The organism is Aurantiacibacter luteus (genome assembly GCF_001010945.1).
GTDB classification, from domain to species: Bacteria; Pseudomonadota; Alphaproteobacteria; order Sphingomonadales; family Sphingomonadaceae; genus Alteraurantiacibacter; species Alteraurantiacibacter luteus.
Genome location: NZ_LBHB01000003.1, coordinates 170,466 through 214,310, shown reverse-complemented (window position 1 = coordinate 214,310; position 43,845 = coordinate 170,466). Strand labels below are relative to the sequence as shown.

At 66.7% G+C, this 43,845-nt stretch carries 57 protein-coding genes and 2 tRNA genes (1 of these 59 cut by a window edge); 30 read left to right on the top strand and 29 right to left on the bottom strand.

Annotated elements, in window-relative coordinates:
• Both AAW00_RS12750 and AAW00_RS12745 read right to left on the bottom strand, forming a co-directional pair.
• On the bottom strand, window positions 1-905 hold a 905-nt coding region (locus AAW00_RS12750; protein ID WP_047004811.1), incomplete at its 3' end, for a tyrosine-type recombinase/integrase.
• 160 nt (window positions 906-1,065) lie between these two features.
• Window positions 1,066-1,155: transfer RNA gene (locus AAW00_RS12745), tRNA-Ser, on the bottom strand.
• Window positions 1,156-1,323: 168 nt separating this feature from the next.
• On the opposite strand from AAW00_RS12745, the gene hspQ reads away from it, so the two are divergent.
• Window positions 1,324-1,704: a heat shock protein HspQ gene (gene hspQ, locus AAW00_RS12740; RefSeq protein WP_047004810.1), complete on the top strand. Its 381-nt coding sequence runs from the start codon at window positions 1,324-1,326 to the stop codon at window positions 1,702-1,704.
• Here the strand turns inward: hspQ and AAW00_RS12735 are convergent.
• Window positions 1,701-2,561, bottom strand: coding sequence for an ABC transporter permease (locus AAW00_RS12735; protein WP_047004809.1), 861 nt, complete (start codon window positions 2,559-2,561; stop codon window positions 1,701-1,703). The two genes, hspQ and AAW00_RS12735, sit on opposite strands and share 4 nt — an antisense overlap.
• A 74-nt stretch (window positions 2,562-2,635) precedes the next feature.
• Between AAW00_RS12735 and AAW00_RS12730 the strand changes: the two genes are divergently transcribed.
• Complete coding sequence (locus AAW00_RS12730; RefSeq protein WP_047004808.1) at window positions 2,636-3,355, top strand: GcrA family cell cycle regulator; 720 nt, start codon at window positions 2,636-2,638, stop codon at window positions 3,353-3,355.
• Between the two features lie 259 nt (window positions 3,356-3,614).
• Here AAW00_RS12730 and AAW00_RS14345 read toward each other — a convergent pair whose 3' ends face one another.
• Window positions 3,615-4,379, bottom strand: a complete 765-nt coding sequence (locus AAW00_RS14345) for a helix-turn-helix transcriptional regulator (protein WP_156170072.1) — start codon at window positions 4,377-4,379, stop codon at window positions 3,615-3,617.
• Window positions 4,380-4,688: 309 nt separating this feature from the next.
• Here AAW00_RS14345 and AAW00_RS12720 point away from each other — a divergent pair, with 309 nt between their 5' ends.
• Window positions 4,689-5,207, top strand: a complete 519-nt coding sequence (locus AAW00_RS12720) for a DUF1993 domain-containing protein (RefSeq protein ID WP_047004807.1) — start codon at window positions 4,689-4,691, stop codon at window positions 5,205-5,207.
• 10 nt (window positions 5,208-5,217) lie between these two features.
• Here AAW00_RS12720 and AAW00_RS12715 read toward each other — a convergent pair whose 3' ends face one another.
• The gene (locus AAW00_RS12715) at window positions 5,218-5,901 is read right to left on the bottom strand and encodes a spermidine synthase family protein (RefSeq protein ID WP_047004806.1); all 684 of its coding nucleotides are present in this window, start codon (window positions 5,899-5,901) and stop codon (window positions 5,218-5,220) included.
• 150 nt (window positions 5,902-6,051) lie between these two features.
• Between AAW00_RS12715 and AAW00_RS12710 the strand changes: the two genes are divergently transcribed.
• Window positions 6,052-7,167 (top strand): NAD(P)-dependent alcohol dehydrogenase, encoded by a 1,116-nt coding sequence (locus AAW00_RS12710; protein WP_047004805.1) that lies wholly within the window; start codon window positions 6,052-6,054, stop codon window positions 7,165-7,167.
• Here the strand turns inward: AAW00_RS12710 and AAW00_RS12705 are convergent.
• From AAW00_RS12705 to AAW00_RS12685, 5 genes are all read right to left on the bottom strand, one after another.
• On the bottom strand, window positions 7,164-8,222 hold the full coding sequence (locus tag AAW00_RS12705) for a sensor histidine kinase (RefSeq protein ID WP_047004804.1): 1,059 nt from the start codon (window positions 8,220-8,222) through the stop codon (window positions 7,164-7,166). The two genes, AAW00_RS12710 and AAW00_RS12705, sit on opposite strands and share 4 nt — an antisense overlap.
• A gap of 98 nt (window positions 8,223-8,320) precedes the next feature.
• A complete protein-coding gene (gene pnp / locus AAW00_RS12700) occupies window positions 8,321-10,615 on the bottom strand; it encodes a polyribonucleotide nucleotidyltransferase (protein WP_047004803.1) in 2,295 nt (764 codons plus the stop codon).
• A gap of 176 nt (window positions 10,616-10,791) precedes the next feature.
• Window positions 10,792-11,061 (bottom strand): 30S ribosomal protein S15, encoded by a 270-nt coding sequence (gene rpsO, locus AAW00_RS12695; RefSeq protein WP_047004802.1) that lies wholly within the window; start codon window positions 11,059-11,061, stop codon window positions 10,792-10,794.
• Between the two features lie 28 nt (window positions 11,062-11,089).
• Complete coding sequence (gene truB, locus AAW00_RS12690) at window positions 11,090-12,088, bottom strand: tRNA pseudouridine(55) synthase TruB (RefSeq protein WP_047004801.1); 999 nt, start codon at window positions 12,086-12,088, stop codon at window positions 11,090-11,092.
• Entirely contained in the window at window positions 12,081-12,755 is a 675-nt protein-coding gene (locus tag AAW00_RS12685) for a site-2 protease family protein (RefSeq protein ID WP_047004841.1), read from the bottom strand. Before AAW00_RS12685 ends, truB begins: the two co-directional genes overlap by 8 nt.
• Window positions 12,756-12,841: 86 nt before the next feature.
• Between AAW00_RS12685 and AAW00_RS12680 the strand changes: the two genes are divergently transcribed.
• From AAW00_RS12680 to AAW00_RS15525, 3 genes are all read left to right on the top strand, one after another.
• Window positions 12,842-14,419: an AbgT family transporter gene (locus tag AAW00_RS12680; protein WP_047004800.1), complete on the top strand. Its 1,578-nt coding sequence runs from the start codon at window positions 12,842-12,844 to the stop codon at window positions 14,417-14,419.
• Between the two features lie 180 nt (window positions 14,420-14,599).
• Window positions 14,600-15,100: a flavodoxin family protein gene (locus AAW00_RS12675; protein ID WP_047004799.1), complete on the top strand. Its 501-nt coding sequence runs from the start codon at window positions 14,600-14,602 to the stop codon at window positions 15,098-15,100.
• A gap of 90 nt (window positions 15,101-15,190) precedes the next feature.
• Window positions 15,191-15,325, top strand: coding sequence for a hypothetical protein (locus tag AAW00_RS15525; RefSeq protein WP_277619349.1), 135 nt, complete (start codon window positions 15,191-15,193; stop codon window positions 15,323-15,325).
• A gap of 58 nt (window positions 15,326-15,383) precedes the next feature.
• On the opposite strand, the gene AAW00_RS12670 is transcribed toward AAW00_RS15525, so the two are convergent.
• The 7 genes from AAW00_RS12670 to rimP form a co-directional block, all read right to left on the bottom strand.
• Window positions 15,384-15,965, bottom strand: a complete 582-nt coding sequence (locus AAW00_RS12670) for a thymidine kinase (RefSeq protein ID WP_047004798.1) — start codon at window positions 15,963-15,965, stop codon at window positions 15,384-15,386.
• Between the two features lie 176 nt (window positions 15,966-16,141).
• Window positions 16,142-16,540, bottom strand: coding sequence for a 30S ribosome-binding factor RbfA (gene rbfA / locus AAW00_RS12665; RefSeq protein ID WP_047004797.1), 399 nt, complete (start codon window positions 16,538-16,540; stop codon window positions 16,142-16,144).
• Window positions 16,533-16,970: a PaaI family thioesterase gene (locus AAW00_RS12660; protein ID WP_047004796.1), complete on the bottom strand. Its 438-nt coding sequence runs from the start codon at window positions 16,968-16,970 to the stop codon at window positions 16,533-16,535. Before AAW00_RS12660 ends, rbfA begins: the two co-directional genes overlap by 8 nt.
• 134 nt (window positions 16,971-17,104) lie before the next feature.
• On the bottom strand, window positions 17,105-19,645 hold the full coding sequence (gene infB / locus AAW00_RS12655) for a translation initiation factor IF-2 (RefSeq protein ID WP_047004795.1): 2,541 nt from the start codon (window positions 19,643-19,645) through the stop codon (window positions 17,105-17,107).
• 15 nt (window positions 19,646-19,660) lie between these two features.
• Window positions 19,661-20,395, bottom strand: a complete 735-nt coding sequence (locus AAW00_RS12650; RefSeq protein WP_047004794.1) for a DUF448 domain-containing protein — start codon at window positions 20,393-20,395, stop codon at window positions 19,661-19,663.
• A complete protein-coding gene (nusA, locus tag AAW00_RS12645; RefSeq protein ID WP_047004793.1) occupies window positions 20,376-22,061 on the bottom strand; it encodes a transcription termination factor NusA in 1,686 nt (561 codons plus the stop codon). Before nusA ends, AAW00_RS12650 begins: the two co-directional genes overlap by 20 nt.
• Window positions 22,061-22,630, bottom strand: coding sequence for a ribosome maturation protein RimP (rimP, locus tag AAW00_RS12640; protein WP_047004792.1), 570 nt, complete (start codon window positions 22,628-22,630; stop codon window positions 22,061-22,063). The genes nusA and rimP overlap by 1 nt, the downstream gene beginning before the upstream one ends.
• A 90-nt stretch (window positions 22,631-22,720) precedes the next feature.
• Here rimP and AAW00_RS12635 point away from each other — a divergent pair, with 90 nt between their 5' ends.
• The gene (locus AAW00_RS12635) at window positions 22,721-23,467 is read left to right on the top strand and encodes a hypothetical protein (RefSeq protein WP_047004791.1); all 747 of its coding nucleotides are present in this window, start codon (window positions 22,721-22,723) and stop codon (window positions 23,465-23,467) included.
• Window positions 23,468-23,529: 62 nt separating this feature from the next.
• Here AAW00_RS12635 and AAW00_RS12630 read toward each other — a convergent pair whose 3' ends face one another.
• From AAW00_RS12630 to pspF, 3 genes are all read right to left on the bottom strand, one after another.
• Complete coding sequence (locus AAW00_RS12630) at window positions 23,530-24,657, bottom strand: S8 family serine peptidase (RefSeq protein WP_047004790.1); 1,128 nt, start codon at window positions 24,655-24,657, stop codon at window positions 23,530-23,532.
• Between the two features lie 251 nt (window positions 24,658-24,908).
• Window positions 24,909-26,513, bottom strand: a complete 1,605-nt coding sequence (locus AAW00_RS14340; RefSeq protein ID WP_052761939.1) for a type II secretion system protein GspD — start codon at window positions 26,511-26,513, stop codon at window positions 24,909-24,911.
• A 122-nt stretch (window positions 26,514-26,635) separates the two neighbouring features.
• Window positions 26,636-27,664: a phage shock protein operon transcriptional activator gene (gene pspF, locus AAW00_RS12620; RefSeq protein WP_047004789.1), complete on the bottom strand. Its 1,029-nt coding sequence runs from the start codon at window positions 27,662-27,664 to the stop codon at window positions 26,636-26,638.
• A gap of 150 nt (window positions 27,665-27,814) precedes the next feature.
• Between pspF and AAW00_RS15055 the strand changes: the two genes are divergently transcribed.
• The 11 genes from AAW00_RS15055 to AAW00_RS14695 all read left to right on the top strand — a co-directional run bounded on the left by AAW00_RS15055 (window position 27,815) and on the right by AAW00_RS14695 (window position 31,534).
• Window positions 27,815-27,970: a hypothetical protein gene (locus AAW00_RS15055; protein WP_156170071.1), complete on the top strand. Its 156-nt coding sequence runs from the start codon at window positions 27,815-27,817 to the stop codon at window positions 27,968-27,970.
• Window positions 27,967-28,800 carry a phage shock protein PspA gene (gene pspA, locus AAW00_RS12615; RefSeq protein WP_052761938.1) on the top strand — a complete coding sequence of 278 codons (834 nt, stop codon included), beginning with the start codon at window positions 27,967-27,969 and terminating at the stop codon, window positions 28,798-28,800. Before AAW00_RS15055 ends, pspA begins: the two co-directional genes overlap by 4 nt.
• Before the next feature lie 3 nt (window positions 28,801-28,803).
• Entirely contained in the window at window positions 28,804-29,100 is a 297-nt protein-coding gene (gene pspB, locus AAW00_RS12610; protein WP_047004788.1) for an envelope stress response membrane protein PspB, read from the top strand.
• Window positions 29,097-29,480 carry an envelope stress response membrane protein PspC gene (pspC, locus tag AAW00_RS12605; RefSeq protein ID WP_047004787.1) on the top strand — a complete coding sequence of 128 codons (384 nt, stop codon included), beginning with the start codon at window positions 29,097-29,099 and terminating at the stop codon, window positions 29,478-29,480. Before pspB ends, pspC begins: the two co-directional genes overlap by 4 nt.
• A gap of 36 nt (window positions 29,481-29,516) precedes the next feature.
• Complete coding sequence (locus AAW00_RS12600; protein WP_047004786.1) at window positions 29,517-29,843, top strand: hypothetical protein; 327 nt, start codon at window positions 29,517-29,519, stop codon at window positions 29,841-29,843.
• On the top strand, window positions 29,843-29,986 hold the full coding sequence (locus AAW00_RS15050; RefSeq protein WP_156170070.1) for a hypothetical protein: 144 nt from the start codon (window positions 29,843-29,845) through the stop codon (window positions 29,984-29,986). Before AAW00_RS12600 ends, AAW00_RS15050 begins: the two co-directional genes overlap by 1 nt.
• On the top strand, window positions 29,986-30,282 hold the full coding sequence (locus tag AAW00_RS12595; RefSeq protein ID WP_241461734.1) for a hypothetical protein: 297 nt from the start codon (window positions 29,986-29,988) through the stop codon (window positions 30,280-30,282). The genes AAW00_RS15050 and AAW00_RS12595 overlap by 1 nt, the downstream gene beginning before the upstream one ends.
• Entirely contained in the window at window positions 30,279-30,527 is a 249-nt protein-coding gene (locus tag AAW00_RS12590) for a hypothetical protein (protein WP_047004785.1), read from the top strand. The genes AAW00_RS12595 and AAW00_RS12590 overlap by 4 nt, the downstream gene beginning before the upstream one ends.
• 12 nt (window positions 30,528-30,539) lie before the next feature.
• Window positions 30,540-30,776, top strand: coding sequence for a hypothetical protein (locus AAW00_RS12585; protein WP_420911635.1), 237 nt, complete (start codon window positions 30,540-30,542; stop codon window positions 30,774-30,776).
• Between the two features lie 116 nt (window positions 30,777-30,892).
• Window positions 30,893-31,300: a SufE family protein gene (locus AAW00_RS12580; protein WP_047004783.1), complete on the top strand. Its 408-nt coding sequence runs from the start codon at window positions 30,893-30,895 to the stop codon at window positions 31,298-31,300.
• A 75-nt stretch (window positions 31,301-31,375) separates the two neighbouring features.
• Window positions 31,376-31,534 carry a YqaE/Pmp3 family membrane protein gene (locus AAW00_RS14695; protein WP_047004782.1) on the top strand — a complete coding sequence of 53 codons (159 nt, stop codon included), beginning with the start codon at window positions 31,376-31,378 and terminating at the stop codon, window positions 31,532-31,534.
• Here the strand turns inward: AAW00_RS14695 and AAW00_RS12570 are convergent.
• The 4 genes from AAW00_RS12570 to AAW00_RS12555 form a co-directional block, all read right to left on the bottom strand.
• Complete coding sequence (locus tag AAW00_RS12570; RefSeq protein WP_047004781.1) at window positions 31,518-31,754, bottom strand: hypothetical protein; 237 nt, start codon at window positions 31,752-31,754, stop codon at window positions 31,518-31,520. The two genes, AAW00_RS14695 and AAW00_RS12570, sit on opposite strands and share 17 nt — an antisense overlap.
• Window positions 31,755-31,912: 158 nt before the next feature.
• Window positions 31,913-32,419, bottom strand: coding sequence for a sterol desaturase family protein (locus tag AAW00_RS12565; protein WP_047004780.1), 507 nt, complete (start codon window positions 32,417-32,419; stop codon window positions 31,913-31,915).
• Window position 32,420: 1 nt separating this feature from the next.
• Window positions 32,421-33,194 (bottom strand): fatty acid desaturase, encoded by a 774-nt coding sequence (locus tag AAW00_RS12560; RefSeq protein WP_047004779.1) that lies wholly within the window; start codon window positions 33,192-33,194, stop codon window positions 32,421-32,423.
• Between the two features lie 54 nt (window positions 33,195-33,248).
• The gene (locus AAW00_RS12555; protein ID WP_047004778.1) at window positions 33,249-33,656 is read right to left on the bottom strand and encodes an acyl-CoA thioesterase; all 408 of its coding nucleotides are present in this window, start codon (window positions 33,654-33,656) and stop codon (window positions 33,249-33,251) included.
• A 98-nt stretch (window positions 33,657-33,754) separates the two neighbouring features.
• On the opposite strand from AAW00_RS12555, the gene leuC reads away from it, so the two are divergent.
• Genes leuC through AAW00_RS12505 form a run of 10 tightly spaced genes read left to right on the top strand, consistent with a single transcriptional unit; the run spans window position 33,755 to window position 39,814 of the window.
• A complete protein-coding gene (gene leuC, locus AAW00_RS12550; RefSeq protein WP_047004777.1) occupies window positions 33,755-35,188 on the top strand; it encodes a 3-isopropylmalate dehydratase large subunit in 1,434 nt (477 codons plus the stop codon).
• The gene (locus AAW00_RS12545) at window positions 35,185-36,000 is read left to right on the top strand and encodes an N-acyl homoserine lactonase family protein (RefSeq protein ID WP_052761937.1); all 816 of its coding nucleotides are present in this window, start codon (window positions 35,185-35,187) and stop codon (window positions 35,998-36,000) included. The genes leuC and AAW00_RS12545 overlap by 4 nt, the downstream gene beginning before the upstream one ends.
• Window positions 35,996-36,505 (top strand): DNA-deoxyinosine glycosylase, encoded by a 510-nt coding sequence (locus tag AAW00_RS12540; RefSeq protein ID WP_047004776.1) that lies wholly within the window; start codon window positions 35,996-35,998, stop codon window positions 36,503-36,505. The genes AAW00_RS12545 and AAW00_RS12540 overlap by 5 nt, the downstream gene beginning before the upstream one ends.
• A 7-nt stretch (window positions 36,506-36,512) precedes the next feature.
• Complete coding sequence (locus AAW00_RS12535; protein ID WP_047004775.1) at window positions 36,513-36,668, top strand: hypothetical protein; 156 nt, start codon at window positions 36,513-36,515, stop codon at window positions 36,666-36,668.
• A complete protein-coding gene (leuD, locus tag AAW00_RS12530) occupies window positions 36,668-37,276 on the top strand; it encodes a 3-isopropylmalate dehydratase small subunit (RefSeq protein WP_047004774.1) in 609 nt (202 codons plus the stop codon). Before AAW00_RS12535 ends, leuD begins: the two co-directional genes overlap by 1 nt.
• 56 nt (window positions 37,277-37,332) lie before the next feature.
• Window positions 37,333-37,656 carry a DUF1476 domain-containing protein gene (locus AAW00_RS12525; protein WP_047004773.1) on the top strand — a complete coding sequence of 108 codons (324 nt, stop codon included), beginning with the start codon at window positions 37,333-37,335 and terminating at the stop codon, window positions 37,654-37,656.
• Between the two features lie 9 nt (window positions 37,657-37,665).
• On the top strand, window positions 37,666-37,899 hold the full coding sequence (locus AAW00_RS12520) for a BolA/IbaG family iron-sulfur metabolism protein (RefSeq protein WP_047004772.1): 234 nt from the start codon (window positions 37,666-37,668) through the stop codon (window positions 37,897-37,899).
• Between the two features lie 35 nt (window positions 37,900-37,934).
• The gene (gene grxD / locus AAW00_RS12515; protein WP_047004771.1) at window positions 37,935-38,264 is read left to right on the top strand and encodes a Grx4 family monothiol glutaredoxin; all 330 of its coding nucleotides are present in this window, start codon (window positions 37,935-37,937) and stop codon (window positions 38,262-38,264) included.
• A gap of 40 nt (window positions 38,265-38,304) precedes the next feature.
• Complete coding sequence (locus AAW00_RS12510) at window positions 38,305-39,186, top strand: hypothetical protein (RefSeq protein ID WP_047004770.1); 882 nt, start codon at window positions 38,305-38,307, stop codon at window positions 39,184-39,186.
• 10 nt (window positions 39,187-39,196) lie between these two features.
• On the top strand, window positions 39,197-39,814 hold the full coding sequence (locus tag AAW00_RS12505; RefSeq protein WP_047004769.1) for an SOS response-associated peptidase: 618 nt from the start codon (window positions 39,197-39,199) through the stop codon (window positions 39,812-39,814).
• A 1,296-nt stretch (window positions 39,815-41,110) separates the two neighbouring features.
• Here the strand turns inward: AAW00_RS12505 and AAW00_RS15045 are convergent.
• From AAW00_RS15045 to AAW00_RS15520, 4 genes are all read right to left on the bottom strand, one after another.
• Window positions 41,111-41,455, bottom strand: a complete 345-nt coding sequence (locus AAW00_RS15045) for a hypothetical protein (RefSeq protein WP_156170069.1) — start codon at window positions 41,453-41,455, stop codon at window positions 41,111-41,113.
• 67 nt (window positions 41,456-41,522) lie between these two features.
• Window positions 41,523-41,599, bottom strand: a tRNA-Arg gene (locus AAW00_RS12495).
• Window positions 41,600-41,662: 63 nt separating this feature from the next.
• Window positions 41,663-41,872: a PspC domain-containing protein gene (locus tag AAW00_RS12490; protein WP_082125072.1), complete on the bottom strand. Its 210-nt coding sequence runs from the start codon at window positions 41,870-41,872 to the stop codon at window positions 41,663-41,665.
• The gene (locus AAW00_RS15520) at window positions 41,869-41,997 is read right to left on the bottom strand and encodes a hypothetical protein (RefSeq protein ID WP_277619348.1); all 129 of its coding nucleotides are present in this window, start codon (window positions 41,995-41,997) and stop codon (window positions 41,869-41,871) included. Before AAW00_RS15520 ends, AAW00_RS12490 begins: the two co-directional genes overlap by 4 nt.
• Window positions 41,998-42,224: 227 nt before the next feature.
• Here AAW00_RS15520 and recF point away from each other — a divergent pair, with 227 nt between their 5' ends.
• Window positions 42,225-43,301 carry a DNA replication/repair protein RecF gene (gene recF / locus AAW00_RS12485; RefSeq protein WP_047004767.1) on the top strand — a complete coding sequence of 359 codons (1,077 nt, stop codon included), beginning with the start codon at window positions 42,225-42,227 and terminating at the stop codon, window positions 43,299-43,301.
• Here the strand turns inward: recF and AAW00_RS12480 are convergent.
• On the bottom strand, window positions 43,298-43,845 hold the 3' portion of the coding sequence (locus AAW00_RS12480) for an arylesterase (RefSeq protein WP_047004766.1). 172 nt of this gene lie beyond the right edge of the window; only the last 548 of its 720 coding nucleotides appear in the window; the start codon falls outside the window, past its right edge; the stop codon is at window positions 43,298-43,300. The two genes, recF and AAW00_RS12480, sit on opposite strands and share 4 nt — an antisense overlap.

The following is a 43,845-nucleotide window of genomic DNA, read 5'->3' as shown; positions in this document are numbered from 1 at the left end:
GCGACCGCCTCGGGCGCAAGCGGTACGCAATGCTCGAAAGCTTCGTCGTCGCGCAGGTGCAGCTCCAGCTTCATCTCGTCCGCGGGTATGGTCCACAGCGCCTCGGGTGAGGAGGCCGAGGCGTCCTTCCAGTCGATCCCGCTCAACTGCTTCCAGGTCATGCGACGTACCATGCCAGGCCGCTGCGCCGTGAGGGCAAGGACGCGGGCAGCCAGGCGCGTGACTGGTGACGCTCCCGCACGATCGACGTCGTGCATCAACTGCCGCACGCCATCGACCTTGATGAGCGCCGGGTAACGCTTCGCGGGTGGCACGGGCTTGAGTGCTGCGCCGACAGCGACCGCCGGGTTCTCGACCTTGATGCCGAGCCCGCGGGCATAGACGAACACCGTTCCGACCCGTTGCTTCAACCGGCGGGCGGTCTCGATGGCGCCGCGCGCCTCGACCTTCCTCAGCACGGCAAGGAGCACCGGCTCGTCGATTTCGCCCAGTTCCAACGCACCGATGTGCGGGAAAACGTCACGCTCCAGGCTGGTGATCACGTCGTTCGCGTGGACCGGCTTCCAGCGAGGCAACTGCTGCTCGTACCAGTCGCGCGCGACAGTCTCGAAAGTTTGTCGCTCGTCCCGCCCGCCCACCAGCTTGCGTCGCGCCTTGTCCATGCGGGGATCACGACCCGAACGCAGGATCTTGCGCGCATCGTCCCGTGCCTCGCGAGCGGCGGCAAGGGAGACGTCCGGATAGGTACCGAGGCCGAGCGCCTGCTCCTTCCCATCGAATCGAAACTTGTAGCGCCAGGTCTTGTGGGCCTTGGGCGAGACATGCAGGAACAGCCCCTGCCGGTCTGCGATCTTGTAGGCCTTGTCCCTCGCCGCGGCCGCCTTGACCGCCTTGTCCGTCAGCATCTGCTTTACCCCCAAACCACCTCGAAGCTTACCCCCAATTTACCCCGACTTCGCCGGAGCAATGGGTGAGTGCGAAGGCACGAGGATGGACGCCAGACGGCGCAAAACGCAAGCTTTCTCGCGCTTTCTGACTGTTCACAGATCTGTGGAAACAGGATAGTGGCGGAGAGGGTGGGATTCGAACCCACGTTACGGTTGCCCGTAAACCGCATTTCGAGTGCGGCGCATTCGACCACTCTGCCACCTCTCCGCAGAGGTCCTGCCACAGCAGGGATGCATGCCCGGTCGAGGGGAAGCGCGCGGTTAGCCGATGGCATGGCGCTTGCCAAGTCCCCCTGACGCGGCACCCGGGCGATTTCCGGTGATTGGCCTTTGGTCCCGCTTGTGACGCGGCGCGGCCTCCCTATATTCCCCGGATATGGATCGCACCCACTTCTTCTCGGGTCAGGCGGGCCGCATGATCGAGGCACCGCGCCGCTCGCGTGCGCGTTTCGCCATCGGCGATGTCGTCCGGCACAAGCGCCACGATTTTCGCGGTGTCGTGTTCGATATCGACCCCGTCTACGCCAATTCCGAAGAATGGTACGAGGCGATACCGGAAGGCCAGCGCCCCGATCGCGACCAGCCCTTCTATCACCTTCTCGCCGAGAACGAGGACAGCAGCTACGTCGCCTACGTCAGCCAGCAGAACCTGCTAATGGATGCGGGGGACGAGCCCGTGGATCACCCGCAGGTGAGCCAATTGTTCGAGGACTTCCGCGGCGGGCGCTATCGCCTGCGCCGCAGCCTGACGCACTAGCTCTTGATCTTCCAGCCGCTCTTAAGAACGCGGTAGGTCACGAGGCCCAGCACCAGGTTCAGCACCCCCACCCCCGCCGCTGCGACGAGCACGTGGGCATTGTCGTTGCCAATGTCGCTCACGCCCAGGAAGCCGTAGCGAAAGCCGCTGATCATGTAGAAGAACGGGTTGGCGCGGCTGATCGCCTGAAACGGCTCCGACAGGTTGGAGATGACGTAGAACGTTCCCGACAGAAGGCTGAGAGGCGCGACGACGAAGTTGGTGATGGCCGCGTTGTGGTCGAACTTCTCGGCCCAGATGCTCGCCAGCAGGCCGAAGATGGCCAGCATGGTCGCCCCCATCAGGCCGAACCACACCACCGCCCACGGATGCGTCACCGCCACCGACACGCCGGGATAGAGCGCCATCGCCAGCGCCACGGCGCCGCCCACCATCACCGCCCGGGTGATTGCCGCGCCCACGATCGCGATCATCAGCTCGGCTTCCGACAAGGGCGGCATCAGCAGGTCGATGATGGTCCCCTGCATCTTGCCCGCCAGCAGGCTGAAGCTGGAATTGGCAAAGGCGTTCTGCATCATGCCCATCATGATGAGGCCCGGCGCGACGAAGGTGCCGAAGGGCACGCCCAGCACCTCGCGCCCGCCGCGCCCGCCCGCGCCGCCCAGCGCGACGGTGAAGATCACCAGGAACAGCAGCGTGGTGACGGCGGGGGCCCAGACGGTCTGCGTCTGCACCTTGAGAAAGCGGCGGCACTCCTTAATATAGAGGCTCCACAGACCCACCCGGTTAAACCCGGTAATCTGCGGCTCTCCCTTGGGCGGGAACGCGCGCGGCGGCACACTCGCTTGTCCTGTCATGCGCGCTCGCCTATCGGGGGCCGCCCTGCCATGCAAGCGGCCCTTGCAAGACAACGAATGGACATGACGCACCTATGAGCTGGACCGAAGAGCGGATCGCCACGCTGACCAAGATGTGGGAGAGCGGTTCGACCGCCAGCCAGATCGCCGACACGCTGGGCGGCGTTTCGCGCAATGCCGTGATCGGCAAGGCGCACCGCCTTGGCCTGAAGGCACGGCCGAGCCCGGTGAAGGCCAAGGAGGAGAAGAAGGCGGCGCCCAAGAAGAAGGCTCCTGCCCCCGCGCCCGCCGTCGCCGCGCGCAAGCCCGCGCCGCCCAAGCCCGCGCCCGCGCCCGCGCCCGCCAAGGATCCCGCTCCCGAACGTCCTGCGGCGGAAGCCGCGCCGGCCCCGGCCGCCTCGCCCTCCGTCACGCCGGTCAACCAGAGCCAGCCGCTGCCCGACAAGCGCGAGGACCTGCCCAAGATCGTCAGCTATGGCCCCGGCGGTTTCCTGCGGCAGGGTCCGGGCGACCAGCAGGCGCCGATCCCGCCCGCGCCGCCGCGTCGTCTCGTGCCGGCCAAGCCGAGCCCGGAGATCGCCGGCAAGACCAGCCTGCTCGACCTCAACGACCGCGTCTGCCGCTGGCCGATGGGCCATCCGGGCGAGCCCGACTTCCACTTCTGCGGCGAGCGGGTGAACCCCGGTTTTCCCTATTGCGTCGAGCATTGCGGGCGGGCCTATCAGGCGCAGCTGCCGCGCGGCGCGCGCCGTCCCCCTCCGCCCCTGCCGTTCGGCGGGCCGCGGGTGCGATAGGGCGCGATCACGCCTCCCTGGCCTAGAAAAAAGAGAAGGCCTCCGGCAGAGACCGAATGGCGGGGTCGAGGGGGGCTCGATCCGCGCGCGGTCCCTTGCCTGGAGGCCTTCGACATTTCCGGCAAGGTGCCCGAAGCGTCCGGACGCGCGGCCGAACCACGGTTGCGACCCGAAGGGCGGCGGCGTCTTGGCCGGGCCCCTAACCGCGCGAGGGCAGACGGTCATGTCACGCAATCGCTTTGTTTTGGCTTTTTGCGGGTCAATCTCGGTCCCGTGCCTCGCCACGGGCGATACGGCGCTCTACCTCGTCGGTGACCGTCAGGCCCAGCGAGTGCGCGCGCATGCAGGCTGCGACCCGGTCGGTCACGTCGAACTTGGCAAAGATCCTCCGCACATACGTGTCCACTGTCGAACGGGAGACGCCGAGGATTAGTGCGATGACCGGATTGCTCTTGCCCCGGCACATCCAATCCAACACCTCCAGCTCGCGGTTCGAGAGCGGCTCCACGGCAAATTCCTCGCGCACTATCCGGCAATAGCGCTGGAACGAAACCTGCCCGATCTGCTGCACCGACAGCACCACCTCGTCCGAAGGATTTTCCTTCCTCGGCCAGATCGCGCCGAGAAACCCCGCTCGCCCGTTCGGCCCGTAGCACACCGAGCCGATGCCGCGTGCCATGCCGTGCCTCGCGGCGATCTGCAGGTATCGACGCTCCGCCGGGTCAAGCGCGGCAAGTTCGATATCCCACAGCCAGACAAACGCCGAGACGCGTGCCATCGCCAGCCGGGGCAAGGGATCGATGAGGCGCAGGCGCGTGCGATATTGCCGCTCCCAAATGCGCGAGACCCCCATGTTGGTAACGATGCGGCCGACGCGCGGATTGTCCACCAGGGGTGCGAGGAAGAAGCAGGCCTCGATCCCGTGCAGCGCGAGCGCCTTCATGACTGCAGCCCGCAACGGCACGACATCGGGCGCGGCGCGGATTGCGCCCAAGGCTGCCATCATGGCCTGCTTTTCAGCCATGTCCGTTTCGTCCACGGCGACCCTGCCGCGCGCCCCTGCATACCGGCCTTTCGCCCGAATTCGGCAACTGGCCGCGCGGCTATTTTGCCACCGCTACGGCCACAGGACAAGTCGCCAGGCAAATCATCATTCCCGGCAATCGCTTAGGATTCGCTGCGAGTCAGGACATGGCGATCGATTGCGAACACCGCCGCCGGAGCGACCGCGCCGAGCGGTTGCGCGGGATGAGCGATGGCCTTGAACATCCGTGCCCCGACTGGCAGGCAGGGGCATCCCCCCCGCCTAGACCTGCACAGGAAACCCGTCGCAATGTCATTCTCGCTCTACGAAGCCATCATTCCCTCCTTCATCCAGGTCCTCAACGCCGGGCAGGCGTGGGTGGAAAAGGCCAAGGCCAGCGGCATTTCGGAGGAGGAACTGGCCGCAGCCAGGCTGGCCCAGGACATGCTGCCTTTCGCTTACCAGGTGAAGAGCATGGTGGTGCATTCGGTCGGCGCGATCGAGGGGGTGCGCAAAGGCCAGTTCAATCCTGACATGGGCGAGTTCGCCATGTCGCTCGAACAGATGCGCCTCAACCTTGGCGCGGCGGAGAACACCCTGCGCGCGCTCAGCAAGGGCGAAATCGATAGCTTCATCGGGGGCGAGACGCGTTTCGTCATGCAGAAGGCGGGTATCGACCTGCCCTTCAACAGCGAGAACTTCCTGCTGAGTTTCAGCCAGCCGAACTTCTATTTCCACGCGTCGACCGCCTACGGCATCCTGCGGCACCTCGGCATCGAGGTGGGCAAGCGCGACTTCCTCGGACCGATGCGCTTCAACCGCAGCTGACTAGGCGCGCCTAGCGCACGCGGCGCGCGAACCAGATGGTGTGGCGCGGGCCCTTGTTGTTGGGGCGGGCGCGGACCGTCTCGACGTTGACCTGCAGCCCTGCATCCATCAGCCGGCGCGTGAACTTGTGATCGTCCGCCGCAGACCAGATCGCCAGCAGACCGCCCACGGTCAGCGCGTCGCGCATGCGGGCAATGCCGGTGCGGGTGTAGAGCCGTTCGTTGCCGTCGCGCACGATCCCGTCCGGCCCGTTGTCGACGTCCATCAGGATGGCATCGTAGGGCGGCGTGGTGCCGTCGACCGCGTCGTCCACCAGCGCGGCGACATCGGCGATGACGACCTCCCCGCGCGGATCGGCCAGCGTCTCGCCGGTCAGATGCGCGAGCGGGCCCTGCGCCCAATCGAGAATGTCCGGCACCACCTCGGCCACGGTCACGCTGCCGCCCGGAGGCAGGGCCTCGAGCGCGGCGCGATAGGTGAAGCCCATGCCGTAACCGCCGATCAGCACGCGCGGGCTCGGCCGGTCCAGTCGCTCCAGCGTCAGCCGGGCGAGCTGTTCCTCCGAAAACTGCATCCGCGTGCCCATCAGCTCGTCGCGGCCGAGCATGATGACATGGTCGCGCCCGTGGGCGATCAGCGTCAGCGTGTCGCCGCCGGGGATGTGGGCACTGGCCAGTTCTTCGCGGGGCAACATCGGGGTTCTCCGGGGGACTTGCGCGCCGCCTAGCGCCTTTTGCCGCCGCCCGCCACCGGTCTGCCCCGAGCTATTAAGCGCGATGCGGAACCAGCGGTGCGCGAGCGGCTTGGTAAGGCATCACCATTCCAGCAAGTTACGGAGCTACCCATGGACGTTATCGGCTACGGCACGAAGAAGGCCAGCGCACATCTTTCCCCCCTGAAATTCACCCGCGCCGATGCCCGCGCCGGCGAGATCGCCATCGAGATCTCCCACTGCGGCGTGTGCCATTCCGATCTCCACCAGGCCCGCGACGACTGGGACAACACCGTCTGGCCGTGCATTCCGGGTCACGAGATCGTGGGTAAGGTCGTCGCCGTCGGCGACGGCGTGACGCGCTTTGCCGTGGGCGACCGTGCGGCTGTGGGCTGCATGGTCAACTCCTGCCAGCAGTGCGAGCAGTGCAAGGCCGGGGACGAGCAGTATTGCACCGGGCCCAAGAGCTGCACGCTCACCTACAACGGCCCCAAGAAGCCCGACGGCACCAATACCTACGGCGGCTATTCAACCGGCATCGTGGTACGCGAGGAATTCGCCCTGACCGTGCCCGACGCGATCCAGAGCACCCACGTGGGCCCGATCGTGTGCGCCGGTATTACGACTTACCAGCCGATGAAGTACTTCGGCCTGAAGGAAGGCCAGACGCTGGGCGTCGCCGGCATCGGCGGTCTGGGTCACATGGCGGTGCAGCTCGGCAAGGCGCTAAGCGCGCGGGTCGTCGCCATTACCACCAGCCCCGAGAAGACCGACGACATCGAGAAGCTCGGCGCGGACCTCGTCATCGACGTGAACGACAAGGACGCGATGGAGGCCAACGCCAAGACCATCGACCTGATGATCAACACCATCCCCTACAAGCACGACCTCAATCCCTATCTGCCGCTGATGAAGTCGAAGAGCCAGATCGCCGTGGTCGGCAATTTCCTCGGCTTCGACGATCTCGACACGGCCACCATGGTGTTCGAGCATATCGGCCTGACCGGCTCGCTGATCGGGGGCATCGCGGATACGCAGGAGGTGCTGGAACTGTGCGCCAAGCACGACGTCCGGCCCGAGATCGAACTGATCCGCATGGACCAGATCGACGAGGCGTTCGAGCGGATGCAGAAGGAAGACGTGCGCTTCCGCCACGTGATCGACATGGACAGCCTGCGATCCGACACCTCGGCCGCCGAAAAGGCCGAGACGGTCGACGATCCGATACGCGGCGAAGTGGTCGGCTAGTCGCCCCGCCTTTGCCCGTCTCGTTCACCGCGATCCTTTCGCGGGATGACGAGGCGGGCGATGGCGCCCTTGCCGTCCTGCCGATTGGCCAGTGTGAACTCGCCGTGCGCGCCCCTTGCGAGGCTCGACGCAATCCTTAGGCCCAGGCTTTGCGACGTCTCCAGCGCGAAACCTTCAGGCAGGCCGCGCCCCTCGTCCTGGATGCAGATGATGTAGGCGCCGAGTTCGTCGTTCGGTACCACCGTCACCTCCAGCACCCCGCCCTCGCCCGCCGGGTACCCGTGTTCCAGCGCGTTGCTGATCGCCTCGGACACGATCAGCGCCGTGGGCACGGCATCCTTGCTGTCGAGCACGTCGGTCACCTGCGCATCGAAGCGGTACTCGATGTCGGTACGTCCACTAGCCTCCAGCGATTCCCGCACGATGCGGTCGATGTAGCTGGCGAGCGAAAGTTGCGCGCCGTCGGCGTTGTAGAGCGTGCGCTGCAGCCGCCCGACTACGCCCAGCCGGCGTGAGGCTTCGGCAAGGGCAGCCTTGCCCTGTTCGTCAGCCAGCGTGCGCTGTTGCAGGTTGAGGATGGAGGACATCATCTGCAGGTTGTTGCCCACCCGGTGCTGCAGTTCCTCGAACAGCATGGCGCGGGTCTCGGCCAACCCCTCGCTGCGCCGCCGCTCGGCTGCCAACTGGCGATTGGCACGCTGCATCCAGTGCACCAGCGTGATGTCGACCGTCACGATGAAGAGATAGAAAAGCAGCGCGACGGCGGCCTGATACGGCAGCGCGAAGCTCTCGATCGGGTTGATGAAATAATACCAGGCCAGCAGGCCCGAGAGCAGCGCCGCCAGGATACCCGGCCGCGCGCCGAGAAAGAAGGCGACGATAATGACCGCGGGAAAGAAGGTGAGGTAGGGAAAACCCGGCGGCAGCGAGTCGTCCACCGCCCACCGCGCGAGGAGACCGGCAACGGCTGCCAGCACGGCCAGCGCATGGGCCAGCAGCGGACGGTCCGCCAGCAGCGGCAGGCTTTCGAGGAAGGGCCGGCGGGTCTGTGTCATGGTCTTGCGCTAGCAATTCTCGGGAAATGCGAAAGGGGCCGCGCGAGACATATCCCGCGCGGCCCCGTTCCAGTGGCGCTGGTTGAGCGCCGTCAGGCTCAGTCGTCCTTCAGGAAGGCCGGCATGTGGTCGTCGCCGCCGCCGTCACGGCGTCCGCCGCGATCGTCCTTGCGGTCACGGTTGCCCCGCGGACCACGACGGTCGCCGCCGCCACGCGGACCACGGTCGCCGCCGCCGCGAGGGCCACGGTCGCCACGCGGTTCACGCGGTTCGCGCGGAGGACGGGTGTCCTCCAGCTCCTCGCCGGTTTCCTGGTCGACGACGCGCATCGACAGGCGGACCTTGCCGCGCTGGTCGATCTCGAGAACCTTGACCTTCACCTCCTGCCCTTCGGACACGACGTCGGTCGGCTTCTCGACGCGCTCGTTCTTCATCTCGCTGACGTGGACGAGACCGTCCTTGCCGCCCATGAAGTTCACGAAAGCACCGAAGTCGACGATGTTGACGACCTTGCCGTTGTAGATCTTGCCGATCTCCGGCTCCTCCACGATGCCCTGGATCCAGGCGCGCGCGGCTTCGATCTGCGACAGGTCGGACGAGCTGATCTTGATCACGCCCTCGTCGTCGATGTCGACCTTGGCGCCGGTCTCGGCCACGATCTCGCGGATCACCTTGCCGCCGGTACCGATGACGTCGCGGATCTTCGACTTGTCGATCTGCATGGTCTCGATGCGCGGGGCGTGGGCGGAGAGCTCGGTGCGGGCCGAACCCAGAGCCTTGTGCATTTCGCTCAGGATGTGCGCGCGGCCGGCCTTCGCCTGCTCGAGCGCCTTGGCCATGATCTCCTGCGTGATGCCGGCGACCTTGATGTCCATCTGCATGGTGGTGATGCCGGCCTCGGTGCCCGCGACCTTGAAGTCCATGTCGCCCAGGTGATCCTCGTCGCCGAGAATGTCGCTGAGCACGGCGAAGTCGTCGCCTTCCAGGATCAGGCCCATGGCGATGCCCGACACAGGTCGCGCGATCGGCACGCCGGCATCCATCATCGACAGGCAGCCGCCGCAGACCGTCGCCATCGAGCTCGAGCCGTTGGACTCGGTGATGTCGGACAGGATGCGGATGGTGTAGGGGAAATCCTCGTGCTTGGGCAGGACGGGGTGCAGAGCGCGCCAGGCCAGCTTGCCGTGGCCGATCTCACGCCGACCGGGCGCGCCGAAGCGGCCCACTTCGCCGACCGAATAGGGCGGGAAGTTGTAGTGCAGCATGAAGTTGGAGTAGCTGAGGCCCTCCAGCCCGTCGATCATCTGCTCGGATTCCTTGGTGCCGAGCGTGGTCGTGCAGATCGCCTGCGTCTCGCCGCGGGTGAACAGCGCCGAGCCGTGGGCACGCGGCAGGAAGCCGACGATGCTCTCGATCGGGCGGACCTGGTCGAGCTTGCGGCCGTCGATGCGCTGGCCGTCCTTGAGGATGGCGCCGCGCACGATGTCGGCTTCCAGTTTCTTGACGAGCTTGCCGGCAACCATGGCGGTCTGGCCGTCGGCCTCGGCGTAGTGCGCCTTGGCCTTGGCCCGCGCCGCGTTGAGCGCGTCCGAACGGGCGGACTTGTCGGTCAGCTTGTAGGCGGCGGCGATGTCCTCGCCGATAAGGCCGCGCAGCTCTTCCTTCATGGCGGCCTTGTCGTCGGACGTGTCGATCGTCCAGGCGTCCTTGGCGCCCTGCTCGGCAAGGTTCACGATGGCGCCGATGACCTTGCGGATCTCGTCATGCGCGAACATGACGGCACCCAGCATCTCGTCCTCGGTCAGCTCCTTGGCTTCCGATTCCACCATCATCACGGCATCCTGCGTCGCCGCGACGACGAGGTCGAGGCGGCCGTCTTCCAGCGCCTTGTCCTGCTTCGGATTAAGGGTGTACTCGCCGTCGACGAAGCCCACGCGCACGCCGCCGATCGGGCCCATGAAGGGGACGCCCGAAATGGTCAGCGCAGCAGAGGCCGCGATCATGGCGACGATGTCGGCCTCGGTCTCGCCGTCGAACGACAGGACCTGGCAGATCACGTTGATCTCGTTGTAGAACCCTTCCGGGAACAGCGGGCGGATGGGGCGGTCGATCAGGCGGCTGGTCAGCGTTTCCTTCTCGGTCGCGCCGCGCTCACGCTTGAAGAAGCCACCGGGGATACGGCCCGCGGCGGAGAACTTCTCCTGGTAATGGACGGTCAGCGGGAAGAAGTCCTGCCCTTCCTTGACGCTCTTGGCGGCGGTCACGGCGCACAGCACCACGGTTTCGCCATAGGTGGCCAGCACGGCGCCGTCGGCCTGACGGGCGATGCGGCCGGTTTCGAGGGTGAGGGTCTTTCCGCCCCACTCGATCGATACGGTTTTGGTGTCGAACATGTATTTTCCTTATGAACCCGCGTGCCACATTGCCGCGCGGGGCCTCTGATGCCGGGTGTGCCGTCCCGGTCCGGTGCGGGGCGCTTCTATGCCCCATGGCCCGCTACCTGCCGGATTGCACGGTAGCCGGATAGACGAAGGGCGGCCCGGTGAGCCGCCCTTCGAGAAACTCTTTCTTACTTACGCAGACCCAGCTTCTGGATCAGGGCGTTATAGCGCTCCAGATCCTTGCGCTTGAGGTAGGCGAGCAGGCTGCGACGCTTATTCACCATCATCAGCAGGCCACGACGCGAATGGTTGTCCTTGTGGTGGTCCTTGAAGTGCTCGGTGAGGTTGCGGATGCGCTCGGTCAGGATGGCGACCTGCACTTCGGGCGAACCGGTGTCGCCCTTGCCGACCGCGTTGTCCTTGATGATTTCCTGCTTCTTTTCGGCCGTAACCGTCATTCTTTCGTACCTTTTCGCAGTATCGTGTTCAGATATTGAACCCCCGGACGACTGTCATCGTGCCGCCTTCGATTTCCACTAGCGCCACCGGAACCTCGCCCAGTTTCGCGAAATGGAGCCCGTCGGGATGGGGCAACCCGGATACGACCCGGCCCTGTCGGGCCGCCTGCGCGCTTTCCGGATCGAGTGCGAGGGCCGGGATACCGTCCAGCCCCGCCTCCAGCGGCAGGAGGTGGTCTTGAAGTCGCGCGCCCTTACCGATTTCGTTCAGCAAGTCCAGCGAAATCGCCTGCCCCTCGGTGAAGGGGCCGGCCTTCGTGCGCCTGAGGTAGGTGACGTGCCCCAGTGTTCCAAGGGCGCGTGCGATATCCCGTGCCAGCGAGCGGATGTATGTGCCCTTGGATACGTTGGCGATCAGAGTGACGCTGTCGGCCATCTCCAGCGCCTCGTATCCTATCTCCGCATCGGGGCGGGAGCCGGTGCTGGCAAATGTCGAATAGAGCGGCGCCCAGCCCGCCCCGCTCGCCATCTCCAGCGAATGGATCGTCACGTGCCGGGTCGCCAGCGCGAAATCCTTTCCCGCCCGCGCCAAATCGTAGGCCCTCCTGCCGTCCACCTTCAGCGCCGAATATTTTGGCGGCAGCTGCTCGATCGCGCCGGTGAAGTGCTCCAGCACCGCCGGGATGGCGGCGCGCGGGGGGCGGCGGTCGGTGGTCGCGGTGACTTCGCCCTCGGTGTCGAGCGTATCGGTCTCCGCGCCAAACTGGATCGTAAATTCGTAGGTCTTGTCGGCATCGAGCATCCGGCCCGTCAGCTTCGTCGCCTCGCCCAGCGCGATGGGCAGCACGCCCTCGGCCAGCGGGTCGAGCGTGCCGCCGTGGCCGACCTTGGGCAGGTCCCTCAGCTTGGGGCCGTAGCCAAGCTCGCGCAGCACGCGCTTCACCGCGCCCACGGCCTGCGTCGAGCCGAGGCCGGTCGGCTTGTCGAGGATCAGCCAGCCATGCGGCCGCAGCGCCGGATCAGCCATCGGCGATGAGGCCGGCGAGGCCCAGAAACTGGTTCATCACCCAGTCCACCGGCGGCAGCAGGAAGCGCTCGATGATGTCGGCCTGCGGAAAGACGTAGGGCACCGCCACCAGCAGCACGAACAGCAGCGGGAAACCGAGCGGGCGCAGCTTCTCGTAGGTGCGCGCGGCGGAGGCCGGCAGCAGCCCCTCGACGATGTGCGAGCCGTCGAACGGCGGGATCGGCAGCAGGTTGAACAGGGCCAGGAAGACGTTGATGGCGATGAAGTAGTAGGCGGCCTGCAGCATGGTCTCGGAAAGGTCCGGCACGGCCAGCGCCGTCACGCCCAGCACCAGCGCGCCCAGCGTCGCCAGCACGAGATTGGTCCCCGGCCCTGCCGCCGCGACCGCCATCATGCCGAAGCGCGGGTTATTCAGCCGCCACTTGTTGACCGGCACCGGCTTGGCCCAGCCGAACACCGGGAGCCCCGCCAGCGCCAGCCCACCCGGCACCAGCAGCGTGCCGACCGGGTCGACGTGGCGGATGGGATTGAGGCTGAGGCGGCGCTGCTCCTTCGCCGTCGGATCGCCCAGCGCCAGCGCCGTCCAGCCGTGCGCCACCTCGTGAAAGACGATGGCGACCACCAGGCAGGGGATCAGGATGGCGGCGAGCAGCAGCGTGTCGGACATGGCGCTCACATGGCGCTTCGCTTGGCGCTGGTAAAGTGCGGCGGTGCGCGTCATGCTGCACGCCAGGGACGAAGGGGACATGGGTCATGGCGCAGGCTGGCACGCAGACAGGCTTTCTCGCCCGGGTCGAGCGCGCGGGCAACCGCCTGCCCGACCCGGTGCTGCTGTTCGTCTGGTTCGTGCTGGCGCTGGTGGCAATCAGCGTGGTGGGCAGCCTCGCCGGATGGTCCGCCCTGCACCCGGTCGAGGTCGATCCCGAGACCGGCGACAACCTGCTCGTCAGCGTGCAGAGCCTGCTCAGCAGCGAGAACCTGCGCCTGCTGCTGACCGAGACCGGCACGACCTTTACCTCCTTCCCGCCGCTCGGATTCGTGCTGGTCGTCATGCTCGGCGCGGGGGTTGCCGAGCGGTCGGGCCTGTTCACCAGCGCCATGCGCGCCACGGTGGCAAAGGCACCGCGCTTCTGGCTGACCCCCGCGGTGGCCTTCGCCTGCATGATGGCGAACCATGCCGCCGATGCCGCCTTCGTGGTCATGATCCCGCTCGCCGCGATCATCTACCATTCCGCCGGACGCCACCCGCTGCTCGGCATCGCGGTGAGCTTTGCCGCGGTCTCGGGCGGGTTTTCCGCCAACCTCTTTCCCGGCCAGCTCGACGCGCTGCTGCTCGGCATCACCGAGGCCGCGGTGCAGACCGTGTTTCCCGACTGGAGCGCCAACATCGCGGGCAACTGGTACTTCATCGCCGCCATGCTGATCGTCGACCTGCCGGTGATCTGGTTCGTGACCGAGCGCATGATCGAGCCGCGCCTGGGCACCTGGAACCCGGCGCTGGCGGGCGAATCCCTCGCCGACGAGCCGGCCACCGACACCACTCCCGAACAGGCGCGCGGCCTGCGTCATGCCGGGCTCGCGGTGCTCGGCCTGATCGCGCTGTGGGCCTTCCTCACGCTCGGCCCGAATGCCCCGCTGATCGACGCCGCCGCCCCGCCAGAGGCGCGGATGACGCCGTTCTACAAGAGCCTGCTGGTCTTCTTCATGCTCGTCTTCCTCGTCCCCGGCTGGTTCTACGGCCGCGCGGCGGGGACCATCGCCGACCACCGCGAGCTGATCGGCATGATGGCGGGCGCGATGAAGGACATGGCCTACTACCTCGTCCTGACGTTCGTGGCAGCGCACTTCGTCGCCATGTTCGCCTGGTCGAACCTGGGCATCGTGCTCGCGGTGAACGGCGCGGACACACTGAAATCGAGCGGCCTGCCGGTCTGGGCGCTGCTGCTGGGCGTTGTGCTGTTCGCCGCCACGCTCAACCTGCTGATCGGCTCGGCGAGCGCCAAGTGGGCGGTGCTGGCGCCGGTCTTCGTGCCCATGCTGATGCTGCTCGGCGTCTCGCCCGAAATGACCACCGCCGCCTTCCGCGTGGGCGATAGCGCCACCAACATCATCACCCCGCTGCTCCCCTATTTCCCACTGATCCTGATCTTCGCCCAGCGCTGGAACCGCGAGTTCGGCATCGGCAGCCTGACCGCGATGATGATCCCCTATTCGGTCGGCATCCTCGCCGTGGGGCTGGCGCTGACGGTGGGCTGGGTCGTGCTCGACCTGCCGCTGGGGCCGGGTGCGGGCGTATTTACCGAGTTGCCGACGGGCTTGGCGAATCGCTGAGTGAAGTTGACACTGTCAAGCGCGATGAATTGGCATTCCCTTAAAACCTCACGCTTTTTCTCCTCGGCAAAGTTGACACTTCGCGGGTCTGCGCGTGAAAGCGCAAGTGCCGCCGTCCGCAGTGCAAGTTCATCGACACGGCCCATCGACACGGCCCACCGGCTGTAGGAAAGTCCGATCGTGACCGCCGCGACCACCCTGCTTATCGTCTCCTACAGCCGCACCGGCGCAAGCCGCCAGCTGGCCGACAGCGCGGAGGCGTGGGCCCTGGCTGTCGGCGAGATCGCGGTCCGGCACCTCGATGCGAGGGAGGCCGGGCCCGAAGACCTGCTCGCGGCAGCCGGCTACCTGTTCGCCTGCCCCGAAAACCTCGCCGCCATCGCAGGAGAGATGAAGGCTTTCTTCGACCGCACCTATTACGAGGTGCTCGGCCGGATCGAGGGGCGACCCTATGCCGCGATGATCTGCGCCGGGTCCGACGGCGAGAACGCCCGCCGCCAGCTCGAACGCATCTGTACCGGCTGGCGGCTGCGGCGGGTGGCGGACACGGCGATCGTCAACCTGCGCGCCGATACGCCGGAGGCCATCCTCGCGCCCAAGACCGTGCCCGAGCCCGCCCTCGCACAGGCCCGCGAACTGGGCGCCTTGCTGGCAGCGGGCCTCGCCGCCGGGATCTTCTGACGCTTGCCTGCGGAACCCGGTCGAGCCAGCGTCGTTAGGGCAGGGTCGACAGGCTTCCACTCGGCCTTGGTCGCAATGAGGAGACGAACCATGAAGAAGATCCTGACCGTTATCGCGCTGTCCGCCACCGCTTTCGGCCTGCAGGCCTGCAACACCGTGCGCGGCGCCGCTGCCGACGTGGAATCCGTGGGCGACTGTGTCGACGGCGTCGAAGGCAACTGCTGATCCGCCACCCGCTCTTTTTGAGCGAACGAAACGCCGCCTTCGGGCGGCGTTTTTCGTTTCAGCGATACATCTCCAGCTCGCGCGCGAAGTGGCGGCGGCACAGCGCAACGTAGCGTTCGTTGCCGCCGATCTCGGTCTGCTCGCCCTCGCCCACCGCCTCGCCGCTGGCTGAGACACGCAGGTTCATCGTCGCCTTGCGCCCGCAATGGCAGACCGCCTTCAGCTCGACCAGGCTGTCTGCCACGCCCAGCAACACCGCCGACCCGGGGAAGAGGTCGCCGCGAAAATCGGTCCTGAGGCCATAGCACAGCACCGGGATGTCCGCCTCGTCCGCCAGCCGCGCGCACTGCCACACCTGCACGGCGGTGAGGAACTGCGCCTCGTCGATCAGCACGCAACTGAGCGGCTCCGCCTCGTGCCGCGCCATGACCTCGCGCCACAGGTTGGTGCCCGGCGTGTAGCGGTTGGCATCCGCCTCCAGCCCGATACGGCTGGCGATGGCGCAGTCTGAGCGGGTGTCGATCGCCGCGGTCCACAACATGGTCGCCATGCCGCGCTCGCGGTAGTTGAAATCGGCCTGCAGCAGCGTGGTCGATTTGCCCGCATTCATGCTGGCGTAGTAGAAATAGAGCTTGGCCATCGATCCCCTGCCCGCCCCCGACACGCTCATGCTGAGCCTGTCGAAGGATCGTGCTTACGTTCGCACCGAGGGTAGAAGGGAATAACGACCCTTCGACAAGCTCAGGGTGAGCGGAAGTTGGGGAGACGGGCCCAGGATGCCCCGTGAACAGGCTTAGGGCGAGCGGGATTTGAGGGTCAGTCCCCGTCCTCCAGGTCCCGCAGAACCTTGGGATCGTGCAGCAGCGCCTCGATCCGGCTCGCCTCGTCGAAGCTCTCGTCGGCGCGGAATTGCAGCTTGGGCGCGAATTTCAGGCCGAGGCGCTGGGCGACCTCGCGCTGGAAGAAGGCGGTGTTGGTGCGCAGCGCCTTGACCACCACGGCCTCGTCCTCGCCCAGCAGCGGCTTCACGTAGACCTTGGCGTTGCGAAGGTCGGGCGACATGCGGACCTCGGTGACGCTAATCGCGTGGGCGCGCAGCACCTCGTCGTGCGCCTCGCCGCGGGCGAGCAGTTCGGAAAGGATGTGGCGCACCCGCTCGCCCACCTTCAGCAGGCGGACGGACTGGTCCTCGCCCGAGGCTGCGTGCCTAGCCATCGGCCTGCTCCCCTTTCCCCGTATCCTTCTGGCCGGGCCACTCGGTCGCCATGGCGGTGCCCGTGGCGCGGGCGCAGAGCTGGCCTTCGTGGTCGAACAGCTCGGCCTCGACGAAGGTGATGCGCCGTCCGCTCTTCACGGGCCTCGCCTTGACCGTCACCGGCGCCAGCGCGACCGGTGCAAGCAGCGACAGGTTGATGTCGAGCGTCAGCTGCAACCGCCCGCCGGTGCCGAGATAGACCGCCGCGCCCATCGCCTCGTCCATGAAGCCCGCCAGCAAGCCGCCCTGCACGTGGCCGCGCATGTTGGCGAAGCCCTCGGGCGGATCGAAGGCCATTTCCATGGTCTTCGTCGCCTCGTCCATCCCGACGAAACGCGCGCCCAGGGTCTTCGCACTGGGCCAGAAGGGGGTCAGGGGTTGGTCGGTCATCTCATCTCCTAACCCCTCCCGCCCGCGGGAGGGGAGCGAGACTTGCGAGCTTGCTCGCTAGTCGCAGCGGGGTGGGCAGCCCGTGCGGACAGTCCCACCCCCGGTCCCTCCCGCGAGCGGGAGGGACGCCTGGTTCAAAGCGTGCGCTCTTCCTCGTTCACCTCGAACACCTCGAGCTGGTCGCCCGGCTTGATGTCGTTGGTGTCGGCCAGAACCACGCCGCACTCGAGCCCGGCGCGCACCTCGTCGACGTCGTCCTTGAAGCGGCGCAGCGACTGGATGGTCGTGGCCGAGACGATGACGTCGTCGCGGGTGAGGCGGGCGTGCAGGCCCTTGCGGATGACGCCTTCCTCGACCAGCAGGCCGGCCGCCTTGTCGCGCTTGCCCGACTTGAAGACCTCCTTGACCGCCGCACGGCCGAGCACGGTTTCCACCTTGAGCGGGCCGAGCTCGCCGAGCAGTTCCTTCGTCACCTCGTCGGTCACATGGTAGATCACGTCGTGGTACATCATGCGCACGCCGTCGCGCTTCACCAGGTCGCGCGCCTTGGGGTTCGGGCGCACGTTGAAGCCGATGATCGGCGCCTTGCTCGCCGCCGCCAGCTGCACGTCGCTCTCGGTGATGGCACCCACGCCCGCGTTCAGCACGCGGACCTTGATGTCGTCGTTCGAGAGGTTGTGCAGCGCGTGGACGATCGCCTCGACCGAGCCCTGCACGTCCGCCTTCACCACCACCGGCCATTCGACCACGTTCGACTTGTTAAACATGGTATCGAAGCTGGTCGGCGCGAGCGCGGTGCGTTTCTCGGTGTCGCGTTCCTGGCGGTAGGCGGCGACCTCGCGGGCGCGGGCCTCGTTCTCCACCACGGTCAGCAGGTCGCCGGCATTGGGCACGCCGCCGAGGCCGAGGACCTCGACCGGCATGGACGGGCCGGCTTCCTTCACCTGCTTGCCCTGGTCGTCGATCAGCGCGCGGACCTTGCCGCTCTGGCTGCCGACGACGAAGGTGTCGCCGCGCTTCAGCGTGCCGCGCTTCACCAGCACGGTCGCCACCGGACCGCGACCCTTGTCGAGCTGTGCTTCGACCACCGTCGCCTCGGCATCGCGGTCGGGCCGCGCCTTCAGCTCCAGCAGTTCGGCCTGCAGGGCGATCTTCTCGACCAGATCGTCGAGACCCGCGCCGGTCTTGGCGGAGACTTCCACGTCGAGCACGTCGCCCGACATCTCCTCCACGATCACCTCGTGCTCCAGCAGGCGCTCGCGCACCTTCTGGGCATTGGCCTCGGGCTTGTCGATCTTGTTGATCGCCACGATCAGCGGCACGCCCGCCGCCTTGGCGTGATTGATGGCCTCCACCGTCTGCGGCATGATGCCGTCGTCCGCGGCCACCACCAGCACGACGATGTCGGTGACGTTGGCACCGCGCGCGCGCATCTGGGTGAAGGCGGCGTGGCCCGGCGTATCGAGGAAGGTGACCCTGGACTTGTCCTTGGTCGTCACTTGGTAGGCGCCGATGTGCTGGGTAATACCGCCGGCCTCGCCCTTGGTCACGCTGGTCTTGCGCAGGGCATCGAGCAGACTGGTCTTGCCGTGATCGACGTGGCCCATGACGGCGACGACCGGAGCGCGCGGCTTCAGCGTCTCTTCCGGATCGCTCTCCTCGCTGGTGTCGATGTCGACGTCGGCGTCGGAGACCTTCTGGATGTTGTGGCCGAACTGTTCGACCAGCAGTTCCGCGGTGTCCTGGTCGATGGTCTGGTTGACCGTCACCATCATGTCGAGGTTGAACAGCTCCTTCACCAGGTCCGCACCCTTCTCGCCCATGCGCTTGGCGAGCTCGGCCACGGTGATGACCTCGGGCACGACCACGTCGCGCACCTGCTTTTCGCGCGGGGCGGAAGAGCCGCCGCCGTGCAGGCGCCGTTCCTTCTCGCGCGCCCGCTTGAGCGCCGCGAGGCTGCGGGCGCGGCGGCCCTCGTCCTCGTTCAGCGCGCGGTTGACGGTGAGCTTGCCCGAGCGGCGCTTGTCGCCCGTATCGGGAGTGGCGGCACCGCGCTTGGGCTTTTCCTCGCGCTTCTTCTCGGGCCGCTTGGGCTCGGGACGGGCGACGGGGGTGAACTTGCGCGCGGCGGGGATGACGGTGCCGGTGGAGGCCTCGGCCTCCTGCGCGGGTGCTTCCTCGGCGGGCGCGGTGGGCTCGGCGGCGGCTGCCTCGGCAGCGGCCTTGGCATCGAGCGCGGCCTGCTTTTCCGCCTCTTCGCGCGCCTTGACGTTATTCTCGGCGCGCTTCTTCTCTTCCTCGGCCGCCTTCAGCGCCTCGGCATCCTCGCGCTTGCGCGCTTCCTCGGCGAGGCGCAGGCGTTCCTCCTCGGCCTCGCGCTGGAGGCGCTGGACACGCTCCTGCGGGGTCTCGCCGGCGGGCGCGGCGGGCCGCTTGGCGACGGGCGCGGGCGCGGGGGTCGGCGCCGGGGCCGGAGCGGGCGCGGGTGCGGGTGCCGGCGCCGGAGCGGCGGCTTCCTCGCCCGGCTTCACGAGCTTGCGGCGACGCTTGACCTCGACCGCCACCTTGTTGGTGCGGCCGTGGCTGAAGGTCTGCTTGACCTCGCCGGCGTCGACCGATCGCTTGAGCCCCAGGGGCTTGCGTTCGCGTCGCGGAGTGTCGTTTTCGTCGCTCATGTGCTCTTCTTTATCCTACAAATTCTCGTCGTGCCGGGCGCTCGCATCGGCGACCTCCCGGCGGTTGCCGGCAGGCCCAGCGGCCCCCAGAAAGGTCTGCAATCGCCCCAGCGGTATCGCGACCCGGCCGGCCGATCGGGGATCGGCGAGCGCCAGGTGGACGACGTTCTCGCGGCCCAATGCCACAGACAGGGCCTCGCGGTCCAGAGGCAGCCGCTCGCCGACAAGGCCGGAGCCCTCGGCATCGCTGCCCACGCGCCAGGCCTGGTCGAGCTTGCGGCACCCATCCTCGCTGGCATCGGCGGCGTGATAGAGCGCGGCGACGCCCCCCATCCGCGCCTCGTGGGCGATGCGGTCGGAGCCCAAGATAAGCATTCCGCCGCGCATTTCGAGGCCGAGGCGCTGTAGGAAAGCCTTTTCCAGCGCCGCCTGCACCAGCGCGGGCAGATCGCCGGGGATCGAGAGCTGGCCGGTCTTGAACGCGCGGGCGAGCGCGCCCTTGAGCTTGCCGTTGGCCACCGCCGTCTCCAGCTGGCCGCGCGAAACACCGATCCACGCGCCGCGGCCGGGGGCCTTTGCGAGCGCATCGGGCAGCACGTCCCCATCTGGAGACAAAGCCAGGCGCAGGAGGTCGTCGCGCGCCGAGGTCTCACCCGTCAGCACGCAGCGGCGCTCGCTCCCGCCAAGGGCAGGAGCGTCGCCGGGACCGGAGTTAGGCGAACCTAATGGGTCATTGCGAGGATTCCGCATTCGCGGCCTCCTCTGCTTGGGTCTCGGAAGCCCCGGTTTCCACCTCGGCCTCTTCGTCCTCGAACCAGTGGGCGCGGGCGGCCATGATGATCTCGTTGCCCTGCTCTTCGGAAAGGCCGAACATGCCGAGCACGCCGCCCTTGTCCTCGGTGCGCTGCGGACGGCGCTGCTGCTGCACCGGCGGCGCGGCGAGCTTCTCGGCCGGCGTCTGGCGACGGCGCGGAGCCTCGCGGCGCTTGGCGATCAGCTCGTCGGTGGCGAGATCGGCCAGGTCGTCGAGCGTCTTGATGCCGGCCTTGCCGAGCACCACCAACATTTCCTCGGTGAGGTGCGGCAGGTCGGCGAGGTCGTCCTCGACGCCCAGCTCGGTGCGGGCGGCGCGGTGCGCCTCTTCCTGCCGCTCGAGCGCTTCCTTGGCGCGGCTCTGCAGTTCCTCGGCGAGTTCCTCGTCGAAGCCCTCGATGCCGGCGAGCTCGTCCAGCTCCACGTAGGCCACTTCCTCGAGCTCCACGAAGCCCTCGGCGACCAGCAGCTGGCTCAGCGTCTCGTCGACGTCGAGCTCTTCCTCGAACATCTTGGAGCGCTCGGCAAACTCGCGGCTGCGCTTCTCCGAGGCTTCTTCCTCGGTCATGATGTCGATCTGGCTCTCGGTCAGCTGGCTGGCGAGACGCACGTTCTGGCCGCGGCGGCCGATGGCGAGCGAAAGCTGGTCGTCGGGGACCACTACTTCGATGCGCGCCTCCTCCTCGTCCAGCACCACGCGGCTGACGGTGGCGGGCTGCAGCGCGTTGACCACGAAGGTGGCGCTGTCTTCCGACCAGGGAATGATGTCGATCTTCTCGCCCTGCAGTTCCTGCACGACAGCCTGCACGCGGCTGCCCTTCATGCCGACGCAGGCGCCGACCGGGTCGATGCTCGAATCGTGGCTGATCACGCCGATCTTGGCGCGGCTGCCCGGGTCGCGGGCGGCGGCCTTGATCTCGATGATGCCGTCGTAGATCTCGGGCACTTCCTGCGCGAACAGCTTCTTCATGAACTCGGGATGCGCGCGGCTGAGGAAGATCTGCGGGCCGCGGTTGTTGCGCTCCACCTTGCTGATGAGCGCGCGCACGCGCTCGCCCACGCGGGCGGCCTCGCGCGGGATCTGCTGGTCGCGGCGGATGACGCCCTCGGCGCGGCCGAGATTGACGATGACGTGGCCGAATTCGACCGACTTGATGACGCCGGTGATGACCTCGCCCGCGCGGTCCTTGAATTCCTCGAACTGGCGCTCGCGCTCGGCATCGCGGACCTTCTGGAAGATCACCTGCTTGGCGCTCTGCGCGTCGATGCGGCCGAGATCGTCCATGGCCGGCAGCGGATCGACGATGTAGTCGCCAACGACCGCGCCCGGCTGCAGCTTCTGTGCCTGGGCCACATCGACCTGCTTGAAGTAGTCCTCGACCTCCTCGACCACCTCGACCACGCGCCACAGGCGCAGGTCGCCGTTCATCGGGTCGAGCTTGGCGCGGATGTCGTTCTCCTGGCCGAAGCGCGCGCGCGCGGCCTTCTGGATCGCTTCCTCCATGGCCTCGATCACGATGGCCTTGTCGATCATCTTTTCGCTGGCGACGGAGTTCGCGATCGCGAGCAGTTCCGCCTTGTTCGCCGAAATGGGGCTGGCCATCAGTCCTGGACCTCTTCTTCCTCGGGTGTTTCTTCTAGATCGTCGACGCCGCTCATGTCGAGTGGCCGGGAGGCGGCGAGCAGCTTGTCGGTGAAGACGAGCTGGGCCGAATGTATCTGCGCGAGCGGCACCGTGACGCGGCCCGACTTGCTGTCCTCGACAGTGACCATGTCGCCCTCGATACCCAGCAGTTCGCCACGCAGGCGGCGGCGGTCGTCTGCCCTGTCAGCCGTGCCGGCCAGCGCGATCTTGACCTCGTGCCCGGCCCAGTTCGCATAGTCCTTCGCGCGGGTCAGCGGGCGGTCTATACCGGGGCTGGAGACCTCGAGATTGTAGGCGCCCTCGACCAGCACCTCGCCCGCTTCCTCGATGGCGTCGATGCGGTCGGATACGGCGCGCGAGAGGGCGGCGCATTGGTCGACCACGAGCTGGCCCGTTGCCGGGTCCTCCGCCATGATCTGCAAGGTGCGCTCGTCCCCGCTGCCCGTCATCTTCACGCGCACGAGTTCGAAGCCCAGCGCGCTCGCTTCGGGTTCGATCACTTGTGTCAGGCGCAAAATATCGGGCATTCGGTCTCCGTTCAGTCCGGCGATGCTGCAACAGGGGTTCGGTGCCGGCCCCTTGCGGCGCCAGCCCTACAATGTCGCGACAATGTCGGGATGGGCAGCCATGTAGGGGCAGAGCTGGAGGAAAGCAATATGCGTTTCATCGTGCCGCTGCTGGCCGCTTGTGTGGCGCTCGTCGCCGGGTGCGAGGAGGAGCCGGAGCCGTCGAAGGATTTCGTGCGCCAGCTACCGGTTCATCCGGTGCCGCCGCCACGCGGTTATGCGTCTTCCGACACGGTGCCGCCTCCCCCTGTCGCCCCGCCTCCGCCGTTATCATCCAACGCGGCGAATCGCTGGGACTGGTGCGGAACGCAAATTCCGCCGCAGCCGCGCCCGCGCGATGCGCCCAGCCGCGCCGAGTGCGAGGCGCACTATGCCGAGACGCTGGCACAGTTGCGCTCCGACATCCTCGCCGACGACGCAGACCTGCCCGATGCGAGCAGCCTGCCGCCGTTCAATGCACGCCGCGATCCCAGCCCCGAAATCGGCAGCTGGATGCAGCGCCTCACGCCCTCACAGAGCGGCGGCTGTTCGTTCACCGAGCGCCCAGCCAGCGCGCGACCCGCCGGCCTGAAGGTGCTCGCCTCCAGCGGCAACATGGACCTGCTGGGCCAAGGCAACCTGCTGGTCCACGACCACGCCATCGGCTTCGTCGAATCAACCTGGACCGCCGACCGCCCCGTCATCGCCGCGCGCATGGGGATGGCGGACCTGTGGATCAGGCCACTCGAACCGTGGGACGAGGTGACACTGATCGTCGGCGCCGACCGCTTCTATTGCCACCGGCGCGGGGACGATTGACCAAACAAAAAGGGCCCGGCGCGAACCGGGCCCTTTCCTTAAGCGGTCGCGCTATGCGGCGATCAATGGACGCCGATGATGTCCGGATTGCCGTCGGGGTCGCCCTGGACGTTACCGCCGTTGCGCACCGCGCCGGCGAGCAGCAGGCCCGCGAGGTGCGGGGTCGCCATCGAGGTGCCCGAGATGGTGTTGTAGCCGCTGCCGATCCAGGTCGACTTGATGGCCGAGCCCGGCTCCGCGTAATCGACCGGCGGATTGCCGTAGTTCGAGAAGCTCGACCAGCGATCGCCGACCGCGAAAGACGACACGGTGTAGACGTTGTTGCCGTTGGCGCGCGCGGGCGAGTGGTTGTTCGCGCTGTCGCTTTCGTTACCCGCGGCGAGCGCGAAGCGCACCCCGCCCGCGGCGGCATTGACCACCGCCTGGTCGAGCGCGGTCGAGACCCCGCCACCAAGGCTCATGTTGGCGACATCGCCCGGCTGACCGAACTGCGCGACATAATCGACACCGGCGATCACGCCCGAGTTCGAACCCGAACCGCGACGGTCGAGCACGCGCACGGCGACCACGCGCGCGCCGGGAGCGACGCCGATTACGCCGATGGCGTTGTCCATCGCGGCGATGGTGCCGGCGACGTGGGTGCCGTGGCCGTTCTCGTCATTGGCATCGCCGCGGCTGAGGAAGCTGCGCGAACGCTGCACGTCGACGTTGAGATCGGGGTGGTCGAACTGGATGCCGGTGTCGATGACCCAGGCGGTGGCGAAGTTGCCGGCCGCGCCGCCGTTCACGCGGGCGATGCCCCACGGCGTTTCCTGCGCGGGCTGCGCGCCGCCGCCGCCGCCGGGGCGAGCCTGGCCGCGGAACTGGCCCTGCTGCACGCTGCTGGTGACGACCTGGTCCTGCTCGCAATAGGCGATGTTAGGGTTGTTGCGCTGCATGTTGGCGACCGCCTGCGGCGAGGCGTTCACCGCGAAGCCGCGCAGGGCGACCGAGTAGACATGCTTGAGCTGCGCCTGCTCCGCCTGGGCGGCACGGTTGGCTTCCGCCTGCGCGCTGCCGCGCGAGACGTTGGCGTTGAACACGCAGATGTAGCTGCCGGCGATCGGTTCGCCTGCACGTTGCGCCATCGCCGGCTGGGCCAGCGCGACGAGCGGCAGTGCGGCCATGGCTGCGACCAGTTTCAAGTTCATTCCCACTCTCCAGATTGTATGGTGATGCGGGGATCAAACGACCCTCCGGGAATGGATACAATCGCAAAATCGAGAATGTGTCCAGAGCAAAAATGACACGCCTGTAAGTAAAATTCGCGTTAGCTTTGCCGGTTTACTATCGACCAGATATCGGTCGAGCAGGGATTACTGACGATCGCCTGAAGCGGCGGTCATGTAGACTTCCATTAGCAGATTTGTTTGGCGGGCTATGGAAGTCTCAGCGCATCGCGTTACTCCATGCCCGCCGGGGTGTAGGCAGGCCCTGCCGCCTCCAGTTCCCGCTCCTGCGCCGCGCGCTCAGCGTCCTCGAAGCGGCGATGGCGCACGATGCGCGGGGTTATGACGATGTAGAGTTCGGTGCGCGTCGTGGTCGACCGCTCGTTCTGGAACAGGTAGCCGACCAGCGGAATGTCGCCGAGCAGCGGGATGCGCGAGCGGGTCGTCAGCACATTGTCCTGCGTCAGCCCGCCGATCACGAAGGTTTCCCCGTCGCGGACCGATGCACTGGTCTCGGCCTCGCGCTGGCTGATCGTCGGGTAGCCCTGGCTGAACCCGGTCACGCTTGAGACGACGCCGTAGATGCGTGAGGTGATGTAGCCGTCGCTGCTGACCCGCGGGGCGATCTGCAGCGTGACGCCCACGTTCACGTACTGCACCTGCTGCGACACGCCGTTGACGCCCGACAGCTGGATGGAGGTGAGGATCGGCAGTGCATCGCCGGTGATAATGCGCGCGGTCGAACCGCTCTGCGCGGCGATGCGCGGGCGGGAAACGATGCGCCCCTCGCCGCGCTGGATCTGCGCCGCGATGGCGATTTGCAGCTGGGCGCTGGGCAGGATGTCAGTGGGATCGACGCCGAAGGGGTTGAACCCGCCCGTCGATACGGAGCCGACCGCGATCTGGCCGTTCTGGTTGGTGAAATCGAGCCCCAGGTTGCGCGCGCCGGTCTCGGTCAGCTCGACGAACTGGGTTTCCAGGATAACGCTGTCCACCGGCACGTCGATCAGCTCGATCTGCCGTTTCACCTGCTCGATCCGCTCGGGAGAGCCTGTCACCCAGATGGCGTTGAGCCGGCGATCGATGGCAAGGCCGTTGCCGAAGTTCTGGCCGAGCGGCAGGCTCTCGCGCTGGGCCTGCTGCGGCGCGCCGATGTAGCTGGTGTTGTTCTGGTTGGTGCCGACCGAACCGAAGCCCGGCGCCTCGCGGATGAACACGTCGTTGGGCTGGATCTCCACGCCCTCCACCAGCAGCCCGATGACCTCGGACACGTCGGCATAGCGCAGCATGACGAGTTCGTAGGAATCGCCGGGCTGCCAGGAATCGACCGGGCCGCGGTTCAGTTCCTGCTGCGGCACGACCTCCTCGCCTTCCGAGCCGATGGGCCGGGTGCCGATGGCTTCCTCGCGCCCCACGCGCGCGACGCGCACCTGCACCGCGCCCGCGCCCATGCGCTGCGCGGTGACGGTGGCGGGGCCCGCGGTGTCGAAGCGCATCACGAGGCTGGAGCCCTCGGTGGCGAAGGTCGTCGCGCGCACGAAGCCGCGATAGGTCTCGCGCGCGCGGATGCGGCCAACCTTGAGCGTGGTTGCCATCACCACCTCGGGCGCGGTCGGGTTGGTGTTGATCTCGGCGATGCGCGGCTCGCCGGGCGTGAAACGTAGCAGGTATTCGGCCGAATCGTCGTCGGAAGTTATGACGCGCACTTCTTCCAGCACCGAGGGCACGACCTGCGCACGTGCATCATGCGCAGGCACCACCGCGGCAAAGGCGGCGAGCAGGCAGACGAGTGCGAAAAGGAATCTGTGCCCTGCGACCCGGGCAGACAGAATCTGCATTTGTGCGTGAAGTCCCAATCCCGAGCCGCAAGGCATATCAGCGAAAGCTCATGCAGCAAGACCGCCATGTGCGATTGCGTCACACTGTTGCAATATTGCGATAGGCCGCGTCGCCGGTGAGGTCAGTCCGTGTCGGTCAGCCCGTGCTTCTTGATCGCGTGGCGCAGCTGGTCGTAGCTGAGGCCGAGCGCCTTGGCGGTCTGGCGCTGGTTCCAGCGGTTGGCGCCCAGCGCGTGCTCGAGGATTGCTCGCTCATGCGCGTCGACCGCGCCGCGAAGGTCGCTCACCTGGTCGAACCGGGTGGAGGTGGCGACGGCAGGCGTCGTGGCAGGGGCCGCGCCCGTCGCTGCCGAGGCTTGCGACGTGGCGACGGGTTTCCACGGGCTGTCGAACGGGTCGAAAACCACCTCGCCGATGGGCTGGCCCCAGTCGTCCCAGCGGTAAATTGCGCGTTCCACCACGTTGCGCAGTTCACGTACGTTGCCGGGCCAAGGGTGGTTCTCCATCGCCTCACCCACGTGCTGGGCGAAGCCGGGCCATTCCTCCCAGCCGAGCTCGGCAGCCATGCGCCGGCCGAAATAGTCCGCCAGAACGCCAATGTCCCCCTCGCGCACGCGCAGCGGCGGCAGGGTGATGACCTCGAAGCTCAGCCGGTCGAGCAGGTCTGCGCGGAAAGTGCCTTCCTCGGCCCGGCGCGGCAGGTCCTCGTTGGTGGCGGCGACGATCCGCACGTCCACGCGCTGCGGGCGGCTGGCGCCGATGCGGGTTACCTCACCGTATTCGACCGCTCGCAGCAGCCGCTCCTGCGCGCCCATCGAGAGTGTGCCCAGTTCGTCGAGAAACAGCGTGCCCCGGTCGGCTTCCTCGAACCGTCCGGCGCGCGCCCGTGTAGCGCCGGTGAAGGCACCCTGCTCATGTCCGAACAGTTCGGCCTCGATCAGCGTTTCGGGAAGGGCGGCGCAATTCATCGTGACGAGTGGTTCCTCCCACCTGTCGGACAGGCGATGCAGGCGCTCGGCGATCAATTCCTTGCCCGTGCCGCGCTCGCCGATGACGAGCACTGGACGCGAAAGCGGGGCGGCGCGGCTGGCCCGCTCGACCGCGTCGAGGAAGGCGCCGGACTGGCCGATGAACTGGCTTTTCTGCTCCACGACCAAGATATAGGAAATTTTCCCGATGCTTGGCAATAGGCACCAACACCGTACCATACGTCTTCTCAAAAAACGGCTGGATTCCGCCAATCCCGGCAACTGGCACGGCGGTTGCAATTCACCGGGCAGCAAGGTTCAGGAGGACATTTCATGTTCGATCACAGCTTCTTTTCCAGCAAGGTGGGACACGCCGCGCTGGTCAGCGTTGTCGCGATGATCGCATTCACCGTTTTCGCCCAGATGCAGCACGATGTGGCCTCGGCCCGGATGCTGCTCGGCAACGCCCCGGTGGTGGAGCTGGCATGAGCGACGACCGCAACCCGCTGACGCCGATCGGCAAGGGTCTGGCGCGCGCAGGTTCGCGTCTCGATCAGGAGATCGAGCGCCTGCGCACCAGCCCCACCCCGACCTCGCGTGCCGTATACTCCGGAGGCAACTGGATGGGCATTTTCTCGCGTACCCGTGACATCATCGCGGCCAATTTCAACGAACTGCTCGACCAGGCGGACGACCCTGCGAAGATGATCCGCATGATCATCCTCGAGATGGAGGAAACCCTGGTGGAGGTCCGCGCCAGCGCCGCGCGCACCATCGCCGACCAGAAGGAGATGCATCGCCACACGGTGAAGCTCGACCGGCTGCAGGCGGACTGGGGCGAAAAGGCGCAGCTGGCTCTGTCGAAGGACCGCGAGGACCTTGCCCGCGCCGCGCTGGTGGAAAAGCGCAAGGCAACCGACATGGTCGACCAGCTCAAGCAGGAGATCGCCGTGCTCGACGATGCGCTGCGCGCCTACGAGCAGGACATCGCCAAGCTGCAGCACCGCCTGCGCGAGGCCCGCAGCCGCCAGAGCCAGATCGCCGCGCGCCTCGAAAGCGCGGAGAACCGCGTGAAGCTGAGGAGCCTGATGACCAACGAGCGCGTGGACGAGGCGCTGACCCGCTTCGACCAGCTCGAACGCCGCGTCGACTACGCCGAGGGCCGCGCCGATGCGCTGAACATCAGCGGCGGTGGCGAGAGCCTGGCCGACCAGTTCGCCGCGCTCGAAGGCAACGACAAGGTCGAGGACGAACTCGAGGAAATGAAGCGCGCGCTGGGTCTGACCGGCGACGCGAAGAAGGATCAGGAAGGGAATTAAGCCATGGACGACGTGCTCGCCATCGTATGCATCTTCATCGCCCTGCCGTGGCTGGTGATGCACTATGTCACCAAGTGGAAGACCGCGGCGACGATCACCACCGACGACGAGGCGCTGCTGGAGGATCTCTACAGCCTCGCCAAGCGGCTCGACGAACGGATGGACACGGTCGAGCGGCTGGTCGCCTCCGACAACCCCGACTTCGTGCCGCCGCGCATCCAGCACGACCGAGAAGTCGACAACCTGCCGCTGCGCGAGCTCGAGATGCTGCTCGCCGAGAAGAAGGGAGAACGCCTGTGAACAGCCCGCGCACAACGCTCTACAAGGACAAGCAGAACGGCAAGATCGCCGGGGTTTGCGCCGGCATCGCGGATTACACCGGCATCAACGCCATCTGGATCCGCCTGGGCGCCATCTTCCTGACGATCATGGGCTTCTTCCCGCTCGTCATCCCGGCCTATATCGTGATGGCCGTGCTGCTTAACCGCAAGCCCGCCCATCTCTATGCCGAGGACGCGAAGGAAACCGAGTACTGGCAGGGCGTACGGCAGAACCCGAAGCGCACCGCCCGGCAGATCCGCGCGCAGATGAAGGACGTCGACCGCCGGCTGGCGAACGTGGAGAGCTACTACGTCAGCTCCAACCCGAGCCTCACTGCCGAGATCGAACGCCTGCGCTGACCCGCGCCACCACCGAGACAGGGAGATAGACACGACATGGCCGAGCTCATTCCGATCCTTGGCATCATCATGGTCATCATGATCGTGATCACCACCAACAAGCGCAAGCTGGAGGAGAAGCGCATGGCCTACGAGGAGCGACGCCACGCGGCCGCCCCGAAGGCCCCCGACACCTCCGCCGAAAAGGCGCGCATCGCCGACCTGGAAGACCGCGTTCGCGTGCTCGAACGCATCGTCACCGATCGCGGCTACGACCTCGCCGACCAGATCGAGGCCCTGCGCGACCAGCGCCGCGAGGATGCCCGCGGCCTCGGAGACGACAGCGGCGTGGCGCTCGACTTCGCGAAGAAGGAGCAGGTGTGATGGAACAGGTGAACGTCGAGTTTTGGATCATCGCGGTGACCATCGTCACCTCGGTATCGCTGACCGTCGCCGGACTTCACGGCAAGGGTCCGCTGGCGAAATGGAACGCCGGGCGCCAGCCGCAGAAGAGGGAGCGCGCCTGATGGACCCCGACCTGATGGGCATCTTCACCTTCGTGCTGCTGGTGCTGATGATCGTGTTCCCTTTCGCCTACATGATCAACAAGCGCGAGCAGGAGCACAAGGAGCGCAAGCTCGAATTGCAGGCGCGGATCGAGGAGGCCAAGGCCGCGCAGGCCGCCGCGCCCGGCGAGATTCAGGCGCACCTGGAGGACCGACTGCGCGTGCTCGAACGCATCGTTACCGATCCCGGTGCCGACCTCTCGCGCCAGATCGACGCGCTGCGCGACATGCGTGCCGAGCGGGAGATCGCGTCGTGAGCAGCTGGGCCGTCGTTGCCATCGTCGCAATCGTCATGTCGGCGCTGGTCAAGGTCTTTACCCGCGACAGCGGCGAACGCCGGACCGGGCGCGACGAGGCCGAGACGGCGCAGCTTCGCGGCGAGCGCGACGAGGCCCGCGCCGAGCTAGCCGACCTGCGCGAGCGGGTGAAAGTGCTCGAACGCATCGCCACCGATCCCGCCCGGCGCACGGCCGACGAGATCGAGGCGCTTCGCGACAACTAACGGAGGATGACGATGGATATCGACATGCTTTACGCCGCCACCACCCTGCTGGCCCTGGCCATCACCGCGGGCGCGGCGCTGCTCGGCTGGCAGGGCTGGCTGGCGCTCAAGAGCCGCGAGCTGGAGCTGCGCAGCCTGCCCGCCGACATGGAGCGCGGATCGCCCGAGGGCATGGCGCGCATCGAGATCGCCGACCTCAAGGAACGCATCCGCAAGCTGGAAGCGATCGCCAGCGGGGTGGACCTGTGACGAAATTTCACCAATCCGCTCATGCTGAGCTTGTCGAAGCATCGTCCTTTCTTCTAGCGCGTCGCCAGAAGTGGAAGGGCAACCCTTCGACAAGCTCAGGGTGAGCGGAGATTGGCTTGAGAACCCTCGAAGACATCCACGAGGAATACGATTTCCTCGACGCCGACGAACGCTATCGCCTGCTGATCGAGCTTGGCCGCGAGCTGGAGCCCATGCCCGCCGCGCTCAAGACCGATGCCACGCTGGTGCGCGGGTGCAGCGCGCAGGTCTGGGTCTATCCGACCGGGGACGCGGGAAAGCTGCATTTCCTCGCCGACAGCAACGCCGCCATCACCAAGGGCATCGTCGCGCTGGTCATCGCCGCGGTGCAGGACAGGCCCGCAGGCGAGGTCGCGGCGATGGACGTGACCGCCGCGCTCGCCCCGTTCGACCTCAAGAACCAGCTCAGCTCCAACCGCACGCAAGGGGTGCCCAACATGATCGCGCTGGTGCGCGAGCACGCCGCGCGCATCGCCGGGGGATGAACGGAACCCGCGCGCCGACGGCTGGTTGATGAGGCAACCGCCGGGTCGCTCCGCTCTTTTCAGGACCATCCAGCAATGGCCATCGTCACCCTCATTCTCACCGTGCTGATCCCGCCGCTCGGCGTCGCGCTGAAGCATGGCGTAGGCAAGACCGCGCTCATCAACCTGGTGCTGACGCTCATCTTCTACGTCCCCGGGCTGATCCACGCGCTCTACGTCAACTACGCGCGCTGAGCGACAACTCCTCCTCGGCCACGCGCTCCCCTGCCTCCGCGCGGGAGGCGTGACGGGTCATTTCGAATGTGCCGTTCATGTCGAGCAGGCTCCACACGCCGGTGATACGCTCGCCGTCGTCGAGGACCTGGCCCACGTAATCGACCGGGTTCTCGTAGCCGAAGCTTGCACGCGCATAGGTCTTGGTGAAGTCGACGGCATCCCCAGCGACAACCCCCACCAGCCGCGCCTCGGCCGAAGCGCGGCCGTACAGGCTCGGCTCGATGATGAAGCCGCTAAGGCTCGCGCCGCGCTGGGTGAGCGTGGCGAGGAACGGGGTGACCGGGCCGAAGCCTGCGGGGTAGGCATAGGTGCCGTCCCACTGGCCGGAAAGGTCGGTCAGAGGCCGGCGCCCGCGCTGTCGCGCACCACGGCGGTACCCGCCTCGCGCTGCCGGCGCAGGTCCGCCTTCAGCGCCGCCGGGTCGCGTGCCCAGAGGAAGCCGAAGCTTACTCCGCCCTCCTTGCCGACAGTCGCATGATGCAGCTTGTGCGCCTGTACCAGCCGCTTGGCGTAACCGCGCTTGGGCACCACGCGGAAATATCGCTGGTGGACCAGCCCGTCATGGATGGCGGTGTAGATGAGCCCGTAGATCGTGATGCCGAGCGCCGACCACCACAGGAAGTCCGACACGTAATACCCGATGGCGAACATGGCGACGACGATGGAGCCGAAGACCACGGCGAACAGGTCGTTCTTTTCCAAGGCGTTGTCGTGCGGTTCGTGATGGTCGCGGTGCCAGCCCCAGCCCCAGCCGTGCATGACGTACTTGTGCGCCCACCAAGCGAACACTTCCATGAAGGCGACCGCGCCGAGAACGGTCAGGATGATGGCGGGTGTCGACATTCTACTTTCCTTGGCCCTGCGCTGTCTCGCTTTGCGCGCGGCGAAAGGCGGGCAGCGCCCACCACGGCGTCTGCGGGGACCGGTGATGTTCGTGATGATAGCCGAAATGGAAGCACGTTGCGAGGCTGAGCGGCACGGAAAAATCGTCCGAGCGGGCGTTGTGCCGGTCGGCGAAACCGGGCTCGGCATGGCGGTGCGGGCGATAGGTGCCGAAGTAGAACAGCTGCAGGCTGCTGGCGATGGCGGGGAGGCCGTAGAGCAGCACGATCTGCGCCATCGGCACGTCGAAGACGAGCCAGTAGACAGTGACGACCAGCGAGACGTAGAGCGCCGACTGCCAGCCGAAATAGCGGCGCAGGAAGGTCGCGTACCAGCGTCCGAAATGCGCGGGGTTCTCGGCGTCGAAATCGGGGTCGCCCGCGGTTCCGGCATGGCGATGATGGTCGAAATGCGCGCCCCGCATCTTCGCCCATCCGAAGCCTGCGTAAATGAACAGCAGGGAGGCACCGACGGCGGAATTGAGCCGCGGCCTGCCGGGCGCGAGCGAGCCGTGCATGGCATCGTGGCTGACGATGAACAGGCCGACCGAGAGCCAGCACTGGACGAGCGCCATGAGCAGTCCTGCTCCCAGCGTCTGCCAGGTCAGCTCGAACACGAACATTGCAAAGACATGCAGCCCCAGCCAGCCGGCGAACAGCGCACCCGCGAGCCCCAGCCCGATGGCTGTCTGCACGGCGCTGCGCGGCGCGGCATGGGGGAGCGAGCTTGCGGGCATTTCACCGGCGGAAATAGGCACTTGCCCCCCGCAACGCAAACGTTGCCTGAAGCCTCAGCCCTCGCGCGGCAGGCCGAAGTGGCTGGCGGCGATGTCCTTGTCGATGCGCGCGGGGCGCAGCGTCTTGCTGTCGATGCAGCACCACATGGATTGCACCTCGGCCAGCACCTCCTCGCCGCGGCGGATCACCGTGTTGTAGAAGCTGCGCGCGCCGGCGATCTTCTCCAGCACCGTCTCGGCGATCACCTCGTCGTCCAGGAAGGCCGGGCGGCGATAGGTGATCTCGTGCTTCAGCGCGACCCAGGCCTTGGCCGCGACCTCTTCCGCCGGGGCGAGCTTGCGCCAATGGGCCAGCACCACGTCCTGCACCCAGTTGAGATAACGCGAATTGTTCACGTGCCCCATGAAGTCGATGTCTTCGGGCAGGATACGGATCGGCATGGAGAAGGGGATGGCTGACATGCGTGTAAGTTAGCGCGCGAAGATTAATTTTCCAAGACACGACAAAGCGTTTTGCCGCGCTGCTTGGCCTTAATGTCACACCGCGCTATCCCGCCCGCATGGCAAGCAGACCCCGCACCCTCTACGAAAAGATCTGGGACGCCCACGTCGTCGAGCGGCGCGAGGACGGCACCTGCCTGATCTTCATCGACCGCCATCTCGTCCACGAGGTCACCAGTCCGCAGGCGTTCGAAGCCCTGCGCGCCAAGGGCCGCACGGTTCGCCGCCCCGAACTGACGCTGGCCGTGCCCGACCACAACCTGCCGACGACGCCGCGCGTCGATGCGCAAGGCAACCGCGTGCCGATCCTCGATGCAGAAAGCGCCGAGCAACTCGCCGCGCTGGAGCGCAACGCGCCCGAATTCGGCATCCGCTATTTCGACGCGACCTCGCGCCAGCAGGGCATCGTCCACGTGGTCGGGCCGGAACAGGGCTTCTCACTACCGGGCACCACCATCGTGTGCGGAGACAGCCATACCGCCTGCCACGGCGGGCTCGGCGCATGGGCCTTCGGCATCGGTACCAGCGAGGTGGAGCACGTGCTCGCCACGCAGACGCTGCTGCTGCGCCAGTCGAAGACGATGGAAGTCCGGGTCGAGGGCGAACTCGGCCCCGGCATCACGCCCAAGGACCTCATCCTGCACATCATCGGGGTGATCGGCACGGCCGGCGGCACCGGGCACGTCATCGAATATCGTGGCGAGGTGTTCGAGGCGATGAGCGTCGAGGGTCGTCTGACGGTGTGCAACATGAGCATCGAGGGCGGCGCGCGCGGCGGCCTGATTGCGCCGGACGAGACGACCTTTGCCTACCTCAAGGGCCGTCCGCTCGCTCCGCGCGGCGAGGACTGGGAGCGCGCCGTCGCCTACTGGCAGACCCTCCGTACCGATCCCGGCGCGATCTTCGGCAAGAGCGTCATAATCGATGCCAGCGAGGTGGAGCCGACCGTCACCTGGGGCACCAGCCCGGAAGACGTTGTCGCCATCGGCGCCACGGTTCCCTCGCCCGACAGTTTCGCCGACCCGGCCAAGCAGGAGGCGGCCCGCGCCAGTCTCGATTACATGGGCCTCGTGCCCGGCACGCCGATGCGCGAGGTGGAGGTGCAGAACGTCTTCATCGGCTCGTGCACCAACAGCCGCATCGAAGACCTGCGCGCCGCGGCGGAGGTGCTGCGCGGACGGCGCAAGCACGAGACCGTCAAGTGGGGCATCGTCGTCCCCGGCTCGGGCCTCGTCAAGGCGCAGGCGGAAGCCGAGGGGCTGGACCGCGTGTTCACAGAAGCCGGCCTCGAATGGCGTGAACCCGGCTGCTCGGCCTGCCTCGGCATGAACCCCGACAAGGTGCCGCCGGGCGAACGCAGCGCCAGCACCAGCAACCGCAACTTCGTCGGTCGCCAAGGGCCGGGCGCGCGCACGCACCTCGTCAGCCCGGCGATGGCGGCAGCAGCCGCGGTAACGGGGCGTTTGACCGATGTGAGGGAGTTGACCGAATGATCCGCACCGCGCTTATCCTCGCCGCCCTAGCCTTGCCCCTGCCGCTCGCCGCGCAGGACACGCCCGATGTCAGCCTGACCCGCATCGACTGCGGCCAGGCGACCGAGCCCATGCCGCTCGGCGGCTTCGACGATACCGGCGCGTCTGACGGCATGACGCGAGATCTCGTGGTCAGCTGCTACCTCATCCGTCACGGCGACGACCTGATGGTGTGGGACACCGGCATCGATCCCGCGACCAGCGGCGACCCCGACGGCGGGTTTTCGATGGGCGAAACGCTGGTGCAGAAACTCGCGCAACTCGGCGTTGCCCCGGCCGATGTCGATTACGTCGGCATCAGCCACTACCATTACGACCACGTCGGGCAGGCGCGCGATTTTCCGCAGGCGACGCTGGTGATCGGCCGCGCGGACTGGGCGGTGATCGAGGCGGGCTCGCCATGGGTGAACCGCGACCTGTTCGTCCCCTGGCTCGATGGCGGGGCCGAGGTGCGGCAGGTCGGCGGCGACCTCGACCTGTTCGGCGACGGCACGGTCAAGCTGCTCGCCATGCCCGGCCACACCGGCGGCCACCACGCGCTATTGGTGCGCCTTGCGGACATGGGCCCGGTCATGCTGACCGGTGACCTCGCCCATTACACCAGCAATTACGAGCACGACCGCGTGCCCACCTTCAACGACGACCGCGCCGATTCGCTCGCCTCGCTCGACCGCTTCAAGCGGATGGCCGAGGCCTACGGCGCGACCGTGGTGATCCAGCACGAACCCGACGACATCGCCAAGCTTCCCGCCTTTCCCGAGGCGGCACATTAGGGCGAGAAGTTTCCCGCCCGTCGCCCGGCCGGATGCTCGGCTGCTGATCCTCGGCAGCCTGCCGGGGACACGCTCGCTCGAGGCGGGACAGTATTACGCCCACCCGCAGAACCGTTTCTGGCACCTCGTCGGCCTGGCCATCGATACCGACCTCGTCGCAATCGACTACACTACCCGTCTCGCCGCCCTCGCAGCGCACCGCATAGCGCTGTGGGACGTGGTCGCCTCGGCCCGGCGCGAGGGCTCGCTCGATGCCGCCATTCGCGAGGCCGAGTTCAATCCGCTTGCCGACCTCGTCGCGAGCTTGCCGGACCTTGGCGCAGTCGCCTTCAACGGTCGCAAGGCGGAGACTATTGGGGAGAAGCTGCTCGCGGGCTCGCCGGTGCAGCGGGTCGCCCTGCCTTCGTCCAGCCCCGCCTTTGCCGCCATGCCGCTTGCCGAAAAGGAAAAGCATTGGCGGCGATTGCGCGATTTCCTTGAAACGTCGCCCGGCCCGGCGCATTGAATCCGCCATGACCGACAATCTCAAAGGCAAGGCCGCCATCGGCGCGGCAATCGGATCGGCGGCGGTGGCGGCCGCGCTGCTCTACGTGAACAAGCGCAAGAAGAAGGCCGAGCCCGCCCAGCCCGGCCCGATCCCCAGCGGCGAGAAGCCGGAGACCGACTGATGGCCGAGGGGCTGGTCAGTGTGGAAGGACGCGCGATACCGTTCGGGCGCAAGAACATCGACACCGATCTCATCATCCCCGCGCGCTGGCTCAAGACCGTCAGCCGCGAAGGACTGGGGCGCGGTGCGTTCGAGGCGATCCGCACCGCCGACCCCGACAACATCTTCGACCGGCCCGAGTTCACGGACGCGCCGATCCTGGTCGCGGGCGACAACTTCGGCTGCGGTTCCAGCCGCGAGCACGCCGCCTGGGCGCTGCTCGACCTCGGCATCCGCGCGGTCATCGCGCCCAGCTTCTCCGACATCTTTGCCGGCAACGCCTTCAAGAACGGCATCCTGACCGTCGCCCTGCCGCAAGAAGCGGTGGACCGATTGCTGGAGGTTGCCCTGACCGACCCGATCGCCATCGACCTCGAAAGTCAGTCGGTGACCACGCCGTTCCAGGACCGCTTCGCCTTCGACATCGACCCCTTCCGCAAGCATTGCCTGATGGAGGGGCTGGACGAGGTCGGACTGACGCTCGCCTCGAACGAGGCCATCGCGCGCTTCGAGGGCGACCAGGCGCGTTACCAGCCGTGGGTGGCGCGCGGCACGGGTATTGCCGCCTGACCTGCCGCCGCGCTAACGCGTACGCCACTCTCTTCTCCCGAAAAGGACACGACGACATGACCGACTTCAAGGATCGCCAGAAGGGCGAGGAAACCAAGTTCGCCATGGACCAGGAAACCGCCTTCAAGGTCGCTGCGCGCCGCAATCGCTTGCTGGGCGAATGGGCGGCGGAAAAGATGGGCCTGACGCACGAAGAAACCGATGCCTACAAAAAGGCGGTCGTCCAGGCCGATTTCGAGGAAGCGGGCGACGAGGATGTCATCCGCAAGCTCGTGGGCGACCTGACGCAGGCGGGCTGCGATATCGACGAGGCGACCGTGCGCGCGCAGGTCGAGGAAAAGATGATCGAGGCCAAGCGCCAGTTCATGAGCGAGGGCTGAGCGCCCGTCATGCCCATGCCCGCCGCCGAGATCGAGGCGCTCATCAAGGCCGCCATCCCCGATGCCGAGGTGGCGATCGAGCCGCTGGTGGACGATAACGACCACTGGCTCGCCCGCGTGACCAGCGCCCAGTTCGCCGGCAAGACCCGCGTGGCGCAGCACAAGATGGTCTTTGCCGCGCTCGGCGGACGCATGGGCGGAGAGCTGCACGCCTTGCAACTGCACACCAGTATCCCCAACTGACCCGCCATACGAAATTTCCATTACGGGTGAGTGCGATGAGCGAAGCAAACGAGCGGATCGGCAAGATCGTCAACGATGCGGACGTGGTCCTGTTCATGAAGGGCACGCCGCTGTTCCCGCAGTGCGGCTTTTCCAACCGCGCAGTGTCCATCCTCGACCACTGCAACGTGGCTTTCGAGAGCGTCGACGTGCTGCAGGACCAGGAAATCCGCCAGGGGATCAAGACCTTTTCCGACTGGCCGACCATCCCCCAGCTCTACGTCAAGGGTGAGTTCATCGGCGGAAGCGACATCATGATGGAGATGTTCGAGGCCGGCGAGCTGCAGCAGCTGCTCGAGGAAAAGCAGGTCGCCAAGGCGGACTGATCCCAACGGCCCTCGCAGACCGCGTTCCGAGGGAGTGTCCATGTACCGATTGCTCACAGTCGCCGCGCTGGCGCTCGCCGTGCCCGCAGCGCCCCTGTTCGCGCAGGAGGTGCCCGACCTCGCCGCGCGTTCCGAACTGGCGCGCAAGGCGGAGGAGACCGGGCGGCTGATGGCCGACGTCCAGGACGCCACTGCCCTCGCCCAGCGGCAGTATGCCGGGATGACCGAAGGTGCGATCACCGCAGGCTACATGGGCGCGATCGCCATGCCGGGCGATGCGCCGGGCGTGTGGGACACGGTGATCGTGGGCCGCCGCGAAGGTGCCGGAGCCGAGGGCGAGGATGCGCCGCTGGTCGCGCTCGCCGAATACGAGATTTCGAACGGCGAGATCCTGTCCGAAGTTCTTCATTTGCCCGCCGATGCCCCGCTGCTCGACGGACAGGCCAGCGCGATGGCGCAGGCGCGGATGTTCGCCCCGCGTGCGGTCATCGCCGCGGGCAATCGCAGTTTCTGCACCAGCGGCGAGGCCGACGTCGTCGCCTTTTCGACTATCGTCCTGCCGCCGCGCGAGGATGGCAGCTTCGACGCCTATCTCCTCAACGGCCCGATCGAGGCGGGCGCGATCCCGCTCGGCAAGCACTTCCGCGTCGCCTTCGACGCCTTCGGGATCGACGGCACCCCGGTGCTGCTGACCGACACCTGCGAGGTCGTGACCTGGGATACGTCGGCGGACACGGCGATGAACGTCTATGTCACCGACTATAGGGGCGGCACCGCTCCCAACGAGATCCACGCCTTCATCTCCACCCTGCTGCCGATGAGCCTGGGGGTGGTCACGGGCGACGAGATCTGGCCCATGGCAGGCGGCATGATCGCCCCGCCCGTCCCCGCCGCCGAAGCGGGCTACGTCAGGGGCGAGTAGGCACCGGCCCATGTGCAACCTCTATCGCATGACGAAGTCGCAGGACGAGGTGGCGCATTTCTTCACCGCCATCGCGCAGGACCTTGAGGTCGCGCCCGCGGGCAACGCGCCCGAGACTGTCTATCCCGGCTACCCCGGCATGGTGCTGGCTGAGGGCAGGCTGCAACAGATGGTCTGGGGCTTCCCGCTACAGATGAAAGGCGCAAAGGGCCAGCCGCTGAAGCCCAAGCCGGTCAACAACGCCCGCGCGGACAAGCTCGGCAGCGGTTTCTGGGCGCCGAGCTTCCGGGAGCGGCGCTGCCTCATCCCGGTCAGCGCCTTTGCCGAGGCGGAGGGGCCCAAAGGCGGCAAGACGCGCACCTGGTTCGCCATGCCTGATGAAGGTTTGTTTGCGGTTGCCGGGCTGTGGCGCCCCACGGCGGAATGGGGCGCGGCCTACACGATGGTGATGACCGAGGCGTGCCAGTACGTGCAAGGCGTGCACGACCGGATGCCGGTGATCCTGCGCCGCGACGACTGGGCCGACTGGCTGGATGGCTCGCCCGATGCCGCCCATCTCCTCTGCCGCCCATTCCCCGATGAAATGCGCGTGACGCGCACGGACGAGCCTTGGGCCGGACGACGCTAGCGGATTTTCAGGAGGGGCTTCGGGGAGGCGGGACCCGGAGACTTGGTGGGGACCAGAGAAAAAGTCCCGCCTCGATCGAAGACACCCAATACATTGCACGCGCCGTGCCAAATACGCGCAGGCGCGGATTTGGGCGGAAGACGATGGTTAGCGAAACCCTGGCTCCGAAGACGGGTGTAAAAGGCCCCGACACGAAATCGGGCTCGGCCTGCAAGGCCGCAAGGCCGCCCGCAGCGGGCGCGCAGTGACCCGGCAAGCGACATTGTGGAGACCCGAGTCTCTGCCGAGCGAGGTGTGGAGCATAGGCAACCGCGCCTGATTGACGGCGAGTTTGACGAGGTTCCCCTAGGCGATGGCTTCCGGTGGCTGGAGGCTGCGTAAAGGCTATTCAAACGATCAAGCTCGCGATTTCAACTCAACTCCGCCATCGCGATAAACGCCACCGCCAGCAGGGCGAGGGTGACCGAGGCGGACAAGGCCATTCGGTTAGGGCCGGTCATCTTGACTCCCTTGGGGTCCGCTTGCAGACTATATTCTCGCGACGAAAGGATGAGCGATGGAAGCCAAGACGAAAGGCGAGTGGACTACGCCAGCCATAATCGATGCCGATGACACGGACGCAGTTCGCGGTTTGTTTGGCGTCCCAGTTGATGGATCCTTCTCGCTGACTTCCTAATTCTCCGTCGGCGAAACTTATCTTCGCAACGGTCAGCACTAGGGCTCCCGCCGCCCACTCCACATCCGCGCCACGCCCGCGCGCACTAGCTGATCGCCAATTGAGCTTACCTAGCCGCCGAACCCTGGCCCGATCCTAACGTCCCGACCGCCACAACTGCCACACTTCAAGCGCCGCTCCACTTCGCGCATCTGATGGCCCCAGCCGCGTTTCTGGCATAGCTCCAGCAGGACGAGCGGCTGGAGGATCGAGACTTTCTTGCAGCCCCGACAATCGACCCTCAGCGTGTAGTGGTGGCGGAGATAGTCACCGAGAGAATCAAGTCGCTTGCTGCCCATGCGCGTCTAAGAACACAACGGGAACAGGTGGGCAAGATGGTCGCCGCCTCAGCCTGTCGCGATCCACTCGATCAAAAGCGCGAAAAGATAAAGCACGCTACAAAGGCCTAGCAGGAAGATCGCGCCAAACCCTCTCTGCATCCACACGGGATAGACACGCTGCGGCATCATCGTCACCAGTCGGCCCTCAGCCTCGTCGCTTCGCATAGCGGACAAGAGCGGCAAATCCTGATTGATGCTTAGAATCTCGATGACGAAATTCTCGCCGGGAGCGAGGCTTTTTTAGCGAAGGCACCAGCGGTTCATCTCGTCGACTTCCGTTTCGAAAGTTCGGCCTGGAAAGACAGTGAAAATTGGCGGCTTCCAATTGAAGGTAAATTCGACGTTCGATGCTGCCTGCAAACCGGTATTGCCAGCGACAATTGAGGCGGTGCGCACAATTTGCGACGTTTGGAGAACTTGCCCGGATTGATCGACTAGCGGCTCTGCCACTGGATAGGCTGAAGCGTGACGCACGCTGTAGCTAAGTTTCGGGCGAAGACGGAAAACGCGATTGAGCGCGAAGCCAAAAACGACAATCGCGACGGCGAAAATTTCTTTGCCGTAAGCCTGTGTAAGCTCAAACATCGCACCAGCCCCAGTTACCTATGCGTTACCTCAAAGATCGCGAGGTAACGCCTAAGCCCTGGAAATATGGCGCGCCCGGCAGGACTCGAACCTGCAACTCCAAGCTTAGAAGGCTCGTGCTCTATCCAGTTGAACTACGGGCGCGTGGGACAGGCACTTAGCGAAGTTTGCGTCTGGCGCAATGGAGGGGCCGCGAGGGCTGCCGGCCTATTGGGCCAGCAGCCAGATCGCGAGGTAGACCACGGCCGCCGTGCCGAAGCTTGCGAGGCCGGCGATGACGAAACCGAGGCGCACGAAGAGCGGGTCGATTTCGAAGCGGTTGGCGATGCCGCTGCACACGCCGCCGAGCTTGCCGTTCACGGGGTCGAGCCGGAAACCGCTCGGGGCGCGGGTGTCGATGGGGCGGATATCGCTCATGCCAGCAGGCCGACGACGGTGGTGGCGTGGGGATTGGCGAAGCTCGACACGAGCAGCGTCATCGTCATGGCGAGTGCGCCGAAGGCCGAGAGTACCTTGGTGGCGAAAGTGTTGGTGTTGGTCATCTCATTTTTCCCTTTTTCTGGCGGGTCCGCGTGATTGCGTCCCATGCCGGATGCATTGCAGGAGGCGTGCCAGATGAAGAGAATGGCAGAATTCTGCCATTCCTGTTCATCCGATAGAAATGTTCGCGGCGGCCGCCTCCTACAGGTTGGCGAAATTCACCAACATTTATGACTGCCATAAACGGCTGGCAGCCCTCAAGCGGCTCGCCTAGTGCTGCCGGGCTCTCATGGCGCTCGATCGCATCACCCTTTCGACCTTTCGCAACCACGCCGACACGCGGCTCGACGAAACGCGCCAGCTCAACCTGCTGGTGGGCGAGAACGGCGCGGGCAAGACGAACGTGCTCGAGGCGCTATCGCTGTTCGCGCCGGGCCGCGGGCTGCGGCGCGCGGTTCTCGGCGACATGGCCGGCAAGAGCGGTGCGGGAGGCTTCGGCATCGGCGCAAGGCTGTTGACGCGCGACGGCGGCGAGCCGGTGCAGCTCGGCACGGGGCTGCGCGGCAGCCGCAGGATCGTGCAGGTCAACGGCGCGGAAACCAGCGCGGTTGCGCTGGGCGAATGGCTCGCGGTCGGCTGGCTGACCCCGGCAATGGACCGCCTGTTTGCCGACAGCGCGGGCACCCGGCGGCGCTACGTCGACCGGCTCGCGGTGGCGCTCGACCCTGCCCACGCCCGCCACGCAGCGCGCTACGAGGCTGCCCTGCGCGAACGCAACCGCCTGCTGTCCGATGAGCGCGAGCCCGACCCCGCCTGGATCGATTCCATCGAAGCTCAGATGGCCGCCGCGGGCGCCATGCTGGCGCAGGGCCGCGCCGCGCTGGTGGAGGCGCTGGTGGCCGAACTGGCCGCCCTGCCCACCCAGCCCTTCGCGCGCCCTGCGCTCGCGCTGGAGACCACAGGCGCGCGCGAGGAAGGCGAACTGCGCGCCCAGCTTGCCGGCAATCGCCGCCGCGACCGTGCCGCCCAGCGCACCCTTGCCGGGCCGCACCGCGACGACCTGGTGGTGACGATGGAGGGCAAGGCCATGCCCGCCGCCGAGTGCTCGACCGGCGAACAAAAGGCCATGCTGATCGCCATCACCCTCGCCCACGCCGCCCTCGCCGCGCGCGGCCGGCCGAGCTTGCTGCTGCTCGACGAGGTGGCCGCGCATCTCGATCCGCTGCGGCGCGAGGCGCTGTTCGACAGGCTGCGCAGCAGCGGCACGCAGGTCTGGCTGACCGGCACCGAGCGCGCGCCGTTCGAGGGCATCGCCGGCGAAGCGGCTGTCTGGCAGGTGGCGGAGGGCCGCGCCGAGCGGATCTAGCCGGCTTTTTCGGGCAGGGCCTCGACCACGGTATCGACGGTCGCCGCCACCATCGCTTCCACCCCTTGCGCGGTCGGATGGATGCGGTCGGCTTGGACCAGCGAGGGGTCCTCCACCAGCGGTGCCATGAAGAACGGCACCAGGGCAGCATCGTATTGCTCGGCGAGCGCGGGGTAGAGGCCGTCGAAATCGGCCTGGTACTGCGGCCCGTAATTGGGCGGCGCGCGCATCCCCATCAGCATCACGGGCACGCCCCGTGCCTTCAGTTCGTCGAGGATGGCGACGAGGTTGTCGCGGGTCTGCGCGGGCTGGATGCCGCGCAGCAGGTCGTTCCCGCCCAATTCGACGATGGCAAGATCGGGCATGGCCTGAAGGTTGTCGAGCACGAAGGCGATGCGCTGGCGGCCCGCCGCCGTGGTGTCGCCGGAAACGCCCGCATCGATGACCGTCGCGTCGATCCCGCTCCGCCGCAGCACGCCTTCCAGTCGTTCCGGATAGCCTTCGTCCTCGGCCAGCTGATATCCGGCGAACAGGCTGTCGCCGA

Excerpts from the sequence above, each read along its gene's own strand:
- rpsO (WP_047004802.1), bottom strand. The coding sequence starts at position 11,061 with ATGACGGTTACGGCCGAAAAGAAGCAGGAAATCATCAAGGACAACGCG.
- recF (WP_047004767.1), top strand. The coding sequence starts at position 42,225 with ATGGCGCTCGATCGCATCACCCTTTCGACCTTTCGCAACCACGCCGAC.
- AAW00_RS12630 (WP_047004790.1), bottom strand. The coding sequence starts at position 24,657 with ATGAACTTGAAACTGGTCGCAGCCATGGCCGCACTGCCGCTCGTCGCG.
- pspA (WP_052761938.1), top strand. The coding sequence starts at position 27,967 with ATGAGCGACGACCGCAACCCGCTGACGCCGATCGGCAAGGGTCTGGCG.
- leuC (WP_047004777.1), top strand. The coding sequence starts at position 33,755 with ATGGCAAGCAGACCCCGCACCCTCTACGAAAAGATCTGGGACGCCCAC.
- AAW00_RS12715 (WP_047004806.1), bottom strand. The coding sequence starts at position 5,901 with ATGTTGCCCCGCGAAGAACTGGCCAGTGCCCACATCCCCGGCGGCGAC.
- AAW00_RS12720 (WP_047004807.1), top strand. The coding sequence starts at position 4,689 with ATGTCATTCTCGCTCTACGAAGCCATCATTCCCTCCTTCATCCAGGTC.
- AAW00_RS15520 (WP_277619348.1), bottom strand. The coding sequence starts at position 41,997 with ATGACCAACACCAACACTTTCGCCACCAAGGTACTCTCGGCCTTCGGC.
- AAW00_RS12535 (WP_047004775.1), top strand. The coding sequence starts at position 36,513 with ATGACCGACAATCTCAAAGGCAAGGCCGCCATCGGCGCGGCAATCGGA.
- rimP (WP_047004792.1), bottom strand. The coding sequence starts at position 22,630 with ATGCCCGATATTTTGCGCCTGACACAAGTGATCGAACCCGAAGCGAGC.
- AAW00_RS12735 (WP_047004809.1), bottom strand. The coding sequence starts at position 2,561 with ATGACAGGACAAGCGAGTGTGCCGCCGCGCGCGTTCCCGCCCAAGGGA.
- AAW00_RS12680 (WP_047004800.1), top strand. The coding sequence starts at position 12,842 with ATGGCGCAGGCTGGCACGCAGACAGGCTTTCTCGCCCGGGTCGAGCGC.
- rbfA (WP_047004797.1), bottom strand. The coding sequence starts at position 16,540 with ATGGCTAGGCACGCAGCCTCGGGCGAGGACCAGTCCGTCCGCCTGCTG.
- AAW00_RS14345 (WP_156170072.1), bottom strand. The coding sequence starts at position 4,379 with ATGGCTGAAAAGCAGGCCATGATGGCAGCCTTGGGCGCAATCCGCGCC.
- AAW00_RS15525 (WP_277619349.1), top strand. The coding sequence starts at position 15,191 with ATGAAGAAGATCCTGACCGTTATCGCGCTGTCCGCCACCGCTTTCGGC.
- AAW00_RS14340 (WP_052761939.1), bottom strand. The coding sequence starts at position 26,513 with ATGCAGATTCTGTCTGCCCGGGTCGCAGGGCACAGATTCCTTTTCGCA.
- AAW00_RS15050 (WP_156170070.1), top strand. The coding sequence starts at position 29,843 with ATGGAACAGGTGAACGTCGAGTTTTGGATCATCGCGGTGACCATCGTC.
- AAW00_RS12650 (WP_047004794.1), bottom strand. The coding sequence starts at position 20,395 with ATGCGGAATCCTCGCAATGACCCATTAGGTTCGCCTAACTCCGGTCCC.
- pspB (WP_047004788.1), top strand. The coding sequence starts at position 28,804 with ATGGACGACGTGCTCGCCATCGTATGCATCTTCATCGCCCTGCCGTGG.
- AAW00_RS12545 (WP_052761937.1), top strand. The coding sequence starts at position 35,185 with ATGATCCGCACCGCGCTTATCCTCGCCGCCCTAGCCTTGCCCCTGCCG.
- AAW00_RS12730 (WP_047004808.1), top strand. The coding sequence starts at position 2,636 with ATGAGCTGGACCGAAGAGCGGATCGCCACGCTGACCAAGATGTGGGAG.
- AAW00_RS12555 (WP_047004778.1), bottom strand. The coding sequence starts at position 33,656 with ATGTCAGCCATCCCCTTCTCCATGCCGATCCGTATCCTGCCCGAAGAC.
- AAW00_RS12520 (WP_047004772.1), top strand. The coding sequence starts at position 37,666 with ATGCCCATGCCCGCCGCCGAGATCGAGGCGCTCATCAAGGCCGCCATC.
- AAW00_RS12560 (WP_047004779.1), bottom strand. The coding sequence starts at position 33,194 with ATGCCCGCAAGCTCGCTCCCCCATGCCGCGCCGCGCAGCGCCGTGCAG.
- AAW00_RS12685 (WP_047004841.1), bottom strand. The coding sequence starts at position 12,755 with ATGTCCGACACGCTGCTGCTCGCCGCCATCCTGATCCCCTGCCTGGTG.
- AAW00_RS12595 (WP_241461734.1), top strand. The coding sequence starts at position 29,986 with ATGGACCCCGACCTGATGGGCATCTTCACCTTCGTGCTGCTGGTGCTG.
- AAW00_RS14695 (WP_047004782.1), top strand. The coding sequence starts at position 31,376 with ATGGCCATCGTCACCCTCATTCTCACCGTGCTGATCCCGCCGCTCGGC.
- AAW00_RS15045 (WP_156170069.1), bottom strand. The coding sequence starts at position 41,455 with ATGTTTGAGCTTACACAGGCTTACGGCAAAGAAATTTTCGCCGTCGCG.
- AAW00_RS12525 (WP_047004773.1), top strand. The coding sequence starts at position 37,333 with ATGACCGACTTCAAGGATCGCCAGAAGGGCGAGGAAACCAAGTTCGCC.
- AAW00_RS12585 (WP_420911635.1), top strand. The coding sequence starts at position 30,540 with ATGGATATCGACATGCTTTACGCCGCCACCACCCTGCTGGCCCTGGCC.
- AAW00_RS15055 (WP_156170071.1), top strand. The coding sequence starts at position 27,815 with ATGTTCGATCACAGCTTCTTTTCCAGCAAGGTGGGACACGCCGCGCTG.
- AAW00_RS12660 (WP_047004796.1), bottom strand. The coding sequence starts at position 16,970 with ATGACCGACCAACCCCTGACCCCCTTCTGGCCCAGTGCGAAGACCCTG.
- AAW00_RS12705 (WP_047004804.1), bottom strand. The coding sequence starts at position 8,222 with ATGACACAGACCCGCCGGCCCTTCCTCGAAAGCCTGCCGCTGCTGGCG.
- AAW00_RS12505 (WP_047004769.1), top strand. The coding sequence starts at position 39,197 with ATGTGCAACCTCTATCGCATGACGAAGTCGCAGGACGAGGTGGCGCAT.
- pnp (WP_047004803.1), bottom strand. The coding sequence starts at position 10,615 with ATGTTCGACACCAAAACCGTATCGATCGAGTGGGGCGGAAAGACCCTC.
- leuD (WP_047004774.1), top strand. The coding sequence starts at position 36,668 with ATGGCCGAGGGGCTGGTCAGTGTGGAAGGACGCGCGATACCGTTCGGG.
- AAW00_RS12510 (WP_047004770.1), top strand. The coding sequence starts at position 38,305 with ATGTACCGATTGCTCACAGTCGCCGCGCTGGCGCTCGCCGTGCCCGCA.
- AAW00_RS12490 (WP_082125072.1), bottom strand. The coding sequence starts at position 41,872 with ATGAGCGATATCCGCCCCATCGACACCCGCGCCCCGAGCGGTTTCCGG.
- hspQ (WP_047004810.1), top strand. The coding sequence starts at position 1,324 with ATGGATCGCACCCACTTCTTCTCGGGTCAGGCGGGCCGCATGATCGAG.
- grxD (WP_047004771.1), top strand. The coding sequence starts at position 37,935 with ATGAGCGAAGCAAACGAGCGGATCGGCAAGATCGTCAACGATGCGGAC.
- AAW00_RS12710 (WP_047004805.1), top strand. The coding sequence starts at position 6,052 with ATGGACGTTATCGGCTACGGCACGAAGAAGGCCAGCGCACATCTTTCC.
- AAW00_RS12600 (WP_047004786.1), top strand. The coding sequence starts at position 29,517 with ATGGCCGAGCTCATTCCGATCCTTGGCATCATCATGGTCATCATGATC.
- AAW00_RS12635 (WP_047004791.1), top strand. The coding sequence starts at position 22,721 with ATGGGCAGCCATGTAGGGGCAGAGCTGGAGGAAAGCAATATGCGTTTC.
- truB (WP_047004801.1), bottom strand. The coding sequence starts at position 12,088 with ATGGCTGATCCGGCGCTGCGGCCGCATGGCTGGCTGATCCTCGACAAG.
- nusA (WP_047004793.1), bottom strand. The coding sequence starts at position 22,061 with ATGGCCAGCCCCATTTCGGCGAACAAGGCGGAACTGCTCGCGATCGCG.
- AAW00_RS12565 (WP_047004780.1), bottom strand. The coding sequence starts at position 32,419 with ATGTCGACACCCGCCATCATCCTGACCGTTCTCGGCGCGGTCGCCTTC.
- AAW00_RS12670 (WP_047004798.1), bottom strand. The coding sequence starts at position 15,965 with ATGGCCAAGCTCTATTTCTACTACGCCAGCATGAATGCGGGCAAATCG.
- infB (WP_047004795.1), bottom strand. The coding sequence starts at position 19,645 with ATGAGCGACGAAAACGACACTCCGCGACGCGAACGCAAGCCCCTGGGG.